The organism is Lactococcus fujiensis JCM 16395, from assembly GCF_002441655.1.
GTDB lineage: Bacteria > Bacillota > Bacilli > Lactobacillales > Streptococcaceae > Lactococcus > Lactococcus fujiensis.
The window spans coordinates 57,672-115,342 of sequence record NZ_JXJU01000007.1; the positions used below are offsets into that span (position 1 = coordinate 57,672).

Consider the following 57,671-nt stretch of genomic DNA (forward strand, 5'->3'; position numbering starts at 1 on the left):
CGTGAGTATAACAATTGTACTGGTTTGTTTAATATTGAGCGTGATTTTGTATTCTGATAGTAAAAAAACCCAGGAGCATACGATAGCTACTCCTCAATTTAACTTACCTAAACAGGTTCAATTTGATGGGAAAAGGTATTTTGAAAGTGCCATTCTAAGTTTTTCTCCGCAAACAGATAATAACTCTCAATTTAATTTGTCAGGCCTGAAGGAGATTGGACAAAAAGGAAAGAATCCACACAGTCAATATTCAAATTAACGATTTTTCTCAGTCTGACTTTGTAGGACGAACGATGACCCAAAAATACAAAGGAATTACTCCAACAGGATCAAACCTTTATGTTGATTCGATTGATCGAGTGAAATCTTTGCCTCAAGCTTTTCAAATGCTTAATCCTAAAAGAGTAAATCTGGAAGGGCAATATTTAAAAGGATCTGACCTAACATCGTTTTTATCAGGGGCTACGCTTGCGTTGCAAGATTTAAAGAAAACACATCGAATTTTAAGTGAAACTCCAGTTGCGGAAGTTTATTATTACCATGAAGAAAATCAAAATGTTTTTTGAATGCAGAAATTTATGATGAAGGTGCAGCCTCTTTTGTTATTGCAATAGAACCCCCAGAAGGTAAAACAGTTGAGGGATGGACCTTACCTAATGACATTAGTAAATTACCAATTTGGAAATTTTATCTTGCTGGTGAGAAATAATATTTCTAACTAAAACACAAATCGATTTTCAAGAACAGTTTTATTGAATTTTTTGTAGATATTAGATAAAATTAATTAAGTAAAAGATTAGAAAGCGAATACAATATGGACAATACAGAAAGTTTGAAGGCCTCACTTCTAGGCTTGGAATATGGGAAAGTTGCGACACTTGCGATGGTTGAACGTGGAGCCTATGCAGAACCAGAAGACATTGCAGAACCAGAACCAGATGATGCCATTACAGGTGCTTCAAAATTTCAATCTAGTGTGATCACTGATTTAGCACAAGAAGTTCAACTGGAAGGTGAGGATTTAACAATTGTTAAACGTCGCGATGAAGACGAAGCAATGACTCAGGCTGATTTTGATTGGTTTATTGAACAAATGACTAAGAAAAAACATCTTGTAATCGTTGAGTGCCTTGCAATGGGAACGACTGAAATCAAAGCTTTTTTGAATACTCTGATCGATAAAAATTTGCTCAAATCAACGAAACTTGTCTTACTAGATTTACCTACTATTGAGTTCATGACATTGCGTGATACGTTTGCTGGTGTGATTGAATTATAAGGTGAGGCTGTGAAATAATCCATCTAAAAAAGACTTTGCTTGGACAAAGTCTTTATTTTTTTAAAAATTGTGTTTGGAATTCACGTGAGTGGGCCATGATATCTTTGTAAGTACTGACAATAGACGCTTGATAGTCGGGGTTTTTAACATATGAACCAACTTTGTCGAGGACAATTTGTTCGCGATTACTGTCAAGAACGGCTTTCCCGCTCTTTTTTTTGTACTCAGCAACTTGCAGGACCAGCACCATTCTGTGCTCAATTAAGGCTGTCAATGCCTGATCTGTTTCGTCAATTTGTTTTCTAATTTCATCTAAATTCATGAGTTTATTATATCAGAATTAGTTTGAAAAGTGTATAATATTCTCAAAAGGAAAACACAATGGAAATTAGAAAAGCAGAAGAAAAAGACTGTCCGGTCTTATTGACGTTACTGAGTCAAATTAGTCGTTACCATTATCTAGGACGTCCAGATATTTTTAGAGCTGACAGTAGTAAATACTCACTTCAACAAGTGAAAGAAATGATTGCCAGCATTAACCAACCTATTTTTGTTGCTGTTGATGAAAGCGATGAGGTGTTGGGTTACGCCATGATAAAAATCAAGACACAGGTGGACCATCCCGTGCTTGCACCCTTTAAAGTTCTCTATTTAGATGATTTGTGCGTTGACGAAAAAGCAAGGAAAAGCGGAATTGGTCATGAGTTAATGGACCATATTAAAACATATGCCAAAACGATAGGTTGTTCACGCATAGAATTAAATGTTTGGGACTTTCCCGGTTCAGCAGAAACTTTTTATGAAGAAAATGGCTTCCGTGTTCAGCGACGAGGAATGGAATTTTGGTTATAAAAGTTAACTCGGAAGACCGGGCTTTTTCTTTATTCACTACTTGACAATATAAATTAGCTAGTGTATACCACGGTAGTATATTATATAAAATAGTGAAAGAGAAACAGGTTGGGAGAAATAAATCCACAATTATTGAAAGGGGCGCTTGACGGGGCTTGCTTCTTGTGATTTCTCAAGGGGAAACTTGTGTGGTACGCAATTACTGAAAAGCTTGAAAAAATGGGCTTTCTGTCCATTGCAGCAGGTACGATATATCCAATTCTACAAAAATTAGAGCGAACAGGTTTAATTGCTGGAGAAATGCGTGCTTCAACTGAGGGACCAAAAAGGAAAAATTTCACAATTACTTTAGCAGGAAAGACTAGACTAGAAGAATTCTTAAAAGATTGGGACAATTTGACAGCAGCTATGACACACTTAATAGGGGAAATAAATTAATGAAGACGAAAGATATTATGATCGAAAATAATCAATATCGAGAGCTGCTCAATGAAGAAAATAAATCTTTTTATAAGGCCCTCCTGTTAACTGTCCGCAGCCGAAGTTTTTTTAAAAGATGAACAAGTTTACGAAGAGCTTCTATATTTTAGAATTAATCAAAAAAATGAAAATATAGAAGCATTACAAAGCGGCCAAAAATCTCAATTTCAATAAATTGAACAAAAATTACCGTTGCCCAAAGAATACACAATGTGCTATAATTACTTCTGAGGAAATAAATCAATGAAAAGCCCGTTAATGTCGCATTTTGATACAGATATTGAAATTCCTGATTCACTTAGAACGGAAAACAAAATATATTATCGTGAATACTTAAAAGATTACGTCTCACTATTTTCATATGGTGCTGTAGGACGACATCAATTAAACGATTTACAACGCGAAATTTTGCTTGAAATCATTCAACTTGATCACAATAATCAATTGGCAATCGATTTTTATGGTAAAACTGCAATCGATTTGGCAACAGAACGCTATAATACAAGGGAAATCGATTGGCGAAAAATAAGACGTAGCGCCAAGTCGTGGGGCCCTTTTTTAGTAGTTACGTTTTTCCTTCTCCTTTATTTTTCAATTAAATTAAACAACTTTGTCGGATTGGATGCTTTTATTCTCATTTCTGGGTTCAAGTTAATTGGACCAATAAATGACTACTTACTTAAGCATGAAAGTCGGATAATGCGCACCAGAGTGAAGTGGGTGATTTATGTACTTTGGTTTATTTTATGGGGCGCACTCAATATATTAATATTTTCCTTGTTTGGTTGATATAGCATGGATAAAAATGGTCTCAAAAAATGATATAATGAAGTTAATATCAATAGAGGCTTTTTTATTTTATCCAGAATGTGAAAAATTTGCCTTATTTGCGAAAAAAGTGAGAAAAAATGAACAAACAAGAAAAAATTGATGCCTACGAATTACTCAATCTTCAACTAAAAGGGCTTTTGAGTGAACAAAATTACACCATTTCTAATTTGTCTAATGCGGCAGCTTTGCTTTGGTCAACCTTACCACAGCAAGTCTACACCGGTTTTTACTTGTTCAACGGGGAGCAATTAATTTTGGGCCCTTTTCAAGGCTCAGTTTCTTGTGTTGAAATTGCTTTAGGGAAGGGTGTTTGCGGTCAGTCTGCCCAAGATCGTGAAACGATTATTGTTGAAAATGTAAAAGAACACAAAAATTATATTTCTTGTGATAGTAAAGCAATGTCTGAAATTGTTGTTCCATTGATTAAAAATAATAAGCTCGTTGGCGTTCTTGATTTAGACAGCACAGAAATTGGTTTTTATGATGAGGTCGATCAAAAATATCTTTCAGAATTTGCCGATATTTTATGTGATGAGACTGATTTTAAATTTTTCGAAATTGGTTAAATTGAAAATACAGAAGCCAATGTTGTCGAGATACTTTTGGATAGGCACATAGGTGTCGCAGCCAAAATGGACAATCACGGAGATCGAATTAATCAGGAAGGAAACTATGTCATACCAAGCGCTATATAGAAAATACAGAAGCCAACGTTTTGATGAGATGGTTGGGCAAGAGGTTGTTGCGACAACCTTAAAAAATGCAATCGTCAATCATCAGATTTCGCACGCTTATTTATTTAGTGGACCACGTGGAACAGGAAAGACGTCAGCTGCTAAAATATTTGCGAAAGCTATTAATTGCCCCAATCAAGTTGATGGAGAGCCTTGTAATAATTGTTTTATTTGCGATTCGATTACCAAGGGAACGCTTGAAGACGTCATTGAACTTGATGCGGCAAGTAACAATGGAGTTGATGAGATTCGTGAGATTCGGGATAAATCAACTTACGCGGCAACTCATGCCACATATAAAGTATATATTATCGATGAAGTCCATATGCTATCAACAGGGGCTTTTAATGCGCTGTTGAAAACGCTTGAAGAACCAACTGAAAATGTCGTTTTTGTCTTGGCAACGACTGAATTGCAAAAGATCCCAGCCACAATTATTTCTCGGGTACAACGCTTTGCTTTTAAATCAATAACGACAAATGAAATTCAAGGCCATTTAGCAGATGTTCTTCAAGAAGAAAAAATAGAATTTGATCCGACTGCATTAGAAGTTATCGCCAAATCAGCCGAAGGAGGAATGCGTGATGCCCTTTCATTGCTAGATCAAGCCCTTTCATTTTCTGACGGTCAATTGAAAGAAAAAGATGCGCTCTTAGTAACGGGCTCCATTGCAAATGAGGCACTGATCGCTTATGTAGACGCCCTTAAACAAAACGATGAAACGTCAGCTCTGACGGAGTTGGACAAAATCTTCCTTGAAGGTAAAAATATGCTTCGATTCACAGAGGATTTATTGGCTTATTTCCGCGATATGCTACTTAAAGCTGATGAAAAGAATCGCACACAACTTTTTAGCTGGATTGACATCGCGATTGACTCTCTGAAAAATATTAAGGAAACAACACATACCAAAATAGCTGCGGATGTAATGACTATGAGACTCGCTGAAGTTTATCAGACCCCAGTAAGTTCATTGGGAAGCAATCAAGAATTGCAGGAAGTATTGCAGGGATTTTCAAAATTAAGTCAAGATTACAAGGCATTAAGTCAAGAAATTTCGGAATTAAAAGCACAAATTGCATCAGGTACCGTTCAAACAAAAGTACAGGCCTCAGCAACTCCTGTGGTCAGTGCTGATAAATCAAAATCGTCAGGGCATTCAAATTCAGTTAATCGTGATTTGATATATAAGGCTCTTGGCGAAGCAACGCGTGAGGCACTCAATGCGGCCAATAAAGCCTGGCCAGAATTAGTTGCAAGTATCAGTATTCCAGCAGAGCGTGCTCTTTTGAATAATACGAAACCGGCAGCGGCTGGTGAGCATTATTTGGTTGTGACATTTCCCCACGTTAACTTGGCAAAGCGCGTGACTGAGAATGCCGAATTGCAATTAACATGTGGCAATTTGCTCAGTTCTATCGCAGGTTTTTCACCTGAAATCATTGCATTGGCAGAGTCTGATTGGAAAGAAATTCGGAGTGAGTATGTTGCTGAATTGAAAACTAAAAAGTCGCCTTCTGAAGAAGTTGAAGAGCAGAAAGAACTAGAAGATGAAGGACTAGCCATGGCGAAATCTCTATTTGGTGAAAAAGTCGTTGAAATTGATGATTAAATTTTTGTTAAAGATGAAACAAAAAAACCGCTCTTTGGCGGTTTTTTACTTATTTATTTACTTATAGTTACGGTCTAAATTAACTTCTTCAAGTGGAATAATTTTTGTTTTTTTGATGATTTTATAACCAAAATACAGGACAAGGAAGAGCGGTAAGGCCATATAGGTAGTTAAAATCGCTGACCAATTCCATTGTGTGAATGAACCGACGAAATTATCAGTTCCATAACTTTGACCAAGTGTAATAGCAACAGACATGATCAAAGCAAGAATTGGACCAACGGGGAACCATTTTGCATGATAGCCAAGTTCGCTGACGCTGTGCCCCTGTTTAATGAAGGCACGACGGAAACGGTAGTGTGAAATGGCTATCCCAATCCAAGCCAGAAAGCCAGAAAGTCCAGAAGCTGCTAACAAATAGTTATAGAAACCAGTTCCGAAAATACTTGTAACAAAAGCGAAAAGCCCGATAATGGTCGTTGTAATAACGGCAATTGCGGGAACCCCTTTGCCATCTTTTGTTTTGCTAAATGCCTTTGGCGCATAGCCTTCAAGTGAGAGTGAATAAAGCATACGTGAAGCAGCATAAAGCCATGAATTAGCAGCTGAAATTACAGATGTAAGAATGACAGCGTTCATCACAGATGCAGCTGCCGCAAGGCCAGCGTGTTCAAAAATTAAAGTGAAAGGTGAAATCGAAATATCACTGTTTGCAGCTGCACGAAGCAAGTTTGGATCTTTATACCAGATGAGTGCGCCAATGACAAAAATTGTTGCAAAATAGAAAATAAGAATACGCCAGAAAACTTGTTTAATTGCTGTAGGAACAGCTTTTTCTGGGTCTTCTGATTCACCAGCAGCAATTCCGACGATTTCTGTACCTTGGAAAGAGAAACCAGCTATCATCAATACAGCAAGCATACCACCTGCCCCACCGACAAATCCATGATTACCTCCAGCTGACAAGTTTCTTGCGACGTCAAGATTTGGTTGGTGCATGATTCCAAAAATAGTTAGAACACCGACAGCCAAGAAAGCAATAACGGCAATGACTTTTACCAAAGCCATCCAAAATTCTGATTCTCCATAGGCACGTGCCGAAGTTAAATTAATGATAAAAATCAAGAATAAAATGATCGCGGACCAGATCCATGTTGGGACATCAGGCAACCAAAATTTCATGATTAAACCAACTGTTGCCGCTTCAACCGCAACGGTAATAGCTGAGTTAAACCAATAATTCCACCCCATCGCAAAACCAAATGCTTTGTCCACATAACGGGTTGCAAATGTTGCAAAAGAACCCGAAATTGGGAGATAAGAGGCCATTTCGCCAAGTGAGGTCATTAAGAAAAAGACCATTACCCCTATCGCAGCATAGGCAACAAGGGCACCCAAAGGTCCTGCTTGCGAAATCGTTGCACCGGAGGCAATAAATAGACCAGTACCAATTGTTCCACCAAGTGCAATCATTGTTAAATGACGCTGTTTCAATCCACGCTTAACTTGCGTGTTTTCAGTTTTTTCCATTGTTTAGGAACTCCAAATAAATTTTTACACAAAAACAAAAAAAGTAATCTACAAGAGATTACTAAACGCACGAAAAAAACAAAAGTCTTTAAAATACGAATAGCACTCCGCAATAACCTCGCGACAGTCCAACAAGTATTTCTTGTTGGCCCAAAACTTTTGTAAAAGCAAGCAAAAGTCTTTCGGCAACCGCTCCCTACTTGCGTTTCAATGCAGTGCTTTCTGCTCAACGTAAGTTTCTATTGGTTGCAACCTCTATATGTGTATGCTTTATATCTTAAATCTTTTTATCACAGATGTCAAGTTTGAATAATTATACATTAACAATTTATTTACATTTCCATTATTACTGGCTGAAGCTTTTATGATATAATTAGTTAGAATTAACTGGGCTTTGCGTTCATCATAAGTGACAGCGAGCGACAGATAAAATGGAGAGAAAAATGGATTTTATTCGTGCAATAATCCTTGGGATTATTGAAGGTATAACAGAGTGGTTACCGATCTCATCGACAGGACATTTAATCATTGCTGAAGAATTTATTAAATTAAATCAGTCAGCTACCTTTAAAGAAATGTTTGATGTTGTTATTCAACTGGGTGCAATTTTATCTGTTCTAGTTTTGTATTTCCATAAACTGAACCCGTTCAGTAAAACGAAAACAGCAAGAGAAATTCAATTGACCTGGCGTTTGTGGGCCAAAGTAATTGTTGCCTGTGTTCCTGCCGCAGTGATTGGGCTCCTTTTTGACAATTGGTTAAACGCACATTTTTATAATTTTGTCTTTGTTGCCATTATGCTAATTGTTTATGGGTTTGCCTTTATTGTAATTGAACGCCGGTGGGTACCTGAACATCAGTTGACAATCACTAATATTGACCGTCTACCTTATCGGACTGCATTCTTTATTGGTGCTTTCCAGGTTTTGTCATTACTGCCAGGAACATCACGTTCCGGCGCAACAATCATTGGTGGGCTTTTACTCGGTGTTAGTCGTGAAGTTGCTGCAGAATTTACATTCTTCCTTGGAATTCCAATTATGTTTGGAGCCTCATTGCTTAAGATTGTGAAGTTCTTTATGCATAACAGCATCACATTGACCCAATTGGGGATTTTGCTCCTTGCTTGTCTTGTTGCTTTTAGTGTTTCAATGGTGGCGATTCAATGGTTAGTGGGTTATGTTAAAAAACACGATTTCACATTCTTTGGGAAATATCGAATTGTACTTGGCTCGCTTTTGCTAGTTTATGCACTCTTCAAAGCAATTCTTCATTAATTATTTATAAAATAAAACCACTTGCTAAAGTAAGTGGTTTTTGTTTGTACTAATTTGTGCTTGTAGAAGCGTCTGTAGAGTAAGAAGAGAACATATTTTGAAGTAGCTCTTCAATTGTAGTTGTTTTAGATGTGTCAGGTTCAACAATAGCAGCCGAGGATTTTGATGCTTTCGATTGGCTACTGAATTTAAAATCCAATGAATCATTTGAAGAGGACTTGTCAGTGCTGACAAGCACGCCAGAAACAGTTGCGTTAGATTGTTTTGTTTTGCCATTGATTGTAGTGTCAACTGTCAAGGTTTTAAATTTAACATTTTTAGTTTCTTTTGTGAAATCTTTCAATTGTTGCTCAGAAATTTGAGATGTAATTGATGGGAATTTTTTGACAAGTTCGTCCATTGTCACATTTTTTTCCGTCAAACTAAGTGTCGTTTCATCCCCTTTTTTTGTAAAATTACTATCGGAAATGTCTTTATAAGATTTTTCAATGTCAGATTTAGATTTTGTGCTTGTTTTCATCAATTCATCAATCGTTGAACTCCAGTTTTGAGTAGAATTTTTAGAAAGACTGCTATCTAACATGGCTTGGCTGATTGACACATACGGTGTTTTAAGCCCATTGATCATTGAGTCATAAAGGCTAGCATACTGACCAGCGCTCTTGGATAGATTGGGCGCTGCAAGACTGTTATATAAGGACTTAACATCAGAGCTATTCAAGTAAATGCCATCTTTACCAAGAATAAGATTAATGCTATATGCCTTATTGTCAACAGAAATTTTACCATTCAAATCGACCGTCTTATTTTTTGTATCACGAGCAATTTTCATATCCATTGATGAGCCCTGCATCATTTTATTGGCTGATTCGCTATCTGTGCCAGATGCTTTAAATTTGTCAACAGTCACAGTTGTTTCCTGCACATTGTTATCGGAACTGTTCAAAGTCGTCAAATTAGAAATGAAAGCTTTTTTCGCTTCATCGCTGTTCTTTTGAGAGCAGGCAGTTAATGACAGAGCTGCCAAAGCTACCGCAGTGATTGGTATAATCTTCTTCATAATAAATCCTACTATTAATCCCCTAATAGTAATAGTTTAACAGAAATTGGTTGCGTTTGCAAAATGGTTACAAAATAAATATTTTAAGATTATTCGATTAAGAGAAGATGAGCTTGCAAATCTGACTTAATTCTGATATAATAATTACTTGTGGTAAAAAGCCACAACTTGCGTAGGCTCCAACCTACGTCATTAGTCCAAAAGGAGGAAATATCAATGACAAAATACGAAATTCTTTACATTATTCGTCCAAACATTGATGAAGAAGCTAAAAATGCCCTTGTTGCTCGTTTCGACGAAATCTTGACAAGCAATGGTGCAGTTAACGTTGAGTCTAAAGACTGGGAAAAACGCAAACTTGCTTACGAAATCAACGATTTCCGCGAAGGTTTGTACCACCTTGTTACTTTCGAAGCTGAAACTACTTCAGAAGCTACAAGCGAATTTGACCGTCTTTCTAAAATCAACGACGACATTCTTCGTCACATGATTGTAAAAGTGGAAGCTTAATTAGCTTAATCACTGGATGTCGCTTCCTCATAGGAAGTATCGGAGGATTATATGATTAATAATGTTGTTTTAGTTGGTCGTCTCGTGCGCGATCCTGAACTTCGATATACACCATCAAACGTTGCAGTTGCAACATTTACAGTGGCTGTTAATCGTCGTTTCAAAAATGCAAATGGTGAACGTGAAGCAGATTTTATTAACTGTGTCATCTGGCGTCAGTCTGCCGAAAATTTGGCAAATTGGGCTAAAAAAGGTGCGTTGATTGGTGTAACTGGTTCAATCCAAGTTCGTAATTATGAAAATCAACAAGGTCAACGTGTATACGTAACTGAAGTGATTGCAGATAATTTCCAAATGCTTGAAAGCCGTTCGACTCGTGATGGAGGAAATTCTGGTTCATACACTGCGCCTCAACAAAACCGTCCGTCGACACCTACGTCTAACAACACAACAAACTCAACACCAAATTTCGGACGTGATGCAGACCCATTTGCTGGTGGCTCACCAATGGAAATTTCGGATGATGATCTTCCATTTTAATTAATTTATTTGAATTAATTAAAATATATCAAGAATAATATAAGGAGAAAAAACATGGCACAACAACGTCGTAACAGCTTCAAACGTCGTAAAAAAGTTGACTTCATCGCTGCTAACAAAATTGAAGTCGTTGACTACAAAGATGTAGAAACTTTGAAACATTTCATCTCAGAACGCGGTAAAATCTTGCCACGTCGTGTAACTGGTACATCTGCTAAAAACCAACGTAAAGTGGTTACAGCTATCAAACGTGCACGCGTAATGGCTTTGCTTCCATTCGTAGCATCTGACGAAAACTAAGAAATTAATAAAAAGGTTTCCCTTGGGAAGTCTTTTTTTATTTTTGTGAATAAGAATAATGTGTTAAAATGAAAGAAAATAAGAAAAAGCAAATCTGAAAAGAGGGGCAGAATGAAAAATTTAAGTGAGGCGGAAACATATTGCTGGAATTATATCCAAGAAAATATTGCGAAAGTCCCAAATTTAACAATTCAAAAAATTGCTCAAGACGCTCATGTTAGTCTTTCAACTGTAAGCAGAACCCTGAAAAAGAAGGGCTATGATGGCTATTCAGAATTCAAACAAACTGTTCGTCAGACAAAAAATGAACGCAGAAAAAATGGCTTCTCAAAAGAAGTAAACCGTGCCATACATAAAAATGAAGTTGAAATTATGCGGACCATTAACCAACTTTCTTCTGAAGATATTGAATCTGCTGTGAGATTAATTGATCATCAGAAGAAGATAATGATTTTCTCAGCAGGATTGAGTTCAAATGTTGCAAGAGAAATGATGAGCAAGCTCCAGCTTTTTGGTAAAGACTGTACCAGCCATGATGATTTTGATTATATGAAGTATTACGCATCACGAGCTAATAGAGATTATTTGGTAATCGCTATATCCATTAGTGGTGCGACCCCTGAAATTGCCCAAGCCTTACATATTGCAAAGTCTCATGGTTCTAAAATCATTGCATTGACTGCAGCCAACCCAAGTATCATTTCAGACCAAGCAGACATCTGTATTAATGCTTACAAATCAAAAATAAAAGAAATAAACTTTGGATTAGACGTGGGGAGTCGAATTCCTCTCCAAGTGGTTACACGGATCCTTTTGGACTCCTATGCGATTTATAAGGATTTAGCCCCCATACGAGAAGATAATAATTAAAGAAGTTGGTGACAACTTCTTTTTTTGGGAAAATTTTCCTAAAAATTTTAGACGGTTAGGTAAAATTTTCGTTTTAAATATTTTATACTTAAGCTGAGAAGATGGGATGAAAGCAGGTTTAGATATGCCAAATATACTATTGACGAGAGTTGACAATCGTTTGATCCATGGGCAAGTAGGTGTAACATGGACGAAAACACTTGGCGCAAATTTAATTGTTGTCGCAGATGATGAGACATCCTCAAATGAAATGATGCAAAGTTTGATGCAAGTTACGGCAAAAAGTTCTGGTGCGGAAACAAGATTTTTTACTTTAGAAAAGACAATTAAAATTATTGATAAAGCAGCCCCACGACAAAAAATATTTATTGTTGTGAAGACTCCACATTCAGCGAGAGTACTGGTGGAAGGAGGTGTTCCAATAAAAGAACTTAATATTGGAAATATGCATTTTAGTGATGGGAAGCGGGCCTTAAACAAAAAGGTTTATGTTGATGATCAAGACGTTGAAGATTTCAAAATACTCATTGAGAATGGCGTTAATGTCTATATCCAAGATTTACCAGGAGATGTAAAGGAGCAAGTAAGCCATTTGATTTAAAAGAATTAAAGGAGGCAAATGATGCATATCACACTTTTTCAAGGGATACTGTTAGCACTAGCTGCGGTTATCCAGGGGATTGATTTTTGGTTAGAGGGACTTTATATCTTTAGACCAATCATTGTTAGCACAATAGCAGGATTGATTCTTGGAGATTTACAAACTGGTTTGGTCGTAGGCGGAGTAACAGAATTGGCTTTTGCCGGATTGACGCCTGCAGGCGGAACTCAGCCACCTAACCCTATTCTAGCAGGGGTAATGGGTGTTGTTCTTGCACACGTTACAGGTGCTCATGCGACTGCAGCAATGGCATTGGCACTACCGTTTAGCCTATTGATGCAATATGTAATTTTGTTCTTTTATTCAAGTTTTTCATTCTTTATGCACAGAATTGAAAAAGCAGCACGAATTGGGAATACAAATTCTATTGCACGAATTAATTTTTTAACAACGGGTATTGTGGGAGTAACATATGGAATTGTTGTATTTTTATGTGGTTACTTAGCGCAAACTCCAATGAAAGATTTTGTTGCTTCCCTACCGGTTTGGCTCACTCATGGGTTTGAAGTAATTGGAGGAATTCTGCCAGCTGTAGGATTTGCCATGCTACTTAACACCATGTTGAAAAGGGAATTTATTCCTTTCCTACTTATTGGTTTTGTTCTAGCAACATTTTTAAATTTTTCAAATCTATTACCTGTAGCTGTGGTTGGATTAGCTCTCGCCTTATTTGTCTACAACATAGATGAATCAATACATAAAAATCGGGTAATTGAAAAAGTCAAGTCGATAGATGAGGAGGAGGAGGATTATTCAGATGGAATCTAATCAAATCACAAGTAGCGAACGTATTCTTACAAGAAAAGATATTAATAATCTTGCCGTTAGATCAGTCTATTTGCAAGCAAGTTTCAATTATGAACGGATGCAATCTGGTGGCTTTATGTTTGCACAAATTCCCTTGCTAAAAAAAATATACAAAAATGATAAGCAAGGTTTAAAGGATGCGATGGTTGATAACTTAGAATTTATCAATACCAGTCCTCATTTAGCGGGCTTTCTTATGGGGCTACTTATCTCAATGGAGGAGGGTCATGAAGATCGGGAAACGATCAGAGCATTGCGGACAGCACTTTTTCCACCTTTGGCAGGAATAGGTGATGCAATATTTTGGTTTACAGTATTACCCATTCTGGCAGGGATTTGTTCGTCACTTGCTGTAAGTGGCAGTATTTTAGGACCACTCCTCTTCTTCATAGCTTACTGTTTGATTTTTGCATCTAGGTTTTATACAACAAATTTGGGATATAATCTTGGTGTTAAAGCGATTCCAATCATTAAAGCACAATCGGAGAAAATTGGAAAAGCTGCATCAGTACTAGGTGTAACAGTAATTGGGGGGTTAATTGCATCTTATGTTCATATTAATGTTTTAACAAAATTTGTCATTAATAAATCAAGTACATTAAGTTTGCAAACAGGATTTTTTGATCGAATTTTTCCTAATATCCTTTCGTTTGGATATGTTTTCTTTCTTTACTATTTATTAAAGAATAAAAAAGCCAATCCAATTTGGCTCATAGCAGGAACTTTCGTTTTAGTTTTAGTCCTTTCATACTTTGGTATATTATAAAAAATAAAAAAGTTCAAAGTGCCATTTTGAGCTTTTTTTGGTAAATTTTTTCTCATAAATAAAAATATTAGGTAAATTTTCTCAAATTTTTAAGTATAAAATTAATTTAGAAAGAAGGTATTCATGAACTATTTCATTAAAGCGGATAAGTTTTTTTATCCATACGAGACAAAAGATGAGGGATATCTAGAAATTATTGGTGGACATTTTGGAAATTATTATGTGAAAGCCCCTGTGGATGCTACAATCATTGATTATTCTGGGAAATGGATAGCACCTGGGTTAGTGGATACACATATTCATGGTTTTGATGGCGCAGATGTCATGGACAATGATTACAAAAAAATATTTGAAAAAATGAGCAATGGGTTGTTGAGAGCAGGGGTAACATCCTGGCTTCCTACTCCTTTGACTGGTAATCATGACCTGCTTAAAGAGGTATGTGAATTAATTGGAGAACACTATTCGGAAGCAAAAGGAGCCAAAATTCAAGGGCTATTTTTCGAAGGCCCTTATTTTACTGCGGAACATAAGGGAGCGCAAAATCCAGCATATATGACTGATCCAAACGTTGCCGAATTTGACAAATGGAATAGGGCTGCAAAGGGATTAATTCGTAAATTTGCAATTGCACCAGAACGAGCTCATGCAGTTGATTTTGTGAATGCACTTTCGGGGCAAGGGGTAGCTGTTGCATTAGGTCACTCTAATGCGACATATGATCAAGCTCTGGCCGCTATTGAGGCTGGTGCTTCAATTTTTGTTCATACTTATAACGGTATGAGTGGGTTTAATCATCGCGAACCAGGGATGGTCGGTGCAGCGTTAAGTACCCCTAACACTTATACTGAGTTGATTTGTGATGGGCACCATGTTCATCCCGTGGCAGCAAAAGTGATGCTTCAAGCTAAAGGTGCAGAGCATGTCGTTTTGATTACAGATTCAATGCGGGCAGCAGGATTATCTGATGGAGAGTATATGCTAGGAGAATTTCCTGTCATTGTTAAAAACGGCGCAGCTCATCTTAAAGAAGGAGATAGTCTTGCAGGTTCAATTTTAATGTTGAAAGATGCAATCAAAAATGTTGTTGATTGGGAAGTTGCAACTCCGGAAGAAGCAATTATGATGGCAACATTAACCGCAGCGAAATCAGTTGGGATCGACGATAGATGTGGTCAGATTAAAAAGGGACTTGCGGCTGACTTTATTGTATTGACTCCAGAGATGGATTTGAAGAATGTTTATTTGGATGGAGTACAAAGAATCTAAACTTGGTAAAATTACCAGACTTACATTTAGTAATTTCGAAAAATTACCTTAAATTTATCCTTATAATTAATCTTAAGAGAGGTTGGAAATGAAAGCACTAATTACGGGGCACGCCCAATTTGCAAATGGAATGAAAAGCGCGTTAGAACTCATTGCTGGACCACAAGAAGAACTCCAAGTTCTTCCTTTTGATGAAAGTACAATACTTGATGAGTTCCAAAATTTATTAGTCAATTTTTTCGATGGCGAAGACGATAAAGTGGTATTTACTGATTTGTTTGGGGGCACGCCCTTCAATCAAGCCATGCTAGCAAAGGGCAATTGTTCCTCAAATCATGTTTATTCTGGCACCAATTTAGCAATGCTACTTGAATTTGTAACAAATCAAATGGTAAATCCAGATAATCCAGAGTTATTGCAAAAAGTAGAACACAGCGCAAAAGAAGGAATTACCTTTGATCCTCATTTTGCACATGAGGAATCTGACGAAAGTGATGGTATTTAATGAATGGACAAATGATTTTAAATAGTTCAATTGTACTGGCAACTTTTCTTCTTATTTTGGGGATTTTATACAGCTTCCTAAGTAGTAGTCAATTAAAAAAGAGAAAAAATGTACTTGCCCAGTTGCATCAAAATTTGAAAGTTGGAAGTGAAGTCATGTTTAGTGGCGGGTTAACGGGAGTTGTAACAGAGATAAATGAAGATTTTGTAAAAATCGAAATGGCTCACAGTTTAAATATCAAAGTTTCTCGTTATGCAATTACGGAAATAATATCTTAATTAAAGGAAGAAGACGAAATGCCCAAAATTATATTAACACGAATTGACAATCGATTGATTCACGGACAAGTTGCGACACAATGGACGAGCTCAATAGGTACGAATCTATTATTGGTAGCAAATGATGACGTTGCACATAATCCAATGCGACAAGGTTTAATGGATATGGCAGCTCCAACAGGGGTTGCAACTCGATATTTCTCAATTAAAAAGACCATTGACATCATTAGTCGAGCAAATGACAAACAATTAATTTTCATTATTTGCGAGACACCGGAAGATGTTTTGAAATTGGTGAAAGGAGGGGTTCCAATTAAGAAAGTGAATGTTGGAAATATGCATATGTCAGAGGGAAAGCGTCAGGTTGCAACCGTTGTCGCAGTAGATGACGCAGATGTCACAGCATTCAAGGAGTTACAAGAGTTAGGTGTAGAATTGGAAATTCAACGTGTTCCAAAAACACCTATTGAAGATGTGCAAAAATTATTCGTATAGAAAGGAAGAAATATGCACGCAACTATTGTACAAATTATTTTGGTTTTTATCGTCACATTTATTGCCGGAATTGACCAATTTAGTTTTTTGGAGTCCTTATACCAACCTATCGTAATGGGGATGGTTATTGGACTTATTCTGGGAGACCTTCAAACAGGATTAATTGTTGGTGGGACTTACCAATTGATGACCATCGGAAATATGCCAGTAGGTGGAGCTCAACCACCTAATGCAGTTATTGGTGGGATTATGGCGGCTATTCTTGCAATAACATTACACCTTACTCCCACAGCCGCTGTTGCGACGGCAATCCCGTTCTCATTATTGGGACAATATGGTGTTACTTTAATTTTCACAATTACTTCACCAGCTATGGCCTTTGCTGATAAGTATGCCGAAAAAGCAGACCCTAAAGGGATTGCTCGAATGAATTACATCACGATGTGTTTAATGGGGCTTATTTTTGCGATTGTTGTTACTCTTTTCTTCATTGGTGGTTCAACATTTGGTAGCCAAGTCGTTGCTCTTATTCCAACTTGGCTAATGTCGGGACTTTCGGCTGCAGGTGGAATGATGCGTTATGTTGGTTTTGCAATTTTGATTCGCGTAATGGTATCTAGAGAACTTTGGGGATTTTTCTTCGTAGGTTTTGCTCTTGCCGTTATTATCGCTGGAATCACTAGCTTATCGGGTTCTGCAATGGTTATTCTTGCACTTATTGGTTTTGGTATTGCTTACTGGGATTTCCAAATTCAAACGAAATTGAGTAAAGTAAATTCAGTGCAAGGAGGAGATTACGAAGATGGCATTTAATATTCCAAATAATTATGAGGATTTGACACCGGCTCCTCAACTAGATAAAAAAACGTTAAATAAAATGATTTGGCGCTCACTGTTCCTTCAAGCTTCGTTTAACTACGAAAGAATGCAAGCAGGGGGCTGGTTGTACTCTATTCTTCCTGGACTCGAGAAAATTCATACCAATAAAAAAGACTTAGCAGCATCGATGAGTCATAACCTTGAATTTTTTAATACTCATCCATTCTTAGTCAATTTTGTAATGGGGATTGTTTTGTCACTTGAACAAAATAAGGCTGACATTCCTACGATTAGAGCAGTTCGTGTCGCAGCAATGGGACCCCTTGGTGGAATCGGAGATGCACTCTTTTGGTTAACCCTTGTTCCTATTACGGCAGGGATTACCTCAAATATGGCTATTAACGGCAATATTGCGGGTCCATTCTTATTCCTACTCATCTTTAATGCTGTTCAATTTGGGTTGCGTTATTTCTTGATGAACTGGTCATACAAGATGGGGACGAACGCCATCGGTATATTAACTGCTAGCGCAAAAGAATTTACACGTGCAGCAAGTATAATGGGGATATTTGTTGTCGGTGCCTTAACTGTTACCTTTGGTGACACTAAGCTCAATCTGGTTATTCCAAATGGTCATTCTAAAATTGATATTCAAGCGATTTTGGATGGTGTTCTTCCGTCAATGATTCCATTGGCGATTGTATTGTTGCTTTATTTCTTAATGCGGAAATTCAAATGGACACCTTTGCGCTGTATATTATTGGTTTTAGTTTTGGGCCTTCTAGGTTCAGGATTTGGTATTTGGCCGTCAATTTGGCCAAAATAAATAAAAAAAAAGAAGATAAGAGGTTAAACATGCTTCAATTACCTAAAGAAAGACTCAAAACGCTAGGTGCGGAAATCACAGTTCGTGAAATCTTAGGTCAACCTAATTTATGGAAAGATGTTTTCAAAGAATATACGACACTTGAAAAGGATGTCAATCAATTTTTAGATAAAATTGTTAATAAACATGATTATGTTCGTGTATTATTTACGGGGGCTGGGAGCTCACAATATGTGGGGGATACAGTTGTAAAAAGTTTGACTGAATTGGGAGATGTACATCACTTCCGTTTTGAAAGTATCGGATCGACGGATATCGTGTCAGCGCCACAAAGCACACTGGAATCAGATACACCAACCTTACTTGTTTCATTCGCACGAAGTGGAAATTCACCCGAAAGTGTTGCTGCTGTCGAAGTGGTTGAACAGGTCGTTCAAAACTCTTATCATCTAGTCATTACGTGTGCTAAGGAAGGTCATCTAGCACTTCAAGCAGAAAAAATGGATAATGCTTTTGCTTGTATATTGCCTGACCAATCAAACGATCAAGGGTTCGCAATGACAGGAAGTTGTAGCTCGATGATTTTAATGGCGACACTTATTTTTTCTAAAGAAGCACTGGATGTTAAAGAAGAACAAGTAGAAGTTGCAGCGAAACTATCTGAGTCGGTATTGAAACGTGAAAATGAAATTGTTCAATACTTAGGGGAAGGTATTAATCGTGTAGTTTATGTTGGAAGCGGACCACTTGGTGCGGTAACAAGAGAATTACAGTTAAAAATTTTGGAATTGACTGCAGGTAAAATTGCGACTGTATTTGATTCATCTATGGGATTGCGACATGGTCCAAAGTCATTTATTAATAATGAAACTGTAGTTTTTGTTCTTAGTGCGAATAATCCCTATACCAGACAATATGATTTGGACTTATACCACGAAGTTAAAGATGACAATATTGCTCAACATGTCGTATTAATTGGTCAAAATATACCAGAAGGCTTTTCATATGCTAATGAAAAAGAGTTGAAAGAGGCATATTTAGTATTTCCTGCTTTAGCTTTTGCTCATGTGATTGCAATTAATGCTTCGATCTTAGTAAAAAACACACCAGATACTCCATCTGCATCTGGAACTGTAAATCGTGTAGTTAAGGGTGTAACAATTCACCCATTAGAAAAGGATTAGATTTAGGATGTCAAAAAAAGAATATTTCAGCCATTTGTTGAGTAAAGAAGGGGTTATTGCTGCGTTAGCAATCGATCAACGTGGTGCGCTACGTAAAATGATTGAAAAATATCAAGATGAGACTGCCACGGATGAACAAGTTAAAGCTTTTAAAACACTAATTTCGAAAGAACTGACTCCATACGCGTCTTCAATTTTACTTGATGCTGAGTACGGTATTGAGGCAAGTAAAAGTCGAGATGAAAATTGTGGCTTGCTCCTTTCTTACGAAAAGACTGGTTATGATACAACGCAACCAGGACGGTTTCCAGACATCTTGAATATTTGGTCTGTTCGTCGTTTAAAAAAGATTGGTGCAGATGCTTGTAAATTTTTGCTGTACTATGATGTTGATGAATCAAGAGAAATCAATGACCAAAAAGAGGCCTTCATTGAACGCATTGGTTCTGAATGTCAGGCAGAAGACTTGCCATTCTTCCTTGAAATTGTGACTTACGATTCAGAAATTTCAGATGCAACAAGTGCAGAATACGCTAAGATTAAACCTCACAAAGTAATTGATATGATGAAAGTGTTTTCTAATCCAAGATTTGGAATTGATTGTCTCAAAGTAGAAGTCCCCGTTAATATGAACTACGTTGAAGGTTTTGGTGAAGAGGTCGTATATAGTCGTTCTGAGGCTGCTCAATTCTTCTTGGAACAAGGGCAAGTGACAGATCTCCCTTATATTTTCTTGAGTGCAGGTGTCACACCGGAACTTTTTAACGAAACTTTGAGATTTGCTAAAGCAAGCGGAAGTTCATTTAATGGCGTCCTTTGTGGACGTGCAACATGGGCTGGGGCAGTTGAAATTTTTGTCAAAGATGGTGAAGATGCAGCACGAAATTGGTGTCACACTATTGGACGTGACAACATTCAAACGCTTAACCAAACGTTAGAAGATACTGCTACGCCAATCAAATAAGAGAATAATAAAATCAAGAGTCTTATATAAGTAAAAACAGCCCTAGTTGATGGGGTTGTTTTTGTCAGCTGCAATAAAATAATTTTTGTTTTTTTTATATCAATTTGTGATAAAATGAATCAATGACATTGATTATAGTTTTTTTAGTAGGGCTTTTGCTTTTGGGATATGGAATTTTTGTTGAACCACATCTCATGAAAGTGAACGTGATTAATTATCAACACAATCTTGGAATTAAGGTTGCACATTTTACAGACACACATTTTACATGGCATACATCAGCGCGCCGTTTTAAAAAATTTGCAAAAAATATAGCAGAAAATAATCCTGATTTGATTTTGTTCACTGGGGATTTATTTGATAAAGTAGAATGGGCACAGGCCCATCCAGATGAAACAAATGAAGTCATTGAAATGTTGTCATCGCTGACAGCACCATTGGGGAAGTATGCGGTTTTTGGAAATCACGATTTTCAAGATAAAAAAGTTGATTTCGTAAAAGGAGTACTCGAAAAATCTGGATTTACTGTGATAAATAATTCGTCAGTTCTGAGAGAGAACATCGCGCTAGCCGGCATCGACGATATGCGCGAAGGATTTCCCGATTTTGGGATAGAGCCTCATGATGCACCATTTTCATTGTTAATGATTCATGAGCCAGACGCACTTTTACAATTGGAACAAATGAAGAAATTTGATTTAATAATTGCAGGACACAGCCATGGCGGACAAATTCGTCTGGGAAGTTTCAGAATGCACAATAAGGGCTCTAAGTATTTTGACTCAGGCAAATATGTCATCACTGACAAAACAACGCTCTATGTTAATAATGGAATTGGATTGACTTTTTTGCCGATTAGAATTGGAGTGGTGCCAGAAATTACTTATTATCAAATATAAAAAATGTGAAATTTATTTCACATTTTTTTCTTATAATTCATGGTCTGTAACGATTGTTTCTCGTCCCATATTGTCGACTGCATGGAAAATAGAAGGCCAAGCTGAATCGAAAGGATAATCGAAATCGACAGTCACAGTAGTTGGATCGTTATCCTGACTATAACGAATGGAGAGTAGTCCACCTGAATTAATCAACTGAAAATTAATGACTGACCGCATCGTAAACACGCCTTTCAGTTGATGATCAATGATATACCAAAAGGCATCAATGACCTCGCCTGGAATTGAAGCGACAGTATCAAAACTCGCATACCGACGTCGTGAACTAGTAAATGCCATAATTTTTCCTTTCTAATAAACAGTTAAAGAAAAAATGATAAAAGCCAACTTCATTTATTAAAGCCGAGATTCTTTAATTGTTTCTCTTATGTTTTTAATTGTATTTTCAGTAGTGTCTTGTGTTCTGATTCCGTACATCATAAAAATGGCATCAAGCAAACTGATTTGCGAAACGGTGGAAGCGACGGCTTCTGGGCGGAATGAAATTTCTTCAGACACTGAAACGAGTGCTACATCAGCTGCAAGAGCAAGTGGCGAATTGGCGAAAGAAGTAATACCAATGATTGGCACCCCTCGCTTTTTGAGGATTTCAACAATTCGCATGGTATCTTTATTTCGACCAGTATGTGAAATAACAAATGCACAGTCGTTGACATCCATTTTTGTTGCCAACATTTGTTGATAATGGAAGTCTTGATGATAAACAGTACGGAGTGGCATTCTAATAAATTTATGAAAGGCTAAATTGGCAATCGTGTTTGAGCCACCGAGTCCGAAGAAACCAACTGTTTGGGCGCTCAATAAGATATCCATTGTTCTTTTCAAATCATTTTCAGAAACCAAGTGTAAGGTCGCATCAAGTGAAGAAATATTGCTACTGAGACTCTTAATTAATATATCTTTGTAGCTATCATCCATCGATAATTCACTGAAAAAATCATCATCTTGCTTACGTTCAGTAGCATGAATGGCAAGTTTCAGTTCCTGAAATGAGTCGAACCCAATTTTCTTGGCATACCGTGAAATTGTTGCTGTCGAAACATTGATTGCCGTAGCAAAATCTTGTATTGACAATCTTGCGGCTGTATCAATATTATCAATCAGAAAATCTGAAATCTTCTGATCTGATTTACTCAATCCATCGTAATAGCTGTTAATTCTTGACACCAATGACCTCATACACGACTCTCCTTTGCCTACAATTATAACACATAAGCTGAAAGAAGAAGGTTAAATCTTAATTAAATAAAAAGAAATAATTTTACATCAAAATACTTGACAAATGAAAAATATTTTCCTATAATAATGATAACTTAAAATGAAAAGGAAGTACTGAAATGAAATTTGCAATGATTGGGCTGGGCAAAATGGGTTTAAACCTCGTAAAAAATGCCTCCGATAATGGTATTGATGTTGTTGCATTTGATTTGAGTGCAGAATCTGTTAAGGAGGCAGGCGCATATTCAGAGCACGTTACAGCTGTTTCGACGGTTGATGCAATGTTAGCAGAGCTTCCAACACCTAAAATTGTCTGGGTTATGGTTCCAGCTGGTAATCCAACAAACTCTACCATTGAGATGTTAGCGGAAAAATTGTCAACAGGCGACATCATAATTGATGGTGGGAATTCAAATTACAAAGATAATCTTGTACAAAATCAATTTTTGACCGAAAAAGGAATCCAATTTTTTGATGCGGGGACTTCTGGTGGAATGGAAGGCGCAAGATCAGGTGGGAATTTCATGGTCGGTGGTGATAATGCTGAAGCATGGAAAACGATTGAACCCATTTTCGCGGCTCTTGCTCAGAAAGATGGCTATCTCTACACAGGGAAACTTGGTTCAGGCCACTACCTCAAAATGATTCATAACGGAATTGAGTACGGAATGATGCAAGCTATTGCAGAAGGTTTTGAAATTCTTGAGGCATCTGAATTTGATTATGACTATGAGTCTGTTGCTAAGTTGTGGAATCATGGCTCTGTTATTCGCAGCTGGTTGATGGAATTAGCAGAGGAACAATTTGCCAAAGACCCTAAGTTGGAAGGAATTACTGGTCGTGTTCAGGCATCAGGTGAAGGAAAATGGACTGTGGAAGAAAGTTTAGATTTACAAGTTCCTGCACCAGTCATAGCACTCTCATTAATGATGCGTAATAGAAGTTTGCAAGACGATACAATGACAGGGAAAGTTGTTGCCGCGCTGAGAAATGGTTTCGGTGGGCATGCCGTCACTAAAAAGTAAATATTAAAACGAGCCCATCGAATGAAAATTCGATGACTCTTTATGGAAGAAATGTAAGCGTTACAACCTAAGGAGGAAGAAATGCAATATCTCATTGGTGTCGATTTAGGAACGACAGCAACAAAAGCGGTTCTCTTCAAGACAAACGGCGAAATTGTCGCAAGTAGTAGTCAAGGGTACGAACTTTACCGCGACCCAAGCGGCATGGCCGAAGAGGAGCAAGAAGATATTTTTGAAGCTGTTCTCATGACGATTCGTGAAGTCTCAATTAATCTAAATGAAGATGATGAACTTTTGGCGGTCTCATTTAGCACCCAAATGCACTCATTAATAGCGATGACCGAAGACTGGTGTGAGTTGAGTCGTACAATTACTTGGGCAGATACACGGGCTGTGAAATACACAGAAGAGTTGAAAAAAACTGGACAAGGCTTTGAAATTTACAAGCGGACTGGGACCCCCATTCATCCAATGGCTCCCCTGTCTAAACTCATTTGGTTGAAAAATGAAAAACCAGAAATTTTTGGTCAAGCAAAACATTATTTGGACATTAAAGGCTATATCTTTGGTCGTTTATTTGATGTCAATAAAATCGATTTATCAACAGCTACAGGGACAGGTTTATTCAATATCTTTAAACTTAATTGGGATGCTGGAGCAATGGAAATTGCTGGAATTTCAGAAAATCAATTGCCAAATGTAGTTGAACCTTATGAGATTGAGCAAGGAATGAAACCTGAGTTTGCCAAAAAAATGGGTATTCCACAAGATACAAAATTTGTATGGGGAGCTGCTGATGGGCCACTGTCTAACTTGGGTGTAAATGCCATTAAACCCGGTGTTGCAGCTATTACAATCGGGACATCAGGTGCAATTCGCGTGGTCACAGACCAGCCCAAAACGGATAGCAAGGCAAGAACTTTTACTTATGCGCTTGATAAAACACACTGGGTTGTTGGAGGACCCGTGAATTCTGGTGGAGATGTTTATCGTTGGGTTCGCGATTCCTTATTTGATGGGAAATTGAGTTTTGACGAAATTACTGAACTTGCCCAAAAAGTTGGGCCAGGTGCGGATGGATTACTTTTCCATCCCTATCTAGGTGGCGAACGAGCTCCGATTTGGGATGCTAATGCTCGTGGTTCGTTTTTCGGTTTGAATTACGGGCATAGCCGAGCGAATATGGCAAGAAGTGTCCTTGAAGGAGTGATGCTTAATCTTTATATGGTTGCCTTAAGTTTAATTGAAGTTACGGGAAGTCTCAATCAAATTCAAGCAACAGGAGGTTTCACAAGTTCGGAATTGTGGATTCAGATTTTGGCAGACATTTTTGAACAACCAATCAATGTTCCAGAAAGCCGCGAAGCGGGTTGCCTAGCAGCAATTGTGATGGCCGAGAAAGCGCTAGGAATTGTGGATGATCTAAATGTTATTGATGAAATGGTTGGAACAAATCATTCTTATCAACCCAATCCTGAAACATTTGAAATTTATCGAGAACTTAGCCCAATTTTCATTCGGTTAGCGAGAACATTAGGTGATGAGTATATAAATATTGCTAATTTCCAGCGTCATGTTGATGAAGAAAAGAAGTGATATAAATTAATCCCTTCGGGGATTAATATTTTGAAATTTATGTAAGCGTATTATTTATTGTTATATTGGAGGAAAGCGTAATGCTTGATTTATTTGTTTTATTGGTGGGAGTTTTAATACTTCTTGTAATGATTATTAAATTCAAAATCAATACTTTTGTGTCACTGATTGTGACTTCAGTGTTGGTTGGTCTGGGACTCGGGATGCCGTTGGGGCAAATTCCTGTATCCATTCAAAATGGGATTGGCGGTTCTTTAGGAGAACTTGCAATTGTCTTTGGGTTTGGTGCCATGCTTGGTCGCCTGATTGCTGATGCTGGTGGAGCATATCGTATTGCGAAAACTTTGATTAATAGTTTTGGTAAAAAGCGCATTCAATGGGCAATTATGGTTGCCAGCTTTATCATTGGTATTGCTTTATTCTTCGAAGTCGGAATGGTTCTATTGATTCCTATTGTCTTCGCAGTTGCTCTTGAAGCTTCAGTACCATTGATTTACCTCGGAATTCCTATGGCAGCAGGTCTGTCTGTTACTCATGGTTTCTTACCACCCCGTCCAGCACCAATAGCGATCTCTGGTGCACTTGGTGCAAACCCTGGTACAGTATTGATGTACGGTATCATTGCGGCAATTCCTACGGTAATTATTGCAGGTCCTGTTTTTACAAAAATCGCACGTAAAAGGTACCTGAAGCATTTGTTGTTAAAACAAAATTATCTGCTTTTGGCGAAATTAAACAATGGAAACTTGAAGAAACACCTTCATTTATCATCTCAATTTTGACAGCATTGATGCCAGTTATTTTGATGGCAATCAGTACGATTTATTCAATTATCGTAAATGACGGAAAACCATTTGCTGCTGTTACAACGAATGCACTTAAAGCTGGTAAAGTAGTTTCTACAACAACTTACCCATCAAGCTTACTTGAAAATGTGATGATGTTCCTGGGAAATCCAGTTTCAGCAATGATTATTTCGTTACTCTTCGCATTGGTAACAATGGGTTGGATGCAACACAGAAAAACATCTGATATGATGGAATCAGTCGTCGAATCAGTTAAATCGATTGCAATGCTCCTCTTGGTCATTGGTGGTGGAGCCGCTTTAAAACAAATCTTGATTGACGGTGGAATATCTGCTCAAATCGCTTTGATGTTCAAGGATTCAACCCTTTCACCACTTGTATTGGCCTGGATTATTACCGTTATCTTGCGTGTAGCCCTTGGTTCTGCCACTGTTGCCGCTCTGACTGCTGCTGGCTTAGTTCAACCAATGATTGCATCTGCCTCTCCAAATATGGCCGCCCTCATGGTGCTTGCAATTGGAGCAGGTTCAATTGCTGCTTCACATGTTAACGACGCCGGGTTCTGGATGTTCAAAGAATACTTTGACTTAGATGTTAAACAAACTTTGAAAACATGGACAGTATTGGAAACAATCATTGCCGTTGTTGGTCTTGGAATGGTGATGTTGATCAGCCTCTTTGTCCACTAATAAATTAATAAATAAAACCACTCTGATAGTGTCGCCGTTTTTACCCATCGCTTTAGCGATAAAGTGATATGGGCAAACGTGACTTTCAGAGTGGTTTATTTTAAAAATCGTAGTCTCTTAAGGCACTAGAAATAGCGCCAAAGTCAAATCCTTTGCGTGCCATTGCCTGAGTAACACGATTCTTCAAATCGTAACCCTCATAGTTGCGGGCATACTTTTGATAGGCCTTGTCTAATTCTTCATAAAGTAAATCCAGTTCGTTTTCTTCATCAGCTTCAAGCTCCAGACTATCAATAGCAATTGAACTAATTGAATAAGAGAAGCCTTTATTTGTCAAATTTTGTGCAATTTTTTGTTTGAGTTGATTGAGCGTAAGTCTGTTTGCCTTAGAACGGATTAATTTTTTCGCCAATTTTATAGCGACTTCGATTTGAGTTTCATCGTCGTAATTTTCAGCAAGTACTTCGCTTATCAAATCAGAGGAGATTCCTTTTTCCAGGAGCTTCTGTTTAATCTGAAAAGGGCCAGCGCTTGCCATTGAAATTTTACCTTGGATAAAATTTTCAGCGTAGGCGCGGTCATTGATCAGTCCACTATCTATCAGTGCTGACAAAACACGTTCAATTTGCCCTGCATCAATTTCATGTTCAATCAAATATCTTCGGACTTCTTTTTTGGTTCGTGATTTGAATGAAATGTAATAGATGGCTAGCGCCTTGCCTTGAGCAAATTGGTCGTAAGTTGTCACATCTAGCAATTCAGTCTCGGTCATCGTTTTGTCACGTGTCAGGAAAAAATGAACAATGCTATCCTCGCAAACATAGATTTTGTCAACGTCTGCACCGTCCAAAGTAATTTTGTAGAGTCGCTTGAGCTTTTTGATTTCAGTAATTTTTATCATTACTTATATTATACGAAAAAGAATTGAATTTGTAACAATTTTTGAAGAATAATATTTTTCTTGCCTTTTTTCTATAAAACAGCATATTTTTTTATTAGTGGTTTTTCCAAAAAATAAACCCCAAAAATAACTAATATTATGGTAAAATAGCAACATGATAACTCTTAAAATTGGACAAAAAGTCCCGCTTAATATTGAACGTATGGGAATAAATGGTGAGGGAATCGCTTCGATTTCTGGTCGCCTTGTTTTTATACCTTACGCATTGCCTGGAGAGTCGATATTAGCAGAAATTACCGAAAATGCTCGAAATTTTTCACGTGCAAAAGTCGTGAAAATCAATAAAAAATCAAAGTTTCGCGTGAAACCTGAAGACGCTGTATACGCTGATTTGTCTAGTTCGCACATCATGCACCTTGCTTATCCTCAACAACTGGAGTTTAAAAAGGACTTGTTGCGCCAAGCGCTTGAAAAATATAAACCAAATGGCTGGAAAAACTATGAATTGCGTGACACACTAGGGATGGAAAATCCCCGTCACTATCGCAATAAGTTGCAATATCAAATTCGTCGCCTAAATAACGGTACTGTCATTGCAGGGCTTTATCGCGAAAATTCTCATCATTTGGTCAATTTGGAACGCTGCGTTGTTCAAGAAGAAATGACTCAAAAAATTGTTAACCAAGTTTGCCGTTTAATTGAAAAATATAAACTTCCAGTTGATGACGAACGTAAAACCCGAGGAATTCGTACGGTTATGGTTCGTCGTAGCCAAAAAACAGGACAAGTTCAAATGATTTTTGTAAGCTCTACTCGAATTACACTCGATGGGCAAGTTTGGCCTGAACCTTATGCAGATCAAGAAATCACGAAACGTGAAAAAATGGGTTATGTCAAATTTGATAAAATGTTATCAGAACTGACAAAAGAGTTTGAGGATATTGTCACGGTTGCTGTCAATTACCACCCTAAGAAGACAAGTGAAATTTATGGCGACAGAACCCAGATTTTGTTTAACGAAAAAGACACCATTACTGAGGGTGTACTTGATTTTGAATTTGAGCTCTCACCACGTGCTTTTTATCAATTGAATCCAACTCAGGCGAATGTGCTTTATGCCGAAGCGGTGAAAGCATTGCACCCAAGGAAAACAGATACAGTTATCGATGCTTATTGCGGTGTTGGTACAATTGGATTTGCTGTGGCACCAAAAGTGAAATCAGTTCATGGAATGGACGTCACACCAGAAGCTATTGTAGACGCACGCGCTAATGCTAAGCGTCTGGGCTACAAAAATTGTCATTACGAAACAGGGCGTGCTGAAAAAATTATTCCAAATTGGTACAAAGCTGGGCAACGTCCAACTGCTTTGCTCGTTGATCCACCACGGACGGGATTGGATGCGGATTTGCTTGAAACAATTGCTAAATATCAACCTGAAAAAATGGTCTATGTTTCTTGCAATGTCTCAACTTTAGCAAAAGATTTAATCGTACTCTCACAATTTTATAATGTAGATTACATTCAATCGGTTGATATGTTCCCACATACAGCACGTACAGAAGCTGTTGTTAAGATGACTAAGCGTGAGAAACCAATTCGTTTGGAACGCAAATTTAATCGAAAAAAATAAAACTCAGAGAGGTGCGCTTGCATCTCTTTTTGTGTTAAAATAACAGCATGAATCAGATTAGGAAAGCAACAATTTCGGACTTACCTGAAATTTTAAAAATCATGCAAGAGGCGCGTGAATTTCTTGCAGAACAAGGCATTGATCAGTGGCAGGGGGAGTATCCGTCAGCGGAGAACATCATCCCCGATTTAGATAAAGAAATGGGCTATCTTGTCATTACTGATGGAAAAATTTCAGCGTATTTTGCTGTTATTTTTGGCGATGATCTTATGTATCATACCATTTCCGAAGGGGCATGGAGCAATGAAAGTACAGATTTTGTGACCGTTCATCGATTGGCAGTTTCGGCTCGTTTTCGCGGCTTAGGCATAAATAAGTTGATTTGGGAATTTGTCTTTGAAATCGCGGAAAATAAGGGCTATACTGATTTTCGTGCGGATACACATGCTGACAATCATATCATGCAAAAGGCGCTTCTCAATCTTGGTTTTGAGAAAAGAGGAATAATTATCTACAAAGATGAGAAAATCCTTACAACTTGTATCGCCTATCAAAAAGAACTGTGAGAAAAGAATGACTTATTTAAGAAAAGCTGAGATAAAAGATCTACCTGAAATAATGACGCTTATTTCAGAGGCCAAACGATTTTTAGGGAAATCGGGGAGTGACCAGTGGCAAGGGGCATACCCTGCCAAAGAAAATATCGAAGAAGACATAACTAATCAGGTCGCATATATTCTAGAAGTTGATGGCAAAGTGGCTGGCTACAGTGCTGTCATTACTGGTGAAGAGCCGAATTACACTAAAATTACTGATGGAAGTTGGACTAATGACAGTTTGGATTATGTCACGGTTCATCGAATTGCTCTTTCAGATGAATTTAGAGGACATTCTCTTACCAAATTCTTATTTTCTAATATATTTAGCATGATGTACGAAAAAGGCTATCGTGATTTTAGGGTAGATACACATGAAATGAATCAGATCATGCAACACGTGTTTGAACGTGAAGGCTTTGAATATCGGGGACAAGTGATCATAGACGGAGAACGTAGGGCATATCAAAAAGAGTTGTAAGATCAAATTTATTTTTCACAAAAATTTAATGGAGGTCAAATGGAAAAACAAGAACTCATTGACTTTTGTCTCTCATTAGGACCAACTTATGTTGATTACCCTTTTAAGAAAAACGATGGAAGTACAGATACGACAGTGGTTCGTCATCTTAAAAACAAGAAAATTTTTGCCTTAATTTCGGAGCGTCCAAAAGATAAAAAAGATCCTCTCAAGGAAGAAGTAGACTTAATTATTGCCCTCAAACAAAAGCCTGAACTTTCCGAAGAATTGAGGGAAAATTTTAAAGCGATAGAGCCAGCTTGGCACGTGAATAAAACTCACTGGAACGATGTTTACATCAATTCGGATATGGAAGATGAGAGTATTCAAAAATTGATTTCCCAGAGTTATGAGTTAATTAGACCTAAAAAGTAAGTAAACTATGATAAATTTATAAGTATAAAGGAGTAAATTATGACATTTGAACAAGAATTTCTTAGCGATTTCTCAGAATGGGTAGATCAACAAGTTGAAATTTCAGCCATGGCAATGAAAGCAGCTGAATCCATTCAAGATGAAGATCCTGCAGCAAAAGATGCCGCAATCCGATATCAAAGCCGCTTGGAAGCCTACGATTTTATCAAAGGTAAATTCGAAAATTATAAAAATGGCAAATCTTTCCATGAGATGCCAGATTTTGGGACGGTTAAATATTAATTTAATCATCTAGAATCCACTCCCCATCGTAAAAGCACTAAAAAATTAAGGAGAACAACCTATGAAAACTATTCTTCAAGCTTTTGAATGGTACTTACCAGCGGACAGTCAGCATTGGAAAAATATAACAAATCTTATCCCTGATTTACACAAATTAGGCATCACCGGTTTATGGTTACCGCCTGCTTCAAAAGCGGCTTCTGGTGTTGAAGATGTAGGTTACGGAACATATGATCTTTTTGATTTAGGAGAATTTGATCAAAAGGGCACCGTGCCAACAAAGTATGGAACAAAAGATGATTATCTCGAACTCATCAATCAACTCCATGAACATGAAATTGAGGCTTATGCAGATATTGTTTTTGACCATATGATGGGCGCGGATGAAACAGAAGTGATTAAGGCTGATGTGCAAGCAGAAGATGACCGACTCAATGAAGTTGAAAGTGATAAAACGGTTGAAGTTTGGACTAAATTTACTTTTCCAGGTCGTCAAGGGAAATATGATGATTATGTTTGGACCTGGCACAATTTTACCGGGGTTGATTACGATGCAAAGACGGAAACGAATGAAATCCTAGAATTTGAAGGACATGAATGGGATGAAGAAGTTGATTCAGAAAATAATAATTTTGACTATTTAATGGGGGATGACCTTGATTTTAGTGTCCCTGAAACATCCGCTCAGCTTGAAAAATGGGGCAAATGGTTTGTTGACACAACTAATATAGATGGATTTCGCTTAGATGCGGTCAAACACATTGATTTTGAATATTTTGGTGGTTGGTTAGCTGAACGTTCCAAACAAATGGGACGTGACCCTTTTGTCGTCGGAGAATATTGGACTGATGATTTAGGAAAATTAAACTATTACTTTGAGAAAGCAGAAGGAAAAATTCCATTATTTGACGTCCCTTTGCATTTTAATTTTGACAAAGCAGCTTCGAGCGAGGGTGAATTCGACATGAGAGGAATCTATGCAGACACATTAGTCGCTACTCATCCAGAGCTTGCGGTCACTTTTGTGGATAATCATGACACGCAAGAAGGACAAGCCCTTCAATCGTGGATTCAACCTTGGTTTAAAGAACAGGCTTACAGTTTAATCCTCTTGCGTCAAAAAGGAACTCCAACAGTGTTCTGGGGAGATTTATACGGTATACCAGCGCGTGAAGTAGACCCTGTCGGGGATAATTTGCGACGAATGATTGCTCTCCGAGGACATTCTGAATTTCTAAGTGAATATGATTATTTCGATGATGCGGACCTTTTAGGCTGGACGAATACGATTAAATTAAATGGTGAAAAAACAGGTCTTGCAACGACTTTAACGAATAGCAAGGGCGGTGCAAAATATATGATTGTTGATAAATCTGAGGCAGGTAAAGTTTATTCTGACTTACTCGGACGACATACAGAACCTGTAACATTAGATGACAAGGGTGGTGCCGAATTTTATGTTGATGACGCAACAGCATCGGTTTGGATCAATCAAGATTACATTGATCAAATTAATCAGGTCAATGAATGAGAGAAGAATATAATGGAAAAAGCAAAACCTTTTGAGGATTATTTTAATGATGAACGTTTGGAGCATGATAAATTAGCTCGTATGAAATTGACGCGTGAGATTGTGCATGAAATTTATCCAGATGTGCAAGAACGTGTTTCCTATGCCATGCCAGGATTTTATCCCAAAAAAGCCAAGAAAGCCACACAACAGCTATTTTTGTTGATGGCAAATAAAAATTGGTTGGGGCTATATGGCACTCAAGGCGTTGATCCGACGGTATTTGATCCATTTTTAGAAAATGGTATTGGGGCTGGTAAAGGAAGCTTGCAAGTACCTTACGATTTCGATGAAGCGATGTTTAGACAACTCTTAGCGGTCGTGATAGAACAAAACTTTTTGCGTCATGGATTAGATTTAAAATAAAAAATGAAGGTAATCCTTCATTTTTTATTTAAGAATAATTCCAAATAAAGTGGCAAAAATTAAGGCTGGGAGTAAGTTTGCAACTTTAATTTTAGTGTTAAACATGATATTTAGACCCACGCAAAGTATTAATGTTGAACCAACAAGAGATAAATTGGAAATAGCTGCTGACGTCAGCCAAGGTTCAATAAGTTGTGCGAGTAATGTGATCGAGCCCTGGAAAATAACGAGGGGAATGACCGAGAAAATTGCTCCAATACCATAAGTCGCTGCAAAAATAATTAATATAATACCATCAAGCACAGCTTTTGTTGCTAACATAGTGAAATCACCAGAAATTCCGTCTTGCAATGACCCAACGACTGCCATCGCCCCAATACATATTGTCAGTGAGGCGGTGACGAAGCCGTCAACAAAATGAGAATCATTTTTATCATGAATCTTCGTTTTCAAAAAAACTCCAAAGCGTTCAATATGAAGTTCCAAGTTCAACCATTCTCCAATGACGGCTCCTAATACAAGCGAAAGCACCATCATCATCGTCCCTTGTGTGTTCAAAACACCTTTTTGTTCAACAAACATTTTGCCTAAAGCACCAGAGATACCTATAAAAATAACAGCAAGTCCTTGTGCTTGCATAATTGTATCCTGAAAACGTTGCGCGAGGCCTTTATTAAGCCATAAGCCAATTAAACCGCCAACAATTACAGCTGCTGCATTTATAAGTGTTCCTAAACCAATCATCATGTGCTCCTAAAATATAATAGTACGATTATAGCAGAATTATTATGACAAGATGATTTTCTGAGACCTCAAAAAATTAAGTTTGCAAAAGCTCATAAAATCTGTTAGAATAAAGACACTTCATGAGGAGTAACAAAGCGAAAATAAAGAGCGAGATGTAGATGGTGAGAGGCATCAATTTGGACTTTGCGAAGGTTGCATGATTTCAGGAAGAAGTTCGAATAGCTATAAATAAAGTTGAAATTTGATGTTGAAACTTGTATGAAATGGAAGTCTAATGATTTTATTTCACAATTTCTAGATATTTGATCTCTGTTAATAAAATGAGGGTCTGTTTTTTATAAAACAGGAATTTAGGTGGTACCGCGCGTGAGCGTCCTATTGTGGGGATGTTTGTGTGTGGTATTTTTTTATTGGAAAGGAGCTGGAGCTAGATGAGTTATTCAATTCAAGATTTTACGTTAACTAACGGCTGCCCTTCACGTTTGTTGATTGTCAGTCCTGACAATGTTCCTACAAATGCGGTCATTCAGTTTGTTTACGGATTTGGTGAACACATTGAAATGTTTGAAGAATTCGGACGTTTTTTTGCCGAAAATGGATTTGCTTTTGTTGTACACGATCAACAAGGACATGGCTTAAGAGCCAAAGAAAATCATACCCAAGGGATTGTCAGTACTTATCAAGATTTCCTCGACGATATAACACTGGTAAGAAAGAAAATTGATGCTGATTTTCAAAATCTTCCTATAATCCTGTTTGGCTTTTCTATGGGGGGGAATATTGTCCTGAATTACTTGCTGACTTATCCGGATGCACCATACATAAAGACTGTGGCTCAAAGTCCTTGGCTCAGATTAGCTAAACCTCAACCCAAGCTTGCTGATTTTCTAGCAGCTGCGATTGGAAAATTAACACCTAAACCGACTTTGAATGCTAAGCTCGATTTTGAAAAAATTATGCATGACCCCAAAAGCGTTGCTGTCTTACGAGCAGATAACATTTATCACATGAGAATGGGTCTTCGTCTTTACACAGAGGTACGTAAACATGGGGAATTTGCTCTTGCACATGCTGCTCAAATTCACGTCCCCCTTTTATTACTTCAGGGTGATGATGATGCGATCGTCAGCCCGCAAGCGACATATGAATTTGCTAATTTAGCAGGAACAAATGTCCAACTTGTTAAAATTGCAGACGGCTACCATGCGCTCCATGTCGACACAGATGCTGAAATGGTCCGCGATAAAATTGTCCATTTTGTGGATGGAAAATAAAATAAAATAATAATTGGAAAGAAGAAAAATATGACAGAAGAACTAAGCACAAAATTTAACCCGACTGAGGTTGAGGCAGGACGTTACGAAAAATGGCTGGATTCAGGGGTTTTCAAGCCTTCTGGTGACAAAAAAGCGCACCCTTATAGCATTGTTATTCCACCACCTAATGTAACAGGAAAGCTCCATCTTGGTCATGCGTGGGATACAACCTTGCAGGACATTATCATTCGTCAAAAACGAATGCAAGGTTTTGATACCTTGTGGTTGCCAGGAATGGACCACGCAGGGATTGCAACACAAGCAAAAGTAGCGGCCCGGTTGGCTGAAGATGGCATTTTGCCACAAGATCTTGGTCGTGAAAAATTCATCGATAAAGTCTGGGAATGGAAAGACGAATATGCGACAACCATCAAGCAACAATGGGGTAAAATGGGTATTTCAGTTGACTATTCTCGCGAACGTTTCACATTAGATGAGGGGCTAAACAAAGCGGTCAAGAAAGTTTTTGTTGAACTTTACAAAAAAGGTTGGATTTATCAAGGTGAAAAAATTATCAACTGGGATCCTAAAGCACAAACAGCCTTATCAGACATCGAAGTTATCCACAAAGATGTTGAAGGGGCTTTCTATCATGTGAATTATGCTTCTGCGGATGGCTCGATTGTTCTTGAAGTAGCAACAACACGCCCCGAAACGTTCTTTGGGGATACTGCTGTGGCGGTAAACCCTGCAGATGAGCGTTATAACAAATATATCGGCAAGACAGTCATTTTGCCAATTATTAACAAAGAAATTCCGATTATTGGCGACGAACATGCTGACATGGAAAAAGGAACTGGTGTCGTTAAAATTACGCCAGCGCACGACCCTAATGACTTCCTCGTCGGTCAACGTCATGATTTGCCAATGCCAAATGTGATGAATGCTGACGGCACAATGAATGAGCTTTGTGGTGTAGAATTTGCCGGGCTTGACCGTTTTGAAGCACGTAAAAAAGTTGTTGCTGAATTTGAAAAAATGGGTATTCTGGTTAAAGTTGAACCCATTCATCACGAAGTTGGGCATTCTGAACGAACGGGTGTGATTGTTGAACCACGTTTGTCGAAACAGTGGTTTGTGAAAATGAGCGGCTTGGCTAAAAATGCGATTGCGCATCAGCGCAAAGAAGATGGCACGGACGATGCTGTTACCTTCTATCCACCACGTTTCGGTGATGCCTATTTGCAATGGATGGAAAACGTCCACGACTGGGTTATTTCGCGTCAACTTTGGTGGGGACATCAAATTCCTGCTTGGTATCGTGGGACAGAGGTCTATGTTGGCGAAGAAGCACCTGAAGGTGAAGGGTGGAAGCAAGAAGAAGATGTACTTGATACATGGTTCTCTTCAGCTTTGTGGCCATTCTCCACAATGGGGTGGCCTGATGAAAATGCTGAAGATTTTAAACGCTACTACCCAACGTCAACTTTGGTGACCGGTTACGATATTATCCCATTCTGGGTAGCTCGTATGATTTTCCAAGGGATTGAATTTACTGGTGAATCACCATTTAAACGCGCATTGATTCATGGCTTAATCCGTGATGAACAAGGACGTAAGATGTCTAAATCGCTCGGCAATGGGATTGATCCAATGGATGTCGTTGAAAAATATGGTGCGGATGCACTCCGTTGGTTCTTGTCAAATGGGTCTGCACCAGGACAAGACGTACGTTTTAGCTATGACAAAATGGATGCAGCTTGGAACTTCATTAACAAAATTTGGAATGTTTCGCGATATATCTTGATGAATGCGGGTGAGATGTCGGCTGAAAAGGTATCATCAGCGCTGAAGAGGGTTGCTGATAAGACTGCTGGAAATGTCACTGACCGTTGGATTTTGACACGTCTAAATGATACAATTGAGCGCGTGACAGAGCAAATGGACAAGTTCGAGTTTGGCGTGGCTGGACATATTTTGTACAACTTTATTTGGAACGAATTTGCCAACTGGTACCTCGAATTGACAAAAGAAGTTATGTTTGGCGAAGATGAAGCTGAAAAAGATGTAACGCGTGCCGTATTGCTTCATGTCTTGGACAACGTTTTACGTTTGCTTCACCCAATCATGCCATTCTTTACCGAAGAAATTTTTGAAAAGATGCCAAATACGACGGGTTCGATTGTTGTTGCCGAGTATCCATTCGTCCACCCTGAATTTGACGATGTAAAAGCAACAGATGGGGTTGCACTCTTGATTGAACTTATCACAGCAGTAAGGAACATTCGCGCTGAAGTCAACACTCCATTGAGCAAAAAAGTGCCAATGTTTATTAAATCAGAATACGCTGATTTTTTAGAGGGGGTTGCACCGTACATCATACGTTTTGCCAATCCATCAGAACTGACAATTGCTAAGGAACTTACTGCACCAGAGCAAAGTATGTCCGCAGTAGTGACAGGAGCGGAAATTTACTTGCCACTTGCAGGCTTAATTAACATCGACGAAGAAATTGAACGCTTGACTAAAGAGCTCGAAAAATGGCAATCAGAAATTGATCGCGTGAATAAAAAATTAGGCAATGAAAAATTCGTTGCAAATGCCAAAGTGGAAGTTGTTCAAAAAGAAAAAGATAAACTCACTGACTATCAAGAAAAATTTGAGAGCACTCAAACTCGTATTGATGAATTGAAGAAATAATAAAAACCTGTCATTTCTGACAGGTTTTTTTATTTAATATAGCTAACCCTCTATTATTATTATAAGAGAAATGTTAAAATAGTGTTACGAAAAGTAACAAAAGGAGGAATCATGAAAAAATTTTTATTTTCAGCCCTTATTTTAGGGACGATGCTGAGTTTAGCAGCGTGCAGTTCAGGACAATCCAACACAGAGGGATCAGGGGGCAAAGAAAGTCGCTCTAGCCAACAAGAAAGTAGCGAAAGTAGTTCATCAAATCTCACTTCATCAACATCTGATACAAGTGCATCAAAATCGGATGAAAGTAAATCAACTGTAGGCATGAATTTAAACCAAATCGCGGCGGGGGATTATACGAGCATTGCTGGCACATGGAAAAATGAAAAAGGAGAGACAATCACATTTAACGGCAACGAAGTCAGTGGGAACGGTGTAGATAATGTTACACTATCGTTAAACGATCCTAGCTTTGAGGACAAAATATTGTTTATTAATGCGACATATGATTCAAAGACAGACAGTCGCCCTTACTCAACGGGGATTTATTTTGCCACAGCTGGTCTATCACCAGAAATTAAAGGAACTGATAAATCCGATACGACCAAAGATCGCTTGATCCTCTTAAGAGATGGAGGTACTTCTGTATTTGGTGAAGATTCAGGAATAAAATATTTTTATTACCGTGTGACAGAAGCAAAATAAGCCTATTTTTTTCCCGAATTCTAAACAGAATAAGTTGATTTTCCTGATTTTAATTAATCAAACGTTCTTGGACAATATTTTAGAAAATCCAGATCCCATGAGATTTTTCTTAAACTTTCATTATTGAGAATTCATCAAGAAAGTGATAAAATAGACAAAGAAAAACGTAAAGGAAACTATCATGGCTCATATTAAATTTGACTATTCAAAATTAACTCCATTTGTAGCAGAAAATGAATTGGACGAAATCCAATGGCAAATTACTGCTGCTGACAAAGTTCTTCGTGAAGGAACAGGTGCAGGCGCAGATTTCCGCGGCTGGATTGATCTTCCAGAAGACTATGACAAAGAAGAATTCGCCCGTATTCAAGCTGCTGCTAAGAAAATCGCTGGAGAATCAGAAGTTCTTGTCGTACTTGGTATCGGTGGTTCATACCTCGGTGCACGTGCTGCAAATGATTTCTTGAATTCAACATTCGCAAACTACCAAACACCCGAACAACGTAAAGCACCCCTTGTTCTTTATGCAGGTAACTCAATCAGCTCAAACTATCTTGCTGACTTAGTTGAATTTGTTGCTGACAAAGATTTTTCAGTAAACGTTATTTCTAAATCAGGTACAACAACAGAACCAGCAATTGCCTTCCGTGTTTTCCAAAACCTTTTAGTTGAAAAATACGGTGTAGACGGTGCTAATGATCGTATCTATGCAACAACAGACAAAGCAAAAGGTGCTGTTAAAGTAAACGCTGACGCTAATGGCTGGGAAACTTTCGTTGTTCCAGATTCAGTTGGGGGACGTTTCTCAGTATTGACAGCGGTAGGTCTTTTGCCAATTGCAGCTGCTGGACACGACATCAAAGCCTTGATGGATGGTGCTAACGCTGCTCGTAAAGAATATGTTAAGACAGACATCAAAGAAAATGATGCATACGCATATGCTGCACTCCGCAACATTCTTTACCGCAAAGGTAAATTCTCAGAAATCTTGATTAATTATGAACCATCACTCCAATACTTTGGCGAATGGTGGAAACAATTGGCAGGAGAATCTGAAGGAAAAGACCAAAAAGGAATTTATCCAACTTCAGCTAACTTCTCAACTGACTTACACTCTCTTGGTCAATGGATTCAAGAAGGCACTCGTACAGTATTTGAAACAGCTATTCGTGTTGCTAAGCCACGCAAGAATATTGATATTCCTGTCTTTGAAGAAAATCTTGACGGTCTCCGTTACATCGAAGGAAAAGATGTTGACTTTGTTAATAAAAAAGCCGCAGATGGTGTATTACTTGCCCATACTGATGGTAACGTCCCTAACATGATTGTTGAACTCCCTGCACAAGACGAATTCACACTCGGTTATGCTATCTACTTCTTCGAAATTGCCATTGGTATTTCTGGTTACTTGAACGGAATCAACCCATTCAACCAACCAGGTGTTGAAAGCTACAAACGTAACATGTTTGGATTGCTTGGTAAACCAGGTTACGAAGAATTAACGGACGAACTTAACGCACGTTTGTAATTAAAAATGAACTAAAAGGCCATGTCCTCAGTGACGAGGCTTTTTTTTATTTGTTGGACAATCATTTTTCAAAAAAATAGTCGGGTTAACTCTCAAGTCATACAAGACCTTATCTCAAAATTTTTTTGTGGGACTGTGCAATTATGTTTGGAGAAATTAAGCTTGAATTATTGAAAAGTGAGCTCGAACTTTAAAAAAGTTATGCTTATTTTGACGGGGCTTAAGCCTAGTTTTTGATTAAAGTTATGCTTAATTTTAAAGAAAATAAAGCTTGATTTTGTTAGGAGAAAGCCTAGTTTTGACATAAATTGAGTTTAATATACAAAAACTGTCGATAGCTTGTTGTCTAATGCGAAATGCTTTGTAAATATTGCCAAGGCTTTTCTTTTTGCCTCTTCTTCATGCCACCGACACTCTCCATAATTGTTCTCATTTATCGTCTCAGTCTCTATTTGTGCTATAATCAGTCTAAGATTTTAAATTTTAGTGAATAATTGGAATAAATTAAATGAAGGATTTTTTTGAACTTAACCGGAATCTCAAATTACGGATTCTGATGACATTTATTGGTGTCATGACATTTTCGACTATCGGAAGCTCGATGACCATTTACTATAATGAATATCTTGGTGCAGGAATGACGGGACTTTTGTTGATTATTTCGAGCACAATCTCATTCTTAGTAGGGATTTGGGCTGGTCATTTTACTGATTTACAAGGTCGCCGTCGAACGATGATTTTGGGAATGATCGCCTCTGCTTTTGGGGCAGCTTTGGCAACTTTTGCTAATTCACCTGTACTATTTAATCCTTGGTTGACTTTTATTGGACTTGTCTTTTCAAGCTTCGGTTTCGGCTTTTTCAATGCTGGAGCAAGTGCAATGATGGTAGATATTACAACACCAGCCGACCGAAAAATTGTTTTCTCACTCAATTATTGGACATTAAATGTCGGTGTGGCTGTGGGATCGGGCCTCTCTGGATGGCTTTTTCGTGACCACCTTTTTCTGCTCTTATTACTAGTCTTTGTTAGTGATTTGATTAATTTACTTATTGTTGCTCTCCTAATTGAAGAAACATTTGACCCCCGACTTCATGTTGAGCATCAGGAAACGAATATTATTAAAGCATACATTCAGGTTTCCAAGGACAAAACATTTATGCTTTATTTATTAGCCACTTTATTTGTAACCATGCTTTTTCAACAAATGGATTACTTTATTCCGGTCCATTTATCCAATAATTTTAAGACAAGTTCTTTATTTGGACTTGAAATTTATGGGCAACGTATGCTAACAATTATGGCCATTTTAAATACATGTATGGTGGTATTGCTATTATCAACAGTGAGGAAGTCGACACAACATTGGTCCAACAAGCGGGGCTTTGTATTTGGAGCGGGATTAATGGGCGTTGGTTTCGCGATTGTTTGTTTTGGAGATTCTATGATTTGGGAGATAATTGGAGCAATATTAAATGTTTCAGGGGAACTTATCTTTGTGCCATTTGAACAATCTTTACGAGCGGATATGATGGATCCAGAACAGGTTGGAGTCTATACAGGAGCATTCACGGCAATTCAGCCGATGGCTCAAATTATTTGTGGGCTATTAGTAACTTTATCGCCACTGTACGGTCATATCGGAATGGGAATCATTCTACTTGTAGTCACCATTTTGGCCATTATCCCAGCTGTTTCAGCCATCACCCGTTACGAAAAAAGGCTGACCATTTAATGTGTAAGTACGGATGGTTAATTAAGCAAAACTAATTTCTCTTTCTTAGAGAAAACATATTTCCAAAATCGGCCCATTTGATTCCTTTTGTGTTACAATTACAGATAATTCAATAAAATTCAGGAATTTAGAAAAATTAGGGATTATGAGAGACTTTTGGAATTTAAAGCGCAATCTACAAATAAGGATTTTGATTGTGTTTTTGGCGTCATTTAGTTATGGCACCGTTTTTTCTTCAATGACAATTTATTACAATCAACATCTTGGCGCCACAATCACGGGTGCCTTTCTTGCCACTTCAAGCCTGGCAACATTTGTTTCAGGCTTGTTGGCTGGTTTTTGGGCGGACAAATTTGGACGAAAACCAGTTATGACTTGGGGAACGACGATTCAAGTAATCGGTTCTGTTATTGCACTTTTATCGAACGTTCCTGGTCATGTAAATCCATGGACAACATTTCTTGGCTTTTTGTTGATTTCATTTGGCTTTAATTTTGATGTAACTGCAGGATCTGCTATGATAATTGATGACTCAATGCCAGAAAATCGTAAAACAGTATTTATGCTTAACTATTGGGCGCAAAACTTATCCGTGATTATTGGAGCAGCACTTGGAGCGTGGCTTTTTAAACCAGCCTTTTTCCTTTTACTTATCATTTTACTGGTGACAATACTCGTCACATTAATGATTGTCCTATTCATGCTGACCGAGACCTTTACCCCCCTTGTCAGAAATGATAAAGAAAAGGAAAGTGTCTTTTCGAGTTATAAGACGGTTTTGGCTGATAAAACATATGTCATTTTTATCATTGCCAATGTCCTCACAACGATGATTATCATGCAATTTGACAATTTTTTACCTGTTCATTTGTCCAATTCTTTCCGAACCGTAACCATTTTTGGTTTCCAAATTTACGGACAACGGATGCTAACGATCTATTTAATATTAGCTTGTGTGATGGTCGTGACCTTGATGACAACAGTAAACAAATGGACGCATAAATGGTCACATAAGAAAGGATTTGTCCTTGGAAGTATCTTGATGACTATGGGTATGATTTTTGCTTTTATGACAACAACTTTCTCTCCAATATTTGTTGCGGGGATTATCTATACGTTCGGAGAAATCATTTATACGCCAAGTGTGCAAAGCCTTGGTGCCGATTTAATGAATCCTGAAAAAATTGGGGCTTACAACGGACTCGGTGCTGTGAGACAACCCCTTGCATCAATTATTGCGGCTGGTCTCGTTTCAGCGTCACCATTCATCAAAGCGACAGGTGTAAGTATTGCTTTACTAATTGCCGAAATTTGTGCAATTTTACTTTGTGTCCTTGCAGTTAATCGACACCAACAAGAACGTCATAATTTAAAAAAGTCAAGGTAAAATAGGAAATTGTTCGCTTTTTAGCAAAAATAAGTAGATATGATATTGATTTATAAAAAGGAGCTTTATGAAAGATTTTTTTGAATTAAATCGAGTGATTAAACTGCGGATCATCATGATGTTTTTGGGAATATTCAGCTATAGTACCGCAGGAGCATCAATGGCCATTTACTATAATCAGAATATGGGTAGTGCTGTGACCGGCATTCTATTAATTATCGGCTCAATTGTTAGTTTTTTGACGGGGATTTTTTCAGGGCATCAAGCGGACTTGAGAGGCCGCCGGCCAATTATGTTGATTGGTGGAATCGTTAGTATTTTAGGCGCGAGCCTCGCTGCTTTTGCGAATTCCCCTGCTTTTTTTGACCCTTGGCTTACGTTTTTTGGTTTTTTGATTTTTTCTTTCGGAAGTGGATTATCTGGAACGGCGGCAGAAGCAATGTTGGTAGACATAACAGACAGTGAAAATAGGAAAATCGTTTATTCACTTGGTTACTGGGTAATTAACTTGGCAATTGCATTTGGTTCAGCTATTTCAGGTTGGTTCTTTAGAGATTATCTCTTTGAGTTACTCCTCTTTATTTTAATTTGCACAGTCATTAATTTATTAATTGTTGTGCTTTGGATTCCTGAAAGTTTTGATCCCAAGCGGTTGAATGATCATCAAAGAAATTCACTTTTACAAGCATATCGCAGGGTTTCGAAAGATAAAATTTTTATGATCTATCTGATCAGTCTTATATTTATGAGCATATTCTATGCCCAATTTGAATATGCTTTGCCCGTTCATTTGAGTAATACGTTTAAAAGCATCAGGTTCTTTGGTTTTCAAATTTATGGGCAACGGATGCTGACGATTATGTTATTGATAAATACAGTCCTCATTGTCCTTTTTCTGTCAACGGTCCGTAAGGTTACAAACCATTGGTCAAACAAAAAAGGGGTGCTCATTGGTGCTTTATGTACAGGAATAGGTTTTGCTATTGCTTTATTCTCACAAATATTTGTATTAGAAATCATTGCCATTTTATTGGAAACAATTGGTGAAATGATTTTGGTTCCTTTTAGCCAAGCTTTGACAGCTGAGATGATGAATCCCAATCAAGCTGGCGCCTATTCAGGGATGGTTACAATAACTGGCCCGGTTGCCGCCTTTCTCACAGGGCTCTCCGTATCTGGTACAGCCTTTTATGGTGATATTGGTCTTGGTCTAATTATTTTATTCGTCACAGGAGGAGTCTTAATAACTGCCTTCCCTGCAATAACAATGCATGAAAAGAAAAAACAAGGAACCTAGTGTTCCTTTTAGAATGTCGTATTATGAAAGATTTTAAAACACTCCATCCCACAATAAAAATTCGTTTACTTATGAATTTTATTGGCAGTCTATGTTTCAGCACCGTAGGTGGTTCAATGACCATTTATTACAATAAATATATGGGTGCGGGTATTACTGGGATTTTATTAATATTGAGTAGCATTATGGTTTTTGTCGTAGGACTCTACGCTGGTCATTTAACTGATCAACGTGGCCGCCGTCCAATCATGCTCTTCTCAACAGCGGTCACAACGGTGGGTGCAGCAGTTGCAACCATTGCTAATAGCAACTTTTTCTTTGATCCTTGGATTACCTTTCTTGGCTTTCTGATTTTGAATTTTGGATTTGGCTTTTTCAATACGGCAAGTCAGGCAATGATTGTTGATTTGACGACTTCGGAAAATCGGAGAGTAGTTTATTCGATTCAATATTGGATTATTAATTTTGCAATACTATTAGGTTCAGGCTTGTCAGGGTGGTTCTTTAGAGATTATCTGGTTTGGCTATTACTTGCAATTACCATTGAAGAATTCGCTAGCTTCCTTGTCGTTCTCTTTTGGATTGATGAATCATTTGGTCCAGAGAGTCAATCGACACGGCAAGAAGTCAATATTATTAAGGCTTATTTCACAGTAGCAAAAGACAAAGTATTCATGTATTACTTATTTGCTTCAGTTTTTATCGCCATGATTTTCAATCAAACAGATTATTATTTACCTGTCCATTTGAGCGATGGTTTTCACGCTACAACTTTTTTAGGAATCGAAATCTACGGACAAAGAATGCTGACCATTTTTCTAATAATTAATACTTTAATAATCGTCTTGTTTATGAGCACATTGAATAAATGGACTAGAAATTGGTCGCGAAGTAGCGGAATTGGAGTTGGTATTTTATTGGAAGGTGCAGGATTCATTATTGCCTTCTTGGGCAATAATTTTGCCTTTGAGGTCACTGCATCAATTGTTGCAACGTTTGGTGAAATGATTTTGGTTCCATTTTCACAAGCGCTGCGCGCAGATTTAATGGAGGGGGACCAAGTCGGAACATACACAGGTGCGTTTTCAGTTACTCAACCTGTTGCGTCTGTTTTATCGGGTGCACTGGTTTCATTTTCAAGCCTTTATGGTAGCTACGGAATGGCAATTGTTATGGGCTTTATTATTTTGTTAAGTATTGTTCCCTCTATTAAAGCAATTCGGTTGCACGAAGGACAGAATTAAAATGTTATAATCAAATAATGAATTATACAAAACGTAGAGAAATTATTACACTCATATTATCTTGTCTTGTTCTGGGCTTAGTCGTTGGACTAAGCTCATCCTTCTTGAGTCTTATTCTTGAATTTGTCGAAAAAGTTTTTTTAAATTTTGAAGAAAGTTCGGCAAGACCCTACGCATCTATGACGGACCCTGTGCATCGGCTAATTTCGATTTTTATTGGTGGACTAATTGTGGCATTCGTATGGTGGCGGATTCGATTGAAACGGGAAGCACTTGTCACAATACCAAATGCCATAAAGGGCAAAGAAATGCCTGTTAAATCAACAATTTTACATGTTATCGCACAAATTTTTTATGTCGGAACTGGTGGCTCGATTGGACGAGAAGTTGCACCGCGTGAAGCTGGTACCATGTTCGCTCAGCAATGGCAAAAATTGATGTCCCGTTTTTCCTTTTTTAAACTTGCTCCGAGTGATGCTGAACTCTTACTCGCAGCAGCAGCAGGTGCCGGATTTGCTGGCGTTTATATTGCTCCATTGACAGGAATGTTCTTTTGTATCGAAATTTTGTTAAAAAAAGCGACTGTAAAGACAGTCACTGTCAGTTTGTCGATGTCCATCATTGCGATGTGGGTAGGCTCTCTATTTAAAGGTTTTACCCCCTATTATGCCATTCCAGATTTACAATTTTCTTTAGCCTTGACTCTGCCTGCTTTATTGGTGGGACCTCTTTCAGGAATAATGGGAATTTATTTTAGAAAGCTGTTTAAATGGGCTGAAAAAAATCAAACGAAGGACAAGGGGATTTTGTGGCAGCTCCCTTTAGTTGCTTTACTGACAGGAATAGTTGCATTGTTTTTCCCCCAGGTGATGGGAAATGGACGTGGTGCGGCTCAATTTGCAATGAATTCAGCAAACATGTCATTGCTGACAAGCTTACTACTAATAGCAATTTTGAAGGCTATTTTAACAGTCCTAACGATCCGTTCGGGTGCAAGTGGTGGAACACTTACACCATCGATTGCGCTCGGTGCTTGTCTTGGAGCAGTCATTGCCATCTTATTTAATTGGACTTGCTTCCCCATTTCAGTCGCACAAGTTGCTGTCATTGGAGCGGCTGCTTTATTAAGTGTTTCACAACGAGCCCCACTTATGGCGAGTTTTATGATGATTGAAGTAACACATTTAAATTACACCGCAATTATTCCGTTGGGATTAGCCGTTCTTTTAGCAAAATTGACAGAAAAACTATTTGAAAATAAAAATAAAAAAGCACTCTAAAATGGAGTGCTTTTTGAATTAGATTGGAAAAACAACAAAGACCATTACGTCCCATAAAGCGTGTGAAATAATAATAGTAAACATGTTGCGGTTGTATTTGTAAAGTAAACCCCAGAATGTACCACAAATTAATGCTGCCATAAAGAGCATAAAGTTGAAGGCCCAAATGTGAATCGCTGCATAGACTAGTGTAGCAACGGCGAAACCAATCCACGGTCCCCATTTTTCAGTCATGCGTTCCATAACAAAACCACGCCAGAAAATTTCTTCCGCTGGACCAATGATAAACAGTAAGAGAAGCGCGATCATGACTAAACTTGAACCAGATTTCAAGCCGTAAATAGCACTAACTTGAGGTGCTGCGAAGTGGAAAAGATGAATTGAAATAAAATTGCCAATCCAAAAGACGACCCACATAAAGGCGGCAGAAGCGATACCGATGATTAAGTCGCGCCATGAGAAATGGAATTTTTTCCAAAATTGATTGCCTGCAAGAAGACTTAGTGTGATCAATACCACGCCCGAGAAAGCCATTGTTAGCCAGAAATTAACGTGCATTTTAGTCCAAGGACTGAACATAACGAACCACAAAGCTGCGGCAACAAGGATAATATAAGAGAGTTTTAATTTATTTTTCATTTTATTAGTTCTAAATGTGATGATTAAAAAATCATTGAGAGAAGCATTGAAAGAATGAGTGCCCCAGAGACAAACAGTTGCAAATTGGCCGTCATTTTATCGAGGTCTTTAATGGTTGTTTTATCAGTTTCAGTTGCTTGATCAACAAGTTTGGTATTTTTAAACGCAATAGGTAAAGTTGCCAAAGAAATTAAACTCCAGATAGGGAGTTGTTTAAAAATTACTGAAATGATAACAATCACGTATGAAAGATAGGTCAGCAAATTGTAGTATACAATTGAATTTTTAACACCTAAAATGCTAGCAAATGTTTTAATACCTGCACTTGTATCATTTTCAATATCACGTAAATTGTTGGCATGTAAAACGTTGACCGTAATTAAAGCGAAATGGATACTTATGAAAAGAAGCGTACCACTAAAATGTTGGGTCATCGTGAAGTAGGTCCCCATCATAATTGTTGGACCATAAACGAGAAAAATAAGTAAATCTCCCATCGCAATAGCTTTAAATTTACGGTAATAAACCGTTCCTAAAGTTCCAAAAAGGCCAATCCATAACAGAGGCAGACCTGACTGACTTGTTAAATAAAGACCAATAATAACACCTAGAGTCGTGATGATTCGTCCAAATGTTTGAATTTGTTTGGGCGTAAAGCGACCGCTCGTGATAATATCTGTCCCGACAACTGAACCTGGTTTATCTATACCATTTTTGAAATCGTAATAATCACTGATTAAATTACCGCCAGCTTGGAAAAAAACGGAACCAATAACAGCAAGGACTCCCAAAGGCCAACGACTAGAATATTCGGGTGCATCAACAAGCACGAATAAAACGGTAAATAAAGTTGGCAAAGCCGTAACAACGAATGACCAAGGACGAGTTGCGATGAACCAGTCTTTTGGCTTTAAAGTATAAGTATTCATTAAAATTTCCTTTGTTTATTTACTTATGAAAATTCATAAATTTATTATAAAAGCAGTATTTACAAATTATAACAAATTTTCTTTGTAAATTTTAGAACAAAGTTTTTTAAATTAATTTTGATATAGAAAAAATATGTTAAAATAGAGCATAGAAATAAGGGCCACAAAAGGAGATTTCTACCTAGGCTACTATTTGAAAATGAGAAATAAGAAAATGAGTACAGAATAATGAGAGTAGTCGCAGGAAATTATGGCGGTCGTCCACTAAAAACATTGGCAGGAAAGACCACCCGACCAACAACAGATAAAGTTAAAGGTGCAATATTTAATATGATTGGTCCCTTTTTTGAAGGTGGTCGGGTGTTAGATCTCTATGCTGGTAGTGGTAGCCTCTCAATCGAAGCCGTTTCTCGAGGAATGGATTTTGCCGTACAAGTCGAAAAAGACCGCTCAGCTCAAATGGTCATCAATGAAAATATTAAAATGACGAAGGAAACTGATAAATTTCAATTGATGAAAATGCCAGCAGAACGTGTATTATCAGTACTGACAGGCCAATTTGATTTAGTTTTACTGGATCCGCCTTATGCAAAAGAACAAATCCAAAAAAATTTGTTAGAAATGCAAGAAAGAAATTTACTCACAGAAGAAGTTGTTGTTGTTTGTGAAACGGATAAGATGGTTGAACTACCATCACAAATTGGACGGCTCAATCTGACTAAGCAAAAAACGTATGGAATTTCTAAAATATCAATTTATAAATTTTAATGTCAATTTGGTTGACAGGATCGTAAACTTGATTGACATCGCTGAATAAAGGAGTAGTATGATTGAGAGAATAGGGCTTTATACAGGGACTTTTGACCCTTTGACAAATGGACATTTAGACATTATTAAACGTGCAAGTCAACAATTTGATCACCTTTATATTGGGATTTTTAAAAATGACCAAAAAAATCCGATGTTTCCGACTGATCAACGTGTCGAAATGATTAGAGAAACAATATCAGGACTGACAGAATTAGAAAATGTAACCGTCATTCGTCATGAATCTGATTTGACCGTTAATGTTGCTAAAAAACTAGGCGTAACAGCTTTAGTTCGGTCAGTTCGAAATGCAACCGACTTGGAATATGAGAAAAACATGTGGATTTTCAATCATGCGATGACGGATGTGGAAACGATCTTGTTTATGGCAAAGCCTGAATTTGAATTCCTGAATTCAACTCGGATGCGTGAATTAACAGCATTCGGACAAGATGTGAGTCAGTGGGTTCCAGAAAATGTGGCGCATGAAATTGAAAAACTCCGCAAAAAATTGAAAAACGAGATAAAATAAAGAGAAAATAATGAAAAATGAAAAGTCAACTCCTTCTCTAAATTCAAAAAAGAGAAGTAAACTATTAAAACGCATATTAATGATTGGCTTACCAATTCTTGCAGTCATCGCCCTAATTGTTCCGACAAATAATTACATTGAAGTCCCTGGAACGACAGAATCCGTGAATCAAATGGTCAAAGTTGATGGTAAAAAGGATCAGTCAAAAGGAAATTTTTATTTGACGACCGTTGAAATTGCACAGGCCAACTTAGCGATGATGATATATGCTCATTTTAATTCGTTTGCAACGATTTATAGTGCAGAAGATCTGATGGGGAATTTGTCGAACTCACAATATGATTTAGTGAATCAATTCTATATGCAGACGGCACAAAACACAGCTATTTATCAGGCTTTCAAACAAGCAAAAATGCCCTATGAATTGAAATACGATGGCGTTTATGTGCTTGACATTTCAAAAAATTCAACGTTCAATGATAAATTACAAATTGCTGACACGGTAACCGAAGTGAATGGAAAATCATTCAAGTCATCTGAAGAAATGATGAAGTTCATCCAGAAGCAAAAAGTTGGCGACCCAGTTAATATTAAAGTTACAAGAATTGATGGTGGAAATCATAGTTTTGACGGACATTTTGTTAAAATTTCAACTGGTAAAACGGGAATTGGCATCAGTTTAGTTGATCACACTGAAGTGATTACGACGCCGAAAGTTACCATTGATGCAGGTCAAATCGGTGGTCCAAGTGCTGGAATGATGTTTACGCTAGAGATTTATAGTCAAATCACGGGCAAAAATTTACGAGACGGCCGTGAAATTGCTGGTACAGGAACAATCAATTCAGATGGGTCAATTGGTCAAATTGGTGGCGTTGATAAGAAAATTGCTACGGCAAGCAAAGAAGGCGCCAACCTTTTCCTTGTCCCCGATTCTGGGAGTAAAAAAGCAGATGATAATAATTATTTGGCTGCCAAAGCAGCTGCAAAAAAATTAAACACGAAAATGAAGATTATTCCTGTTAAGACTTTGCAAGATGCAATTACTTATCTTGAAACAGGGAAAATTAATGATTAATCCAGTTTTTACTGGATTTTTCAAGTTTAATATTCGAATATATGAGAAAGGTTGAACATGGATAAAAAAATTGGACCTACTTTTGCAATGCTTCGTGAAAATAAGGCATTAACTTTGAAAGATGCGACTGCAGGTGAATTTTCGATTGCTCAGTTGTCAAAATTTGAGCGAGGAGAATCAAATTTAAGCATTGACAAGTTTGTTAAGGTATTGAAGAATACCCAAATTGACCTTGATGAGTTTCAAGATATGTACGAAAACTATCAGTTTTCAGAAGATTATTTTTTTCATAATGACCTGGGTGCAGCGCGTCGAATTGGTGATTTGAATAAAATGAAAAAATGGCTTAATTATTGGACGGAGCAAGTAAAAAAAGAGCCGCAAAAAAAATTTAATCGATTGAATCAAGCCGCCGTACAAATATCATTGCAGGAAACCGCAGGTTTATCTATTGAATCTGGAAGTCTAGAATATATTGTTACTTATCTTGACAAAGTTAGCCAATGGAGCCGTTATGAACTGTTTATTTTCAGTATTGTGCAAAATTATTTGGATGATAACATGCTAAAACACTACGGCCATCAAGTTTTTGAAATGGCTAATTTTTATCAAAATATCCATTTGAATCAACAAATGGTCTTACGGACCATGTTAAAATTAGTAGATACCTGGCTTGATCGTCATAATTTACCTCAGGCACTGAATTATCTAAACTATGTCAAAAATATTGGGATTAAAATAGATTTTTTTGATGAGGCAATCACTTACCGTTATCAAGAGGCACGTTATCGCTACCTGCTAGGTCACAAGGATAGCAAACTGGTAATGTATGATTGTGTTCATGATCTTGAAAAATATGGCTACTCTATTGAGGCTGAAATTTTATACAAAGAAATTGAGAAGCTCTAGTTTTCCTATATGAGAAATTCTTGCACAACCAACCAATTAAATAATAAAATGGGTTAGAAATTTCTTAACCCATTTTATTATTGCTCATATTCAAATCATTGCTTTATTTAAATTAAATTTTATAATAAAAATAGCATTAATGTAATTTTTAGAATATATAACAAAGGAGTAAATTTGGAAAAAAGCTTTGATCCTAAAATAGGACAGACCATGTTATTTGTACGGAAAAATAAACAGCTGAAATTAAGAGAAATGACTGGAGGATTGTTTACCGAGTCCCAACTTTCTAAATTTGAAAAAGGAGAGACAGACATTACAGTCGGTAAATTTTTCAAACTCCTTGAACACGCAAATATTTATCTTGATGAATTTCAACATGTATATAATGACTATATTTTAGCGGAGACCATGGAATTTCATCAAGAATTAGCACAGGCTTATCAGAAAAGAGACCTTATGACGCTTCAAAAATGGTTGTTTTTTTGGAAAGATAAAGCAAAATATGAACCCGATTTAATAGGCAATAAGATTAATGAAATCGTTGTGTCATCCGTAATTTCTGCGGTGAAAGGTTCAGTTGTGTTTAAAGAAAACATTACATTTTTAATGGATTATCTTGACAATGTCAAGGAGTGGGGGCGCTTTGAAATCTGGATTTTTGGAAATTGCCTGCGTTTTTTTGATGAGGAAGCATTGAAATATTACGCCGGCTACTTACTAGGTCGAACCAATTTTTATTGGAACATGCATCTGAATAAACAACTGGTGATTGGGACTTATTTGAATATTATTGATGCTTTTTTGAAAAAAGGCAACTTAATTTTTGCTAAAAAGTACATTAATTACTTAAATGAACTGGAGATTGGTCCCAATTTCTTTTATGAGAAAATTACATTGACATATCATCGTGCTCATTACCAATTTTTGCAGCACAAAGCTTCCAAGCAAGGCATGATAAATTGCGCCAAGACTCTAGAACAGTATGGCTTTTTGATAGAATCGAGAATTCTTTTTGAAGAAATTGATAAAATATAAGCAAATTTTATATATTCCAAAAATTTTTCTTGAGACTTAAAACTGTGCTAAACTTAACTCAAAAAAAGGAAAGGGGCTGAGTCCAATGGAGCTAAATAAATTGAAATGTCGTTATTCAAAACAAATACCTTAGGGTTGAAAACTATAAAAAGGAATAATCATGGAAAATTCAATTAAAATTCAATCGCAACTTATTAGAATTGGTCTCCTCTCAATTGTAACTATGACAATTTTAGCTTTTGGCTTGGCCCTCAAAGCAAGTGCAGATACAACAACAGGCATTGCTCCTTTGATGCAGGAAGCCTTAACTGGAGGAAACTCGGATGTCTTACGTGAAACAGGGGAAGATTCAAATTATATTTACTACATAGATCTTACTACTGGGCAAAGTGTGACCTATAATTTGAAAACTGGAGTTTATTATTACTATGGATAAAATGAAAAATCTGATCTCTTTTGCAATGTATAGAAGTATTTCTGGTTTTGTTCTTTTGGCTGGCTTTATTCTAAGCTTCCAACTCCCATATTTTGATGTTGTTATGCCAGTTGGTGTAAATCAGGCAACAGGCTTGTCAAATTTGATCCTAAGCACATTTAATTCAAACTTAGTGGCAAGTGCTAAAAATTATATTAGCGTGAGTTCATTCTTTTTATTCTTGTTTCTTTGTATAATTTATCTCGCATTTAGAAAACGATTGGAGAGCTTCGCCTATGTTCTTGCCAGTTTGATAGCAGTGGCTGCCGTTTGCTTAGCGTGCTCTTTATTCATTGAAGTATTATTGTCAGGTCAATCAGTTAAGTTCGTTATACTCTGGCATACATTGGGTTGGGGGTACTTTATATCAACACTACTCAGTTTTGTGACGGTCATCTGGATATATATTAACGTCCGTCAAAGTAAAGAATAATTTTATATAAATGGTCAGTCTTGTCAGTAATGGAAGGACTTTTTTATAAAAAAACTCCCCCTTTCATCACTAGTGACAAAAGAAAGAGTCAGGCAGAGCATTAATTAAAGTTGGTCAATCAGGAGTTGTTTAATTTCACTGATTCGAGGTTGACGTGGATTGGCTGGCGTGCATTGGTCATCATAAACGAGGTCTGCAAGCTTGTCAAGTTCACGTTCAAGGTGATCTTCTTTGACTCCGTTTCCTGATAGAGTGATGTCAATTTCAATGCTATCCGTCAGTTTTTTGATTTCAGAGATTAAGTTTTCTACTGCAGCTTCGTCTGAATCACCTTTAGTTGCAAATCCCATGAAACGTGAGATTTCTGCATAATCGGCTTGTGCACGGTAAGTCTCATAACGTGGGAATGGAGTCCGTTTTACGTTGCCGGTGACTGCATTAAATTTGATTACATGGGGCATCGCAATCGCAATTGCCAACCCATGAGGAAGACCGAATTCACCGCCTGTTTTATGTGCAAGGGAGTGATTAATTCCAAGGAATGCATTAGCGAATGCCATCCCAGCAAGTGTTGCCGCATTGTGCATGTTTTCGCGCGCTTTTTGACCCTCTTTGGTCGGTGTACTTGGATTGTAGTTATATGACTCGGTCAAATTTTCAAAAATAAGTTTGATGGCCTGAAGCGAAATGGGTTTTGTATAGTCAGAAGACATAACAGAAACGTAAGATTCAAGTGCATGTGAAAGTGCATCAATTCCTGACCAAGCCACAGTACGACGTGGAACAGTCATAACAAATTCAGGGTCAACAATGGCAACTTGTGGTGTCAATTGATAATCCGCAAGTGGGTATTTCACATGAGTTTCGTCGTCAGTAATGACAGCAAATGGAGTAACTTCTGAACCAGTACCAGATGTTGTTGGAATAGCAACCATTTGTGCTTTATGAGGATGATAGAATTTTATGATACGTTTACGAATATCAATGAATTTTTGAGCTAATTCTTGGAAAAGCTCTTTCAATGATGCATCATCATTCAAGTCAGCCTCGCCACGAGCATCATACTCATAAATCAAGCGGCCAATTTTTCCAGCGTCAAGTGCGGAGCCCCCACCAAGACAAATGACAGTGTCAGGTTCGAAAGCCTTCATTTGACGTGCAATAGCAATCGCTTCAGAAAGGGTTGGGTCTGGGTGAACAGAACCGTAGATGCTCGTCTCAACTTGAACAGGACGAACAGCGAGTTGTTCTAAAATTTTATCAACGAAGCCGAATTTAACCATCCCTGGGTCCGCAACGATAAACGCTTTGTGAACGTGTGGTAATTCTTGCAAGTAGCTGATAGAATTTTTTTCGTAGTAGATTTCTTTTGGCAAACGAACCCATTGTGGGCGATTACGACGTTTAGCCACTGTTTTAATATTCAAAAGATCATATGTACTCAAATTATGTGAAAGCGAATTTTTCCCCCATGAACCGGTTCCAAGTGTAAGTGATGGACGCATTGCATCAGTATAAATATCACCTACGCCACCAATTGAATCAGGTTGATTGACAAGAATACGTGAAGCCTCAACACGTTCGCCAAATTCTTTTACAAATGGATCATCCATTGCACCGATTTGAATGGCGGCATTGTGTCCAGCACCTTGATATGAGAGCAAAGCACGTACAATTTGAATACCTTCATCACGCGTTTCAGATTTATATAAAGAGAGGAGCGGTGAAAGTTTTTCAGATGAGAGCGCTTCGCCGATATTTTTCTTGTCTAATTCGAAAAGGAGTACATCTTTGTCCTCAGGGACAGTTACGCCCGCTTGTTCAGCGATCCATTGACCAGAACGACCAGCAACGGGTCCTGTAACACCATACCCATCTTCACGTTTGACAAAAACATAATCTTCAATTTTCTTGTAATCTGTTTTTGGAACCATGTAAGCACCATGAACTTGCAATTTCTCTACAAAAACATCATAAATAGACGCATCGATTACAGCCGAATTTTCAGTTGCACAAATCATCCCATTGTCAAAACGTTTTGAAAGTAGTAAATCATCTACAGCACGTTCGATATTTGCTGTTGCATCGATATAAATCGCACCATTTCCGGCGCCGACACCAAGTGAAGGATTTCCAGATTTCAATGCAGCGTTGACCATTCCTGGCCCACCCGTAGCAAGAATTGTGGCAATTCCAGTGTTCTGAATAAGTGCTGAGGTGTTGTCAAGGCTTGGGATCTCAACCCATTGAATAAAGTTTTCAGGAGCGCCTGCTTCAAGTGCAGCTTTATAAACAATTTCTGCAGCATGACTAGAACATTTCTGAGCTTGAGGATGGAAAGCAAAGACAATTGCATTTCGTGTTTTGGCCGTCAATAAAGATTTGAAGATCGTTGTTGAAGTTGGGTTCGTTGTTGGTACAATCCCTGCTAGAACACCAAGAGGACTTGCAATTTCTACTGACCCTGCAACCTTATCTTCGTCAATTACACCAACTGTTTTATCATTTTTAATTGCATGGTAAACTGATTCTGAGGCAAAATGATTTTTTGTATCTTTATCTTCAACCACACCTCGACCAGTTTCGTTGACAGCTTCGTGTGCCAAAACAAGTGAATTTTCACTTGCAGCAAGGGCCATCGCAGCGACAATCGTATCTACTTTTTGTTGCGTATAGCCTTCAAATTTTAAAACGGCCTCATGTGCTTTTTTTACTAATTCCCCAGTATAGGCAGCAGCGTTAGCCTTTTTTTCTTCAGCTGTTAATTCAACAACTTTACTTTTTTCTTTAACCATTGTTGGAATTTCTCCTTTGTGATTTGATTCACTAACATTTTATGTGAATATTTTAACAAATAGTTTTAGAATTGTCAACTGATAATGTGATCGTTTTAACAAACTTTTTAAAAAGAATGATCTACTTAATCATACCAACATCTCAAGTGATTCCAAAATGATATGGGAGAATAAAAAAACACTGGAAATTTCAGTGCTTTTAATGTGATTTTAGAAGGGGTGATCAATATGGTAAAACGCATGTTATCTCGGGAGCATAGAAATCTTTTTGAGCAACTGTCAGTGCCCCCGTATCTTTATTTCGCTCAAATAGGGTGAGATTATCAGAATCTTGATGGGCAACAACGATGAAATCTTCAGTCTTATTGAAATTGAAATCTCGCGGAATATTTCCTTCCGTAGCAGTCCAACCAATTCTTTCGACAGAAGCGCCATTTTGAGCAACTTTAAAAGTAACGATAGAGTCATGTCCACGGTTTGAAAGATACAAGAATTTACCGTCAGCAGTCAGACGAATTGCAGCAACACCATTAAACCCAGTATGTGTTTCTGGGAGAGTTGAAATCTTTTGCAATAAAGTAAAAGTTCCGTTTTCATAAGCTAGGACTTCAAGCGTAGAATCAAGTTCACATGCTAAATAAGCAAATTTTCCATCGGCTGAGAAGGTAATATGACGATCACCAGAACCAGGTGCTGAGAAGTAAATTAATTCATCTGATAATTTACCATCATCACTAATCGCGTAGGTATACACAGCATCATTTCCTAAATCACAAACAACTAAACGATTGTCGGGTGTTAGGTTAGCGAAATGGCAAAGTGCCCCTTTTTGTTCAGGCTTTGGACCATGAAGATCTTCATGCTTGACGGTATCTGCAAGCTCAATTTGTCCGTCAGAAAGTCTTTTATAAACACGAACCTCTCCTAGATGATAATTCGCAGCATAGACTAGCCCACGCTTCTCATCGACGGCTACGAAACAGTTCGAAGCTCCAGGTGCAAGAACACTATTGAGTTTAGTTCCTTTATTCCCATCAAATGAAAAGGCTGAAGTTCCACCGTTGCCATTTTCAGCAGCCACCGTATAAAGATGATTATGAGCATCTAATGTCAGATAAGTTGGCCCATTCACTTCTGTAACAAGTTCCAAATTTGACATTTCAGAACGCTCTGTATTC

General features: G+C 37.7%; 62 protein-coding genes, 1 pseudogene and 1 riboswitch (2 of these 64 cut by a window edge). Of the genes and pseudogenes, 52 read left to right on the forward strand and 11 right to left on the reverse strand.

What is annotated here, in order from left to right; all coding sequences use genetic code 11:
- The 4 genes from RT41_RS06590 to RT41_RS06600 all read left to right on the forward strand — a co-directional run.
- Window positions 1-259, forward strand: the 3' portion of a protein-coding gene (locus RT41_RS06590; RefSeq protein ID WP_054639640.1) for a hypothetical protein. 74 nt of this gene lie to the left of the window's left edge; the window shows 259 of its 333 coding nt (coding positions 75-333); the start codon falls outside the window, past its left edge; its stop codon occupies window positions 257-259.
- Between the two features lie 34 nt (window positions 260-293).
- Window positions 294-566 (forward strand): hypothetical protein, encoded by a 273-nt coding sequence (locus RT41_RS06595; protein WP_096818334.1) that lies wholly within the window; start codon window positions 294-296, stop codon window positions 564-566.
- Window positions 563-709, forward strand: coding sequence for a hypothetical protein (locus tag RT41_RS10455; RefSeq protein ID WP_180752694.1), 147 nt, complete (start codon window positions 563-565; stop codon window positions 707-709). Before RT41_RS06595 ends, RT41_RS10455 begins: the two co-directional genes overlap by 4 nt.
- 105 nt (window positions 710-814) lie before the next feature.
- On the forward strand, window positions 815-1,279 hold the full coding sequence (locus tag RT41_RS06600) for a hypothetical protein (RefSeq protein WP_096818336.1): 465 nt from the start codon (window positions 815-817) through the stop codon (window positions 1,277-1,279).
- 52 nt (window positions 1,280-1,331) lie between these two features.
- Here RT41_RS06600 and RT41_RS06605 read toward each other — a convergent pair whose 3' ends face one another.
- A complete protein-coding gene (locus tag RT41_RS06605; RefSeq protein ID WP_054639638.1) occupies window positions 1,332-1,601 on the reverse strand; it encodes a chorismate mutase in 270 nt (89 codons plus the stop codon).
- Window positions 1,602-1,660: 59 nt separating this feature from the next.
- Here RT41_RS06605 and RT41_RS06610 point away from each other — a divergent pair, with 59 nt between their 5' ends.
- From RT41_RS06610 to dnaX, 5 genes are all read left to right on the forward strand, one after another.
- Window positions 1,661-2,131 carry a GNAT family N-acetyltransferase gene (locus RT41_RS06610; protein WP_054639637.1) on the forward strand — a complete coding sequence of 157 codons (471 nt, stop codon included), beginning with the start codon at window positions 1,661-1,663 and terminating at the stop codon, window positions 2,129-2,131.
- A 186-nt stretch (window positions 2,132-2,317) separates the two neighbouring features.
- A complete protein-coding gene (locus RT41_RS06615; RefSeq protein ID WP_096818338.1) occupies window positions 2,318-2,569 on the forward strand; it encodes a PadR family transcriptional regulator in 252 nt (83 codons plus the stop codon).
- Window positions 2,570-2,854: 285 nt separating this feature from the next.
- Window positions 2,855-3,400 (forward strand): hypothetical protein, encoded by a 546-nt coding sequence (locus tag RT41_RS06620; RefSeq protein ID WP_096818340.1) that lies wholly within the window; start codon window positions 2,855-2,857, stop codon window positions 3,398-3,400.
- Window positions 3,401-3,519: 119 nt separating this feature from the next.
- Window positions 3,520-4,008 (forward strand): GAF domain-containing protein, encoded by a 489-nt coding sequence (locus tag RT41_RS06625; RefSeq protein WP_096818343.1) that lies wholly within the window; start codon window positions 3,520-3,522, stop codon window positions 4,006-4,008.
- 106 nt (window positions 4,009-4,114) lie between these two features.
- Window positions 4,115-5,788 (forward strand): DNA polymerase III subunit gamma/tau, encoded by a 1,674-nt coding sequence (dnaX, locus tag RT41_RS06630; protein ID WP_096818346.1) that lies wholly within the window; start codon window positions 4,115-4,117, stop codon window positions 5,786-5,788.
- A gap of 57 nt (window positions 5,789-5,845) precedes the next feature.
- Here dnaX and RT41_RS06635 read toward each other — a convergent pair whose 3' ends face one another.
- Entirely contained in the window at window positions 5,846-7,318 is a 1,473-nt protein-coding gene (locus RT41_RS06635) for an amino acid permease (protein ID WP_096818348.1), read from the reverse strand.
- A gap of 92 nt (window positions 7,319-7,410) precedes the next feature.
- A riboswitch (Lysine riboswitch) is annotated at window positions 7,411-7,584 on the reverse strand.
- A gap of 177 nt (window positions 7,585-7,761) precedes the next feature.
- On the opposite strand from RT41_RS06635, the gene RT41_RS06640 reads away from it, so the two are divergent.
- Window positions 7,762-8,595 (forward strand): undecaprenyl-diphosphate phosphatase, encoded by an 834-nt coding sequence (locus tag RT41_RS06640; protein ID WP_096818350.1) that lies wholly within the window; start codon window positions 7,762-7,764, stop codon window positions 8,593-8,595.
- Between the two features lie 49 nt (window positions 8,596-8,644).
- Here RT41_RS06640 and RT41_RS06645 read toward each other — a convergent pair whose 3' ends face one another.
- Window positions 8,645-9,655, reverse strand: coding sequence for an LptM family lipoprotein (locus RT41_RS06645; RefSeq protein ID WP_096818352.1), 1,011 nt, complete (start codon window positions 9,653-9,655; stop codon window positions 8,645-8,647).
- A gap of 216 nt (window positions 9,656-9,871) precedes the next feature.
- Between RT41_RS06645 and rpsF the strand changes: the two genes are divergently transcribed.
- From rpsF to RT41_RS06725, 16 genes are all read left to right on the forward strand, one after another.
- The gene (gene rpsF, locus RT41_RS06650; RefSeq protein WP_054639632.1) at window positions 9,872-10,165 is read left to right on the forward strand and encodes a 30S ribosomal protein S6; all 294 of its coding nucleotides are present in this window, start codon (window positions 9,872-9,874) and stop codon (window positions 10,163-10,165) included.
- 51 nt (window positions 10,166-10,216) lie between these two features.
- On the forward strand, window positions 10,217-10,705 hold the full coding sequence (locus RT41_RS06655; RefSeq protein ID WP_054639631.1) for a single-stranded DNA-binding protein: 489 nt from the start codon (window positions 10,217-10,219) through the stop codon (window positions 10,703-10,705).
- A 54-nt stretch (window positions 10,706-10,759) separates the two neighbouring features.
- A complete protein-coding gene (gene rpsR / locus RT41_RS06660) occupies window positions 10,760-11,005 on the forward strand; it encodes a 30S ribosomal protein S18 (RefSeq protein WP_096818354.1) in 246 nt (81 codons plus the stop codon).
- Between the two features lie 111 nt (window positions 11,006-11,116).
- Complete coding sequence (locus RT41_RS06665; RefSeq protein WP_096818356.1) at window positions 11,117-11,875, forward strand: MurR/RpiR family transcriptional regulator; 759 nt, start codon at window positions 11,117-11,119, stop codon at window positions 11,873-11,875.
- A 124-nt stretch (window positions 11,876-11,999) separates the two neighbouring features.
- Window positions 12,000-12,476, forward strand: a complete 477-nt coding sequence (gene agaB / locus RT41_RS06670; protein WP_096818417.1) for a PTS galactosamine transporter subunit IIB — start codon at window positions 12,000-12,002, stop codon at window positions 12,474-12,476.
- 21 nt (window positions 12,477-12,497) lie between these two features.
- Window positions 12,498-13,304, forward strand: a complete 807-nt coding sequence (gene agaC / locus RT41_RS06675) for a PTS galactosamine transporter subunit IIC (protein ID WP_219524944.1) — start codon at window positions 12,498-12,500, stop codon at window positions 13,302-13,304.
- Window positions 13,294-14,109 (forward strand): PTS galactosamine transporter subunit IID, encoded by an 816-nt coding sequence (gene agaD, locus RT41_RS06680; protein WP_096818360.1) that lies wholly within the window; start codon window positions 13,294-13,296, stop codon window positions 14,107-14,109. The genes agaC and agaD overlap by 11 nt, the downstream gene beginning before the upstream one ends.
- Before the next feature lie 123 nt (window positions 14,110-14,232).
- A complete protein-coding gene (gene nagA, locus RT41_RS06685; RefSeq protein WP_054639630.1) occupies window positions 14,233-15,378 on the forward strand; it encodes an N-acetylglucosamine-6-phosphate deacetylase in 1,146 nt (381 codons plus the stop codon).
- Between the two features lie 88 nt (window positions 15,379-15,466).
- Window positions 15,467-15,883, forward strand: coding sequence for a PTS sugar transporter subunit IIA (locus RT41_RS06690; RefSeq protein ID WP_054639629.1), 417 nt, complete (start codon window positions 15,467-15,469; stop codon window positions 15,881-15,883).
- On the forward strand, window positions 15,883-16,161 hold the full coding sequence (gene yajC, locus RT41_RS06695; protein ID WP_096818363.1) for a preprotein translocase subunit YajC: 279 nt from the start codon (window positions 15,883-15,885) through the stop codon (window positions 16,159-16,161). The genes RT41_RS06690 and yajC overlap by 1 nt, the downstream gene beginning before the upstream one ends.
- 18 nt (window positions 16,162-16,179) lie before the next feature.
- A complete protein-coding gene (gene agaV / locus RT41_RS06700) occupies window positions 16,180-16,656 on the forward strand; it encodes a PTS N-acetylgalactosamine transporter subunit IIB (protein WP_054639628.1) in 477 nt (158 codons plus the stop codon).
- A 12-nt stretch (window positions 16,657-16,668) separates the two neighbouring features.
- Complete coding sequence (locus RT41_RS06705; protein ID WP_054639627.1) at window positions 16,669-17,469, forward strand: PTS mannose/fructose/sorbose/N-acetylgalactosamine transporter subunit IIC; 801 nt, start codon at window positions 16,669-16,671, stop codon at window positions 17,467-17,469.
- Window positions 17,459-18,301, forward strand: a complete 843-nt coding sequence (locus RT41_RS06710; RefSeq protein ID WP_096818365.1) for a PTS system mannose/fructose/sorbose family transporter subunit IID — start codon at window positions 17,459-17,461, stop codon at window positions 18,299-18,301. Before RT41_RS06705 ends, RT41_RS06710 begins: the two co-directional genes overlap by 11 nt.
- Before the next feature lie 29 nt (window positions 18,302-18,330).
- Entirely contained in the window at window positions 18,331-19,485 is a 1,155-nt protein-coding gene (locus RT41_RS06715; RefSeq protein ID WP_054639678.1) for an SIS domain-containing protein, read from the forward strand.
- A gap of 7 nt (window positions 19,486-19,492) precedes the next feature.
- The gene (gene lacD / locus RT41_RS06720; protein ID WP_096818367.1) at window positions 19,493-20,449 is read left to right on the forward strand and encodes a tagatose-bisphosphate aldolase; all 957 of its coding nucleotides are present in this window, start codon (window positions 19,493-19,495) and stop codon (window positions 20,447-20,449) included.
- Between the two features lie 122 nt (window positions 20,450-20,571).
- Window positions 20,572-21,348, forward strand: a complete 777-nt coding sequence (locus RT41_RS06725; protein ID WP_096818369.1) for a metallophosphoesterase — start codon at window positions 20,572-20,574, stop codon at window positions 21,346-21,348.
- 30 nt (window positions 21,349-21,378) lie between these two features.
- On the opposite strand, the gene RT41_RS06730 is transcribed toward RT41_RS06725, so the two are convergent.
- Window positions 21,379-21,687: a DUF960 domain-containing protein gene (locus RT41_RS06730; RefSeq protein WP_054639626.1), complete on the reverse strand. Its 309-nt coding sequence runs from the start codon at window positions 21,685-21,687 to the stop codon at window positions 21,379-21,381.
- A 57-nt stretch (window positions 21,688-21,744) separates the two neighbouring features.
- Window positions 21,745-22,587 (reverse strand): MurR/RpiR family transcriptional regulator, encoded by an 843-nt coding sequence (locus RT41_RS06735; RefSeq protein WP_096818371.1) that lies wholly within the window; start codon window positions 22,585-22,587, stop codon window positions 21,745-21,747.
- Between the two features lie 158 nt (window positions 22,588-22,745).
- On the opposite strand from RT41_RS06735, the gene gnd reads away from it, so the two are divergent.
- From gnd to RT41_RS06750, 3 genes and pseudogenes are all read left to right on the forward strand, one after another.
- The gene (gene gnd / locus RT41_RS06740; protein ID WP_054639625.1) at window positions 22,746-23,651 is read left to right on the forward strand and encodes a phosphogluconate dehydrogenase (NAD(+)-dependent, decarboxylating); all 906 of its coding nucleotides are present in this window, start codon (window positions 22,746-22,748) and stop codon (window positions 23,649-23,651) included.
- A gap of 81 nt (window positions 23,652-23,732) precedes the next feature.
- The gene (gene gntK / locus RT41_RS06745) at window positions 23,733-25,247 is read left to right on the forward strand and encodes a gluconokinase (protein WP_054639624.1); all 1,515 of its coding nucleotides are present in this window, start codon (window positions 23,733-23,735) and stop codon (window positions 25,245-25,247) included.
- Between the two features lie 80 nt (window positions 25,248-25,327).
- Window positions 25,328-26,742 (forward strand): annotated as a pseudogene (locus RT41_RS06750) (gluconate:H+ symporter).
- A 100-nt stretch (window positions 26,743-26,842) separates the two neighbouring features.
- Here RT41_RS06750 and recX read toward each other — a convergent pair.
- Window positions 26,843-27,643, reverse strand: coding sequence for a recombination regulator RecX (gene recX, locus RT41_RS06755; RefSeq protein ID WP_096818373.1), 801 nt, complete (start codon window positions 27,641-27,643; stop codon window positions 26,843-26,845).
- A gap of 154 nt (window positions 27,644-27,797) precedes the next feature.
- On the opposite strand from recX, the gene rlmD reads away from it, so the two are divergent.
- The 7 genes from rlmD (at window position 27,798) to RT41_RS06790 (ending at window position 32,985) form a co-directional block, all read left to right on the forward strand.
- On the forward strand, window positions 27,798-29,276 hold the full coding sequence (gene rlmD, locus RT41_RS06760) for a 23S rRNA (uracil(1939)-C(5))-methyltransferase RlmD (RefSeq protein WP_096818375.1): 1,479 nt from the start codon (window positions 27,798-27,800) through the stop codon (window positions 29,274-29,276).
- A 47-nt stretch (window positions 29,277-29,323) separates the two neighbouring features.
- Window positions 29,324-29,842 carry a GNAT family N-acetyltransferase gene (locus RT41_RS06765; protein ID WP_096818377.1) on the forward strand — a complete coding sequence of 173 codons (519 nt, stop codon included), beginning with the start codon at window positions 29,324-29,326 and terminating at the stop codon, window positions 29,840-29,842.
- Window positions 29,843-29,849: 7 nt separating this feature from the next.
- Window positions 29,850-30,353, forward strand: a complete 504-nt coding sequence (locus RT41_RS06770) for a GNAT family N-acetyltransferase (RefSeq protein WP_054639677.1) — start codon at window positions 29,850-29,852, stop codon at window positions 30,351-30,353.
- A 39-nt stretch (window positions 30,354-30,392) separates the two neighbouring features.
- The gene (locus tag RT41_RS06775; RefSeq protein WP_054639622.1) at window positions 30,393-30,767 is read left to right on the forward strand and encodes an MmcQ/YjbR family DNA-binding protein; all 375 of its coding nucleotides are present in this window, start codon (window positions 30,393-30,395) and stop codon (window positions 30,765-30,767) included.
- A 39-nt stretch (window positions 30,768-30,806) separates the two neighbouring features.
- Window positions 30,807-31,049, forward strand: a complete 243-nt coding sequence (locus RT41_RS06780) for a DUF1912 family protein (RefSeq protein ID WP_054639621.1) — start codon at window positions 30,807-30,809, stop codon at window positions 31,047-31,049.
- Between the two features lie 61 nt (window positions 31,050-31,110).
- Complete coding sequence (locus RT41_RS06785; protein ID WP_096818379.1) at window positions 31,111-32,580, forward strand: alpha-amylase; 1,470 nt, start codon at window positions 31,111-31,113, stop codon at window positions 32,578-32,580.
- Between the two features lie 12 nt (window positions 32,581-32,592).
- The gene (locus RT41_RS06790; protein ID WP_096818381.1) at window positions 32,593-32,985 is read left to right on the forward strand and encodes a DUF1801 domain-containing protein; all 393 of its coding nucleotides are present in this window, start codon (window positions 32,593-32,595) and stop codon (window positions 32,983-32,985) included.
- Window positions 32,986-33,009: 24 nt separating this feature from the next.
- Here the strand turns inward: RT41_RS06790 and RT41_RS06795 are convergent, their stop codons facing one another.
- Complete coding sequence (locus RT41_RS06795; protein ID WP_342743690.1) at window positions 33,010-33,732, reverse strand: DUF554 domain-containing protein; 723 nt, start codon at window positions 33,730-33,732, stop codon at window positions 33,010-33,012.
- 431 nt (window positions 33,733-34,163) lie between these two features.
- On the opposite strand from RT41_RS06795, the gene RT41_RS06800 reads away from it, so the two are divergent.
- From RT41_RS06800 to RT41_RS06840, 9 genes are all read left to right on the forward strand, one after another.
- The gene (locus RT41_RS06800; protein ID WP_096818383.1) at window positions 34,164-35,006 is read left to right on the forward strand and encodes an alpha/beta fold hydrolase; all 843 of its coding nucleotides are present in this window, start codon (window positions 34,164-34,166) and stop codon (window positions 35,004-35,006) included.
- Between the two features lie 30 nt (window positions 35,007-35,036).
- Window positions 35,037-37,688, forward strand: a complete 2,652-nt coding sequence (locus RT41_RS06805) for a valine--tRNA ligase (protein ID WP_096818385.1) — start codon at window positions 35,037-35,039, stop codon at window positions 37,686-37,688.
- Window positions 37,689-37,799: 111 nt separating this feature from the next.
- Complete coding sequence (locus tag RT41_RS06810) at window positions 37,800-38,390, forward strand: DUF6287 domain-containing protein (protein ID WP_096818387.1); 591 nt, start codon at window positions 37,800-37,802, stop codon at window positions 38,388-38,390.
- A gap of 181 nt (window positions 38,391-38,571) precedes the next feature.
- Complete coding sequence (locus RT41_RS06815; RefSeq protein ID WP_096818390.1) at window positions 38,572-39,918, forward strand: glucose-6-phosphate isomerase; 1,347 nt, start codon at window positions 38,572-38,574, stop codon at window positions 39,916-39,918.
- A gap of 508 nt (window positions 39,919-40,426) precedes the next feature.
- On the forward strand, window positions 40,427-41,653 hold the full coding sequence (locus RT41_RS06820) for an MFS transporter (RefSeq protein ID WP_054639616.1): 1,227 nt from the start codon (window positions 40,427-40,429) through the stop codon (window positions 41,651-41,653).
- Window positions 41,654-41,798: 145 nt separating this feature from the next.
- Window positions 41,799-43,040 carry an MDR family MFS transporter gene (locus RT41_RS06825; protein WP_096818392.1) on the forward strand — a complete coding sequence of 414 codons (1,242 nt, stop codon included), beginning with the start codon at window positions 41,799-41,801 and terminating at the stop codon, window positions 43,038-43,040.
- Window positions 43,041-43,107: 67 nt separating this feature from the next.
- Window positions 43,108-44,337 (forward strand): MDR family MFS transporter, encoded by a 1,230-nt coding sequence (locus RT41_RS06830; protein ID WP_096818394.1) that lies wholly within the window; start codon window positions 43,108-43,110, stop codon window positions 44,335-44,337.
- Between the two features lie 23 nt (window positions 44,338-44,360).
- Window positions 44,361-45,581: an MDR family MFS transporter gene (locus RT41_RS06835; protein ID WP_054639614.1), complete on the forward strand. Its 1,221-nt coding sequence runs from the start codon at window positions 44,361-44,363 to the stop codon at window positions 45,579-45,581.
- Between the two features lie 17 nt (window positions 45,582-45,598).
- Complete coding sequence (locus RT41_RS06840; protein WP_096818396.1) at window positions 45,599-46,861, forward strand: chloride channel protein; 1,263 nt, start codon at window positions 45,599-45,601, stop codon at window positions 46,859-46,861.
- Window positions 46,862-46,879: 18 nt separating this feature from the next.
- On the opposite strand, the gene RT41_RS06845 is transcribed toward RT41_RS06840, so the two are convergent.
- Together RT41_RS06845 and RT41_RS06850 are read right to left on the reverse strand one after the other, a co-directional pair.
- Complete coding sequence (locus RT41_RS06845; RefSeq protein ID WP_054639613.1) at window positions 46,880-47,500, reverse strand: CPBP family intramembrane glutamic endopeptidase; 621 nt, start codon at window positions 47,498-47,500, stop codon at window positions 46,880-46,882.
- A gap of 23 nt (window positions 47,501-47,523) precedes the next feature.
- The gene (locus RT41_RS06850; protein ID WP_054639612.1) at window positions 47,524-48,429 is read right to left on the reverse strand and encodes a prenyltransferase; all 906 of its coding nucleotides are present in this window, start codon (window positions 48,427-48,429) and stop codon (window positions 47,524-47,526) included.
- Between the two features lie 228 nt (window positions 48,430-48,657).
- Between RT41_RS06850 and rsmD the strand changes: the two genes are divergently transcribed.
- From rsmD to RT41_RS06885, 7 genes are all read left to right on the forward strand, one after another.
- On the forward strand, window positions 48,658-49,197 hold the full coding sequence (rsmD, locus tag RT41_RS06855; protein ID WP_096818398.1) for a 16S rRNA (guanine(966)-N(2))-methyltransferase RsmD: 540 nt from the start codon (window positions 48,658-48,660) through the stop codon (window positions 49,195-49,197).
- 58 nt (window positions 49,198-49,255) lie between these two features.
- Window positions 49,256-49,768 (forward strand): pantetheine-phosphate adenylyltransferase, encoded by a 513-nt coding sequence (coaD, locus tag RT41_RS06860; RefSeq protein ID WP_096818400.1) that lies wholly within the window; start codon window positions 49,256-49,258, stop codon window positions 49,766-49,768.
- 10 nt (window positions 49,769-49,778) lie between these two features.
- Window positions 49,779-50,846, forward strand: coding sequence for a SepM family pheromone-processing serine protease (locus RT41_RS06865; protein WP_096818403.1), 1,068 nt, complete (start codon window positions 49,779-49,781; stop codon window positions 50,844-50,846).
- A 57-nt stretch (window positions 50,847-50,903) separates the two neighbouring features.
- Complete coding sequence (locus RT41_RS06870; protein ID WP_096818405.1) at window positions 50,904-51,755, forward strand: helix-turn-helix domain-containing protein; 852 nt, start codon at window positions 50,904-50,906, stop codon at window positions 51,753-51,755.
- 174 nt (window positions 51,756-51,929) lie between these two features.
- Entirely contained in the window at window positions 51,930-52,790 is an 861-nt protein-coding gene (locus tag RT41_RS06875; protein ID WP_096818407.1) for an Rgg/GadR/MutR family transcriptional regulator, read from the forward strand.
- Between the two features lie 160 nt (window positions 52,791-52,950).
- Complete coding sequence (locus tag RT41_RS06880) at window positions 52,951-53,226, forward strand: hypothetical protein (protein WP_054639611.1); 276 nt, start codon at window positions 52,951-52,953, stop codon at window positions 53,224-53,226.
- A complete protein-coding gene (locus RT41_RS06885; protein ID WP_054639610.1) occupies window positions 53,219-53,698 on the forward strand; it encodes a hypothetical protein in 480 nt (159 codons plus the stop codon). Before RT41_RS06880 ends, RT41_RS06885 begins: the two co-directional genes overlap by 8 nt.
- A gap of 104 nt (window positions 53,699-53,802) precedes the next feature.
- On the opposite strand, the gene adhE is transcribed toward RT41_RS06885, so the two are convergent.
- Window positions 53,803-56,493, reverse strand: coding sequence for a bifunctional acetaldehyde-CoA/alcohol dehydrogenase (gene adhE, locus RT41_RS06890; protein ID WP_096818409.1), 2,691 nt, complete (start codon window positions 56,491-56,493; stop codon window positions 53,803-53,805).
- A 223-nt stretch (window positions 56,494-56,716) separates the two neighbouring features.
- Window positions 56,717-57,671: the 3' portion of a lactonase family protein gene (locus RT41_RS06895; RefSeq protein WP_054639676.1), read on the reverse strand. The gene runs 68 nt beyond the window's last position; only the last 955 of its 1,023 coding nucleotides appear in the window; its start codon lies beyond the right edge, outside the window; the stop codon is at window positions 56,717-56,719.

Bases quoted from the DNA above. Each gene is read 5' to 3' on its own strand.
- RT41_RS06595 (WP_096818334.1), top strand. From the start codon at position 294: ATGACCCAAAAATACAAAGGAATTACTCCAACAGGATCAAACCTTTAT.
- RT41_RS06600 (WP_096818336.1), top strand. From the start codon at position 815: ATGGACAATACAGAAAGTTTGAAGGCCTCACTTCTAGGCTTGGAATAT.
- RT41_RS06605 (WP_054639638.1), bottom strand. From the start codon at position 1,601: ATGAATTTAGATGAAATTAGAAAACAAATTGACGAAACAGATCAGGCA.
- RT41_RS06610 (WP_054639637.1), top strand. From the start codon at position 1,661: ATGGAAATTAGAAAAGCAGAAGAAAAAGACTGTCCGGTCTTATTGACG.
- RT41_RS06620 (WP_096818340.1), top strand. From the start codon at position 2,855: ATGAAAAGCCCGTTAATGTCGCATTTTGATACAGATATTGAAATTCCT.
- RT41_RS06625 (WP_096818343.1), top strand. From the start codon at position 3,520: ATGAACAAACAAGAAAAAATTGATGCCTACGAATTACTCAATCTTCAA.
- dnaX (WP_096818346.1), top strand. From the start codon at position 4,115: ATGTCATACCAAGCGCTATATAGAAAATACAGAAGCCAACGTTTTGAT.
- RT41_RS06635 (WP_096818348.1), bottom strand. From the start codon at position 7,318: ATGGAAAAAACTGAAAACACGCAAGTTAAGCGTGGATTGAAACAGCGT.
- RT41_RS06640 (WP_096818350.1), top strand. From the start codon at position 7,762: ATGGATTTTATTCGTGCAATAATCCTTGGGATTATTGAAGGTATAACA.
- RT41_RS06645 (WP_096818352.1), bottom strand. From the start codon at position 9,655: ATGAAGAAGATTATACCAATCACTGCGGTAGCTTTGGCAGCTCTGTCA.
- rpsF (WP_054639632.1), top strand. From the start codon at position 9,872: ATGACAAAATACGAAATTCTTTACATTATTCGTCCAAACATTGATGAA.
- RT41_RS06655 (WP_054639631.1), top strand. From the start codon at position 10,217: ATGATTAATAATGTTGTTTTAGTTGGTCGTCTCGTGCGCGATCCTGAA.
- rpsR (WP_096818354.1), top strand. From the start codon at position 10,760: ATGGCACAACAACGTCGTAACAGCTTCAAACGTCGTAAAAAAGTTGAC.
- RT41_RS06665 (WP_096818356.1), top strand. From the start codon at position 11,117: ATGAAAAATTTAAGTGAGGCGGAAACATATTGCTGGAATTATATCCAA.
- agaB (WP_096818417.1), top strand. From the start codon at position 12,000: ATGCCAAATATACTATTGACGAGAGTTGACAATCGTTTGATCCATGGG.
- agaC (WP_219524944.1), top strand. From the start codon at position 12,498: ATGCATATCACACTTTTTCAAGGGATACTGTTAGCACTAGCTGCGGTT.
- agaD (WP_096818360.1), top strand. From the start codon at position 13,294: ATGGAATCTAATCAAATCACAAGTAGCGAACGTATTCTTACAAGAAAA.
- nagA (WP_054639630.1), top strand. From the start codon at position 14,233: ATGAACTATTTCATTAAAGCGGATAAGTTTTTTTATCCATACGAGACA.
- RT41_RS06690 (WP_054639629.1), top strand. From the start codon at position 15,467: ATGAAAGCACTAATTACGGGGCACGCCCAATTTGCAAATGGAATGAAA.
- yajC (WP_096818363.1), top strand. From the start codon at position 15,883: ATGAATGGACAAATGATTTTAAATAGTTCAATTGTACTGGCAACTTTT.
- agaV (WP_054639628.1), top strand. From the start codon at position 16,180: ATGCCCAAAATTATATTAACACGAATTGACAATCGATTGATTCACGGA.
- RT41_RS06705 (WP_054639627.1), top strand. From the start codon at position 16,669: ATGCACGCAACTATTGTACAAATTATTTTGGTTTTTATCGTCACATTT.
- RT41_RS06710 (WP_096818365.1), top strand. From the start codon at position 17,459: ATGGCATTTAATATTCCAAATAATTATGAGGATTTGACACCGGCTCCT.
- RT41_RS06715 (WP_054639678.1), top strand. From the start codon at position 18,331: ATGCTTCAATTACCTAAAGAAAGACTCAAAACGCTAGGTGCGGAAATC.
- lacD (WP_096818367.1), top strand. From the start codon at position 19,493: ATGTCAAAAAAAGAATATTTCAGCCATTTGTTGAGTAAAGAAGGGGTT.
- RT41_RS06725 (WP_096818369.1), top strand. From the start codon at position 20,572: ATGACATTGATTATAGTTTTTTTAGTAGGGCTTTTGCTTTTGGGATAT.
- RT41_RS06730 (WP_054639626.1), bottom strand. From the start codon at position 21,687: ATGGCATTTACTAGTTCACGACGTCGGTATGCGAGTTTTGATACTGTC.
- RT41_RS06735 (WP_096818371.1), bottom strand. From the start codon at position 22,587: ATGAGGTCATTGGTGTCAAGAATTAACAGCTATTACGATGGATTGAGT.
- gnd (WP_054639625.1), top strand. From the start codon at position 22,746: ATGAAATTTGCAATGATTGGGCTGGGCAAAATGGGTTTAAACCTCGTA.
- gntK (WP_054639624.1), top strand. From the start codon at position 23,733: ATGCAATATCTCATTGGTGTCGATTTAGGAACGACAGCAACAAAAGCG.
- recX (WP_096818373.1), bottom strand. From the start codon at position 27,643: ATGATAAAAATTACTGAAATCAAAAAGCTCAAGCGACTCTACAAAATT.
- rlmD (WP_096818375.1), top strand. From the start codon at position 27,798: ATGATAACTCTTAAAATTGGACAAAAAGTCCCGCTTAATATTGAACGT.
- RT41_RS06765 (WP_096818377.1), top strand. From the start codon at position 29,324: ATGAATCAGATTAGGAAAGCAACAATTTCGGACTTACCTGAAATTTTA.
- RT41_RS06770 (WP_054639677.1), top strand. From the start codon at position 29,850: ATGACTTATTTAAGAAAAGCTGAGATAAAAGATCTACCTGAAATAATG.
- RT41_RS06775 (WP_054639622.1), top strand. From the start codon at position 30,393: ATGGAAAAACAAGAACTCATTGACTTTTGTCTCTCATTAGGACCAACT.
- RT41_RS06780 (WP_054639621.1), top strand. From the start codon at position 30,807: ATGACATTTGAACAAGAATTTCTTAGCGATTTCTCAGAATGGGTAGAT.
- RT41_RS06785 (WP_096818379.1), top strand. From the start codon at position 31,111: ATGAAAACTATTCTTCAAGCTTTTGAATGGTACTTACCAGCGGACAGT.
- RT41_RS06790 (WP_096818381.1), top strand. From the start codon at position 32,593: ATGGAAAAAGCAAAACCTTTTGAGGATTATTTTAATGATGAACGTTTG.
- RT41_RS06795 (WP_342743690.1), bottom strand. From the start codon at position 33,732: ATGATGATTGGTTTAGGAACACTTATAAATGCAGCAGCTGTAATTGTT.
- RT41_RS06800 (WP_096818383.1), top strand. From the start codon at position 34,164: ATGAGTTATTCAATTCAAGATTTTACGTTAACTAACGGCTGCCCTTCA.
- RT41_RS06805 (WP_096818385.1), top strand. From the start codon at position 35,037: ATGACAGAAGAACTAAGCACAAAATTTAACCCGACTGAGGTTGAGGCA.
- RT41_RS06810 (WP_096818387.1), top strand. From the start codon at position 37,800: ATGAAAAAATTTTTATTTTCAGCCCTTATTTTAGGGACGATGCTGAGT.
- RT41_RS06815 (WP_096818390.1), top strand. From the start codon at position 38,572: ATGGCTCATATTAAATTTGACTATTCAAAATTAACTCCATTTGTAGCA.
- RT41_RS06820 (WP_054639616.1), top strand. From the start codon at position 40,427: ATGAAGGATTTTTTTGAACTTAACCGGAATCTCAAATTACGGATTCTG.
- RT41_RS06825 (WP_096818392.1), top strand. From the start codon at position 41,799: ATGAGAGACTTTTGGAATTTAAAGCGCAATCTACAAATAAGGATTTTG.
- RT41_RS06830 (WP_096818394.1), top strand. From the start codon at position 43,108: ATGAAAGATTTTTTTGAATTAAATCGAGTGATTAAACTGCGGATCATC.
- RT41_RS06835 (WP_054639614.1), top strand. From the start codon at position 44,361: ATGAAAGATTTTAAAACACTCCATCCCACAATAAAAATTCGTTTACTT.
- RT41_RS06840 (WP_096818396.1), top strand. From the start codon at position 45,599: ATGAATTATACAAAACGTAGAGAAATTATTACACTCATATTATCTTGT.
- RT41_RS06845 (WP_054639613.1), bottom strand. From the start codon at position 47,500: ATGAAAAATAAATTAAAACTCTCTTATATTATCCTTGTTGCCGCAGCT.
- RT41_RS06850 (WP_054639612.1), bottom strand. From the start codon at position 48,429: ATGAATACTTATACTTTAAAGCCAAAAGACTGGTTCATCGCAACTCGT.
- rsmD (WP_096818398.1), top strand. From the start codon at position 48,658: ATGAGAGTAGTCGCAGGAAATTATGGCGGTCGTCCACTAAAAACATTG.
- coaD (WP_096818400.1), top strand. From the start codon at position 49,256: ATGATTGAGAGAATAGGGCTTTATACAGGGACTTTTGACCCTTTGACA.
- RT41_RS06865 (WP_096818403.1), top strand. From the start codon at position 49,779: ATGAAAAATGAAAAGTCAACTCCTTCTCTAAATTCAAAAAAGAGAAGT.
- RT41_RS06870 (WP_096818405.1), top strand. From the start codon at position 50,904: ATGGATAAAAAAATTGGACCTACTTTTGCAATGCTTCGTGAAAATAAG.
- RT41_RS06880 (WP_054639611.1), top strand. From the start codon at position 52,951: ATGGAAAATTCAATTAAAATTCAATCGCAACTTATTAGAATTGGTCTC.
- RT41_RS06885 (WP_054639610.1), top strand. From the start codon at position 53,219: ATGGATAAAATGAAAAATCTGATCTCTTTTGCAATGTATAGAAGTATT.
- adhE (WP_096818409.1), bottom strand. From the start codon at position 56,493: ATGGTTAAAGAAAAAAGTAAAGTTGTTGAATTAACAGCTGAAGAAAAA.